This is a genomic window from Kocuria sp. CPCC 205263 (assembly GCF_040981075.1).
Lineage (GTDB): Bacteria > Actinomycetota > Actinomycetes > Actinomycetales > Micrococcaceae > Kocuria > Kocuria rosea.
Map to the genome: position 1 here is coordinate 1 of NZ_JAVKPV010000019.1, position 49,756 is coordinate 49,756.

The 49,756-nt window shown below is 68.1% G+C and carries 41 protein-coding genes and 1 pseudogene; 16 read left to right on the forward strand and 26 right to left on the reverse strand.

What is annotated here, in order from left to right; genetic code table 11:
• From RF647_RS18215 to ald, 3 genes are all read right to left on the reverse strand, one after another.
• Positions 1–517 (reverse strand): aminotransferase class I/II-fold pyridoxal phosphate-dependent enzyme (locus RF647_RS18215; RefSeq protein ID WP_368812953.1); only part of this gene is annotated, 517 nt, incomplete at its 3' end.
• 7 nt (positions 518–524) lie between these two features.
• The gene (locus RF647_RS18220; protein ID WP_368812954.1) at positions 525–1,661 is read right to left on the reverse strand and encodes a M24 family metallopeptidase; all 1,137 of its coding nucleotides are present in this window, start codon (positions 1,659–1,661) and stop codon (positions 525–527) included.
• 321 nt (positions 1,662–1,982) lie between these two features.
• Complete coding sequence (gene ald / locus RF647_RS18225) at positions 1,983–3,101, reverse strand: alanine dehydrogenase (RefSeq protein ID WP_368812955.1); 1,119 nt, start codon at positions 3,099–3,101, stop codon at positions 1,983–1,985.
• Between the two features lie 121 nt (positions 3,102–3,222).
• Between ald and RF647_RS18230 the strand changes: the two genes are divergently transcribed.
• Positions 3,223–3,720, forward strand: a complete 498-nt coding sequence (locus RF647_RS18230; RefSeq protein WP_368812956.1) for an Lrp/AsnC family transcriptional regulator — start codon at positions 3,223–3,225, stop codon at positions 3,718–3,720.
• A gap of 247 nt (positions 3,721–3,967) precedes the next feature.
• Here RF647_RS18230 and RF647_RS18235 read toward each other — a convergent pair whose 3' ends face one another.
• From RF647_RS18235 to RF647_RS18275, 9 genes and pseudogenes are all read right to left on the reverse strand, one after another.
• Positions 3,968–4,420: a hypothetical protein gene (locus RF647_RS18235; RefSeq protein ID WP_368812957.1), complete on the reverse strand. Its 453-nt coding sequence runs from the start codon at positions 4,418–4,420 to the stop codon at positions 3,968–3,970.
• A 449-nt stretch (positions 4,421–4,869) separates the two neighbouring features.
• The gene (locus RF647_RS18240; RefSeq protein WP_368812958.1) at positions 4,870–5,301 is read right to left on the reverse strand and encodes a hypothetical protein; all 432 of its coding nucleotides are present in this window, start codon (positions 5,299–5,301) and stop codon (positions 4,870–4,872) included.
• An 868-nt stretch (positions 5,302–6,169) separates the two neighbouring features.
• Positions 6,170–6,364, reverse strand: coding sequence for a hypothetical protein (locus RF647_RS18245; RefSeq protein ID WP_368812959.1), 195 nt, complete (start codon positions 6,362–6,364; stop codon positions 6,170–6,172).
• Positions 6,365–6,738: 374 nt separating this feature from the next.
• The gene (locus RF647_RS18250) at positions 6,739–7,686 is read right to left on the reverse strand and encodes a diacylglycerol kinase family protein (protein WP_368812960.1); all 948 of its coding nucleotides are present in this window, start codon (positions 7,684–7,686) and stop codon (positions 6,739–6,741) included.
• 269 nt (positions 7,687–7,955) lie between these two features.
• A complete protein-coding gene (locus RF647_RS18255; RefSeq protein ID WP_368812961.1) occupies positions 7,956–9,014 on the reverse strand; it encodes a phosphatase PAP2 family protein in 1,059 nt (352 codons plus the stop codon).
• Between the two features lie 356 nt (positions 9,015–9,370).
• A pseudogene (locus tag RF647_RS18260) lies at positions 9,371–10,593 on the reverse strand (IS110 family transposase).
• 586 nt (positions 10,594–11,179) lie between these two features.
• Positions 11,180–13,345 (reverse strand): MMPL family transporter, encoded by a 2,166-nt coding sequence (locus RF647_RS18265; RefSeq protein WP_368812962.1) that lies wholly within the window; start codon positions 13,343–13,345, stop codon positions 11,180–11,182.
• Positions 13,346–13,832: 487 nt separating this feature from the next.
• A complete protein-coding gene (locus RF647_RS18270; RefSeq protein WP_368812963.1) occupies positions 13,833–14,684 on the reverse strand; it encodes a GTP pyrophosphokinase family protein in 852 nt (283 codons plus the stop codon).
• Positions 14,685–14,839: 155 nt separating this feature from the next.
• Entirely contained in the window at positions 14,840–15,301 is a 462-nt protein-coding gene (locus tag RF647_RS18275) for a RidA family protein (RefSeq protein WP_368812964.1), read from the reverse strand.
• Positions 15,302–15,505: 204 nt separating this feature from the next.
• On the opposite strand from RF647_RS18275, the gene RF647_RS18280 reads away from it, so the two are divergent.
• The 5 genes from RF647_RS18280 to RF647_RS18300 all read left to right on the forward strand — a co-directional run bounded on the left by RF647_RS18280 (position 15,506) and on the right by RF647_RS18300 (position 21,484).
• Positions 15,506–16,726 (forward strand): sensor histidine kinase, encoded by a 1,221-nt coding sequence (locus RF647_RS18280; RefSeq protein ID WP_368812965.1) that lies wholly within the window; start codon positions 15,506–15,508, stop codon positions 16,724–16,726.
• Positions 16,723–17,382: a response regulator gene (locus RF647_RS18285; protein WP_368812966.1), complete on the forward strand. Its 660-nt coding sequence runs from the start codon at positions 16,723–16,725 to the stop codon at positions 17,380–17,382. The genes RF647_RS18280 and RF647_RS18285 overlap by 4 nt, the downstream gene beginning before the upstream one ends.
• A 626-nt stretch (positions 17,383–18,008) precedes the next feature.
• Positions 18,009–19,013 carry an SDR family NAD(P)-dependent oxidoreductase gene (locus RF647_RS18290; RefSeq protein WP_368812967.1) on the forward strand — a complete coding sequence of 335 codons (1,005 nt, stop codon included), beginning with the start codon at positions 18,009–18,011 and terminating at the stop codon, positions 19,011–19,013.
• 88 nt (positions 19,014–19,101) lie between these two features.
• Positions 19,102–20,958, forward strand: coding sequence for a flavin-containing monooxygenase (locus RF647_RS18295; RefSeq protein WP_368812968.1), 1,857 nt, complete (start codon positions 19,102–19,104; stop codon positions 20,956–20,958).
• 13 nt (positions 20,959–20,971) lie between these two features.
• Positions 20,972–21,484 carry a hypothetical protein gene (locus tag RF647_RS18300; protein ID WP_368812969.1) on the forward strand — a complete coding sequence of 171 codons (513 nt, stop codon included), beginning with the start codon at positions 20,972–20,974 and terminating at the stop codon, positions 21,482–21,484.
• Between the two features lie 320 nt (positions 21,485–21,804).
• Here the strand turns inward: RF647_RS18300 and RF647_RS18305 are convergent, their stop codons facing one another.
• On the reverse strand, positions 21,805–23,874 hold the full coding sequence (locus tag RF647_RS18305) for a calcineurin-like phosphoesterase C-terminal domain-containing protein (protein ID WP_368812970.1): 2,070 nt from the start codon (positions 23,872–23,874) through the stop codon (positions 21,805–21,807).
• Between the two features lie 682 nt (positions 23,875–24,556).
• Between RF647_RS18305 and RF647_RS18310 the strand changes: the two genes are divergently transcribed.
• Positions 24,557–26,008, forward strand: a complete 1,452-nt coding sequence (locus RF647_RS18310; RefSeq protein WP_368812971.1) for a sugar porter family MFS transporter — start codon at positions 24,557–24,559, stop codon at positions 26,006–26,008.
• 491 nt (positions 26,009–26,499) lie between these two features.
• On the opposite strand, the gene RF647_RS18315 is transcribed toward RF647_RS18310, so the two are convergent.
• The 6 genes from RF647_RS18315 to RF647_RS18340 form a co-directional block, all read right to left on the reverse strand.
• Entirely contained in the window at positions 26,500–27,120 is a 621-nt protein-coding gene (locus RF647_RS18315; RefSeq protein WP_368812972.1) for a GNAT family N-acetyltransferase, read from the reverse strand.
• Positions 27,121–27,191: 71 nt separating this feature from the next.
• A complete protein-coding gene (locus RF647_RS18320) occupies positions 27,192–27,680 on the reverse strand; it encodes an N-acetyltransferase family protein (protein ID WP_368812973.1) in 489 nt (162 codons plus the stop codon).
• A gap of 82 nt (positions 27,681–27,762) precedes the next feature.
• Positions 27,763–28,461, reverse strand: coding sequence for a GntR family transcriptional regulator (locus RF647_RS18325; RefSeq protein WP_368812974.1), 699 nt, complete (start codon positions 28,459–28,461; stop codon positions 27,763–27,765).
• 310 nt (positions 28,462–28,771) lie between these two features.
• On the reverse strand, positions 28,772–30,010 hold the full coding sequence (locus tag RF647_RS18330) for an FAD-dependent oxidoreductase (protein ID WP_368812975.1): 1,239 nt from the start codon (positions 30,008–30,010) through the stop codon (positions 28,772–28,774).
• Between the two features lie 57 nt (positions 30,011–30,067).
• Complete coding sequence (locus RF647_RS18335; protein WP_368812976.1) at positions 30,068–31,015, reverse strand: ornithine cyclodeaminase family protein; 948 nt, start codon at positions 31,013–31,015, stop codon at positions 30,068–30,070.
• Positions 31,016–31,129: 114 nt separating this feature from the next.
• Complete coding sequence (locus RF647_RS18340) at positions 31,130–32,650, reverse strand: alanine/glycine:cation symporter family protein (RefSeq protein WP_368812977.1); 1,521 nt, start codon at positions 32,648–32,650, stop codon at positions 31,130–31,132.
• 751 nt (positions 32,651–33,401) lie between these two features.
• On the opposite strand from RF647_RS18340, the gene RF647_RS18345 reads away from it, so the two are divergent.
• From RF647_RS18345 to RF647_RS18365, 5 genes are all read left to right on the forward strand, one after another.
• Positions 33,402–36,854 carry a bifunctional proline dehydrogenase/L-glutamate gamma-semialdehyde dehydrogenase gene (locus tag RF647_RS18345; RefSeq protein ID WP_368812993.1) on the forward strand — a complete coding sequence of 1,151 codons (3,453 nt, stop codon included), beginning with the start codon at positions 33,402–33,404 and terminating at the stop codon, positions 36,852–36,854.
• 77 nt (positions 36,855–36,931) lie between these two features.
• Positions 36,932–37,099: a hypothetical protein gene (locus RF647_RS18350; protein ID WP_368812978.1), complete on the forward strand. Its 168-nt coding sequence runs from the start codon at positions 36,932–36,934 to the stop codon at positions 37,097–37,099.
• A 66-nt stretch (positions 37,100–37,165) separates the two neighbouring features.
• On the forward strand, positions 37,166–38,458 hold the full coding sequence (locus RF647_RS18355) for a Glu/Leu/Phe/Val dehydrogenase (protein ID WP_368812979.1): 1,293 nt from the start codon (positions 37,166–37,168) through the stop codon (positions 38,456–38,458).
• 106 nt (positions 38,459–38,564) lie between these two features.
• Complete coding sequence (locus RF647_RS18360; RefSeq protein ID WP_368812980.1) at positions 38,565–38,753, forward strand: DUF2188 domain-containing protein; 189 nt, start codon at positions 38,565–38,567, stop codon at positions 38,751–38,753.
• Positions 38,754–39,625: 872 nt separating this feature from the next.
• Positions 39,626–40,129, forward strand: a complete 504-nt coding sequence (locus RF647_RS18365; RefSeq protein WP_368812981.1) for an acyl-CoA thioesterase — start codon at positions 39,626–39,628, stop codon at positions 40,127–40,129.
• Between the two features lie 257 nt (positions 40,130–40,386).
• Here the strand turns inward: RF647_RS18365 and RF647_RS18370 are convergent, their stop codons facing one another.
• The 7 genes from RF647_RS18370 to RF647_RS18400 all read right to left on the reverse strand — a co-directional run bounded on the left by RF647_RS18370 (position 40,387) and on the right by RF647_RS18400 (position 46,099).
• Positions 40,387–41,502, reverse strand: a complete 1,116-nt coding sequence (locus RF647_RS18370; RefSeq protein ID WP_368812982.1) for an LLM class flavin-dependent oxidoreductase — start codon at positions 41,500–41,502, stop codon at positions 40,387–40,389.
• Between the two features lie 162 nt (positions 41,503–41,664).
• Positions 41,665–41,871 carry a 4-oxalocrotonate tautomerase family protein gene (locus RF647_RS18375; protein ID WP_368812983.1) on the reverse strand — a complete coding sequence of 69 codons (207 nt, stop codon included), beginning with the start codon at positions 41,869–41,871 and terminating at the stop codon, positions 41,665–41,667.
• Between the two features lie 13 nt (positions 41,872–41,884).
• A complete protein-coding gene (locus RF647_RS18380) occupies positions 41,885–43,366 on the reverse strand; it encodes an aldehyde dehydrogenase (protein WP_368812984.1) in 1,482 nt (493 codons plus the stop codon).
• Positions 43,359–44,111: an alpha/beta fold hydrolase gene (locus tag RF647_RS18385; RefSeq protein ID WP_368812985.1), complete on the reverse strand. Its 753-nt coding sequence runs from the start codon at positions 44,109–44,111 to the stop codon at positions 43,359–43,361. The genes RF647_RS18380 and RF647_RS18385 overlap by 8 nt, the downstream gene beginning before the upstream one ends.
• Before the next feature lie 2 nt (positions 44,112–44,113).
• On the reverse strand, positions 44,114–44,665 hold the full coding sequence (locus RF647_RS18390; RefSeq protein ID WP_368812986.1) for an amino acid synthesis family protein: 552 nt from the start codon (positions 44,663–44,665) through the stop codon (positions 44,114–44,116).
• Entirely contained in the window at positions 44,662–45,288 is a 627-nt protein-coding gene (locus tag RF647_RS18395; RefSeq protein WP_368812987.1) for an amino acid synthesis family protein, read from the reverse strand. Before RF647_RS18395 ends, RF647_RS18390 begins: the two co-directional genes overlap by 4 nt.
• Before the next feature lie 124 nt (positions 45,289–45,412).
• Positions 45,413–46,099, reverse strand: coding sequence for a GntR family transcriptional regulator (locus tag RF647_RS18400; RefSeq protein ID WP_368812988.1), 687 nt, complete (start codon positions 46,097–46,099; stop codon positions 45,413–45,415).
• A 149-nt stretch (positions 46,100–46,248) separates the two neighbouring features.
• Here RF647_RS18400 and RF647_RS18405 point away from each other — a divergent pair, with 149 nt between their 5' ends.
• The 4 genes from RF647_RS18405 to RF647_RS18420 all read left to right on the forward strand — a co-directional run bounded on the left by RF647_RS18405 (position 46,249) and on the right by RF647_RS18420 (position 49,600).
• A complete protein-coding gene (locus RF647_RS18405; protein ID WP_368812989.1) occupies positions 46,249–47,193 on the forward strand; it encodes a flavin reductase in 945 nt (314 codons plus the stop codon).
• Between the two features lie 131 nt (positions 47,194–47,324).
• Positions 47,325–48,851, forward strand: coding sequence for a BCCT family transporter (locus tag RF647_RS18410; RefSeq protein WP_368812990.1), 1,527 nt, complete (start codon positions 47,325–47,327; stop codon positions 48,849–48,851).
• 99 nt (positions 48,852–48,950) lie between these two features.
• Positions 48,951–49,379 (forward strand): riboflavin kinase, encoded by a 429-nt coding sequence (locus tag RF647_RS18415; protein WP_368812991.1) that lies wholly within the window; start codon positions 48,951–48,953, stop codon positions 49,377–49,379.
• Entirely contained in the window at positions 49,376–49,600 is a 225-nt protein-coding gene (locus RF647_RS18420) for a hypothetical protein (protein ID WP_368812992.1), read from the forward strand. Before RF647_RS18415 ends, RF647_RS18420 begins: the two co-directional genes overlap by 4 nt.
• Positions 49,601–49,756: the final 156 nt, after the last annotated feature.

Consider the following 49,756-nt stretch of genomic DNA (forward strand, 5'->3'; position numbering starts at 1 on the left):
CGTCGACGGGGACCTCGAGCAGGTCCGCGCCGTAGCTGAGGGCGGTGCCGGAGCCGTTCGTGTAGGTGGGGCTCTCGACCACCACGAGGTCTCCGGGGTCCACGAACAGCTTGAACGCCAGGTCGAGACCCTGCATGCCCCCGGAGGTGATCACGAGGCGCTCGGGGCGGGTCGGCTCCGGGGTGGTGGAGTGGTGCTCCACGACCGTCTCGATCAGCCCGGGCTCTCCCTCGGTGGCCCCGTAGGTGAAGGAACTGTCGTCGAGCACCTCGGCGGCGATGCGGCGGAACTCGGCGGTGGGGATCACCTCGGCGGCGGGGGCGCCCATCGCGAAGCGGACGATGTCGTGGGTCTGGGCGGCCAGCAGGGAGGTGGAGGAGTCGATCACGGAGCCGACGAGTCCGTCGGCCCGCCGGGCCAGGGGCAACAGCCCCTGGCCCGGGTCCCCACTGATCCCGTGAGTGGGCTTGACGGCGAGGTTCTCGACCGTGGTGAGGTGTGTGGTGGTGGTCGTCATGGGTTTCTCACTTCCTGATGAGCGCTCGGGGGAACGAGGTGAAAGTCTCCACCCCGGTGCGCGTGACGCGCACGGACTCGGAGACCTCGTACCCGTACCCGGTCATCCACATCCCGCAGATGACGTGGAAGGTCATGTTCTCGGCCAGCACGGACTCGTCCTCCGTGCGGATGCTGATGGTGCGCTCCCCCCAGTCGGGTGGATAACCGATGCCGATGGAGTACCCGAGCCGGCTGTGCTTCTCCAGTCCGCGTTCTGCCAGCGACCAGTTCCAGGCGCTGGCCAGCTCCCGGACCGGCACCCCTTCGGCCACGGTGTCGAGGACGGCCTGCAGGCCCTCGCCCACGGCCGCCTCCAGGCGCAGCAGCTCGTCCGAAGGCGGGCCCAGCATCACCGTGCGGGCCAGAGGGACGTGGTAGCGCCGGTGCGCGCCGGCCAGCTCCACGACCACGGCGTCGCCCTCCCGGAGGACGCGGTCGGACCATGTCAGGTGGGGGGTGTCGGCGGAGGCGCCCGTCGGCAGCATGGGCACGATCGCGGGGAAGTCGCCCCACGCGTCGTCGACGCCCTCGGCCTGGGCCCGGGCGATCTGGGCGGCCACCCGGTTCTGCGGGACACCGGGCTCGATCGCGTCGATCGCGGCCTGCATCGCTACCGTGGTGACCCGGGCCGCGGTGCGCATGTACTGGATTTCGGCCTCCGACTTCACGGCACGCGCCCAGTTCACGAGCTCGAAGCAGTCAACGAGTGTCCACTCCGGCAGCGCGTTGACCAGGGAGCGGTACCCCTTGGGGGAGAAGAAGTGGGAGTCCATCTCGAGGCCGACGCACCCGCGGGCGGCCGGGGCGATCTGGCCGCGGCGGCGCAGATCGAACGCCACCCAGTCGAAGGGATGCAGATGGGGACGGTGGACGTAGCGCTCGGGATAGCCGACGATCTGATCCGGGGGCAGCCACGAGGTGCGGAAGGCCCCGTTGGCGTCCATCTCCCGCAAATAGAGGAGCATCTCGCCCTGTGCCGGCACGAACAGCATCTGCGGGGTGTAAAACGACCAGGCATCGTAACCGGTGAGGTAGAAGATGTTCGCGGGATCCGTCACGATCAGGGCGCCAAGGTCCTGATAGTCCATGCGCTCACGCACCATCACCAAACGCTGTGCGTACTCCTCAGCGGAAAAGAGAGACGCACGGACATCGGCGTTGCCCTGTCGATCCGGGACACCGAGGCCCAACTCTGTGATGTTGCCGGGGCCAAGCTTCGATGTGGTCATAGCTCATCATCAAATCTGTCGTTCTTATTGTCAACAATAGACGGCTGGTTATGCCTTGGGCGACCGGTGCGGAAGTCATGGTCGTAAAGCTCTGCCGAGTCCTTGCTCAGCCGACCCCGTCAAAGTCCCGCACCCATACTGGTGCTGCCAAGCGCGAGGAGCCTGGCCGATGGGGTTCACTTCAGTTCTATCCCGTCAGACCGCGACCAGATCTTGCCGGTCGGTGTAGTCCAGGCCGTGGGCCTCGCTCACGGAGCGGTGGGTGACCCGCCCGGCGTGGGTGTTGAGCCCCGCGGCCAGGGCGGGATCGGCGGCCAGGGCGGCCTCGGCGCCCTTGTCGGCCAGGGCCACGGCGTAGGGGAGGGTGACGTTGGTCAGCGCGTAGGTGGAGGTGTTCGGCACGGCTCCGGGCATGTTGGCCACGCAGTAGAAGACCGTGTCGTGGACGCGGAAGGTGGGGTCCTCGTGGGTGGTGGGGCGGGAGTCGGCGAAGCAGCCGCCCTGGTCCACGGCGATGTCCACCAGCACGCTGCCGGGATTCATGGCCGCGACCATCGCGTTGCTCACCAGTTTCGGGGCCCTGGCTCCGGGGATCAGTACGGAGCCGATGACGAGGTCGGCCTCGGTCACGGCGCGCTCGACCTCGTAGGCGTTGGAGGCGATGGTGGTCAGGCGCCCGGCGTACTGCGCATCGAGGGCCCGCAACCGGTCGACGTCGATGTCGAGGATGCTCACGTCCGCGCCCAGGCCCACGGCCATGGCGGCGGCGTTGGTGCCGGCCACCCCCGCGCCCAGGACGGTGACCTTCGCCGGGCGCACCCCGGGCACCCCGCCCAGTAGCACGCCCTTGCCCCCGGCCGGGGCGGTGAGGGCCGCGGCCCCGGCCTGGACGGCCAGTCGCCCGGCGACCTCGCTCATCGGGGCCAGCAGGGGCAGGCGCTTCCCGGCGGTCTGGACCGTCTCGTAGGCGATGGCGGTGACCCCGGCCTCCAGAAGGGCGGCCGTCAGCTCGGGCTCGGCGGCCAGGTGCAGGTAGGTGAACAGCACCAGGCCCTCGCGGAAGCGGTGGTACTCGGAGGCCACCGGCTCCTTGACCTTCAGGACCATGTCGGCGCGGGACCACAGCTCGTCCGCGTCGGCGAGGATCTGCGCGCCGGCGGCGGTGTAGGCGGCGTCGTCGATCCCCGAGCCGGTCCCGGCCCCGGCCTCGACGAGGACCTCGTGGCCGTGGGCGACCAGCTCGTGCACGCCCGAGGCGGTGATGGCCACCCGGAACTCGTTGTTCTTCACTTCGCGGGGAACGGAGACAATCATGACGGACCTTCCGAAGAAACATGGACTAGACGAAGAAATTCTGGCGTATTCATGCCATCACTGGAGGTAGGATTGCAGATCCTTCGATAGTTCGCGCCAAATCTACAGAATGGTAGAAAAGGTGACCCGCATCACGCAATCCTCGCCGCAGGATCGACGCCCGCCCTACGAGCTCGACGACCTCGACCGTCGCCTGCTGGAACTGCTGCGAGCCAACGCGCGGATGACCAACCAAGCCCTGAGCGAGAACCTCGGGGTGGCCCCCTCCACGTGCCTGGCGAGGATGAAGACCCTGCAGTGGGCCGGAGTAATCCGTCGCTTCACCATCGAGGTGGACCCCAAAGCATCGGGGCAGACCATCGAGGCGCTGATCAGCGTGCGCCTGCGCCCCGGAGCTCGCCAGCAAATGGCCGCCTTCGGCGAGAACTTGAAGAAGGTGCCGGAAGTTACCCAGTTCTTCTTCGTCGGCGGAGTGGACGACTTCCTGATTCACGTCATCACGCGGGACACCGACCACATCCGCCAATTCGTGCTCGAACACCTGTCCTCGAACCCAATCGTGGCTGCCACCCAGACCAGTCTGATTTTCGAGCATGTGACAGGTCTCGATGCTCTCTGAATAACGCGCCACGACGACGGCAGGGCACGCCGCGCCTGCGCACAGGCAAGACGAAGTAGGTATATCCGAGAGCTTGGAAGCGGGTCAGCCACTATCACCGTGTCTGGCTGTTTATGGCACAGCTATTGCGAGGCCGCCTGGTCCATGCGGACATGAAATTAAGGATTCTCTGGGTGGCGCGTCAGCACTTCAGGGGCTCGACTCTACATATGACCTGTATTAGTCGCGGATTCGATTGAGGAATTGATCAGTCGACACTGATGCTGGTGTTTTGGTCGGTCAGGATGAGGTCCCATCCGGTGCTTCCGCGCACGACGGTGGCGTGCTTGATCGTGTCGTCATTATCCATCCAGTGCAGCTCGTGGCCGCTGACGGCGGCTTGGTAGCCGCACTGCCGGGCCACCCAGGCGCCTTCTGCCAATGCCTTGACGTGGCTTTCGGGCCAGGTCAAGTGAGCCACTGCTGCGCAGACGGCCACGGCGAAACTGCTCAGCATGGCCACCACACCCAGAATTGGGGGAAGCCAGGGGAGCCAGGTGAGGCCCACGGACAGGGGCATGCCGATCAGTGCGATCGCGGCCGGGTTGTTCCACCATGTCGGCTCCGGCGATCGGGGGGTTGGCGCGATGTTGGGAAAGACCCGCACCGTCGTGTCGGTGGTGGGACGGTGCGGGTCGTCGAAGGACTGCTGCAGGCTCACAGGGGGCTCCAGAGGGCAAACGGGAACAAATGCAGATGGCGATGGGTCAAGGAAGCACGAGGATGATGGCGGCCAGCGGCACGGTGGCTGGCACGGACCCTCCCTTTCGGTTTATCACCGACTGCGGCCAAACTCCTCAGCGGGAGACCGTTGGTTTGCTCACACGTACCGGCCGGTCTCACCGACCCCTAGTCTCAGCATCGGCGCTTAAACAAACCGGCGTCGAGGCCGGGAAGGTGGGACGGGACCAGAGCGACCATGCCATCCGGGACCGGGCACCGAATTCCCGCTTGCGGCTCAGCCCACCGCTTTACATATGGCCGGCTACCGGACACTGCCCACGGGAACGACGTTGCAGTTGGGGTTCCTGAGCGAGCTACGGTCCTGGCGTGGTTCCCGATTCCCACCCGGCCGGGTGGGGCGTGTCCCTCATGCCGGATCCCGGTCCCTCATGCGGCCTGCATGGTCGGCCTTGGACGGAGGGCGCTGAGCAGACGACCGCGCACGCCTGCCGGAGCCGCCTCTGATAAGAACTCCGCCGGCGCGACCCCCGAAGGTGCCGGAGCAGATACCGGATGCTCAGCGGCGATGGTGTGCCGGTAGGCCATGGCCTGCAACTCCACGGCGGGGTAGTCCACTGCGTGTGCGGCACTGTCCGCGGGACGGATGGTGCGGAACGCGGCGGCGGCGTCCTGCAGGGAACGTGCGGCGATGACTGGGGCCGCAGCCTCTATGTGGGGACGCACCGCGGTGCGGTAGGCGGTGCGTTCGTGCTCGGTGCACTCGGCCCACGTCCGGTATGCAGGGTGGAGTCCCATGGCCCGTTCGTACTGGGCGCGGGCAGCGGCCTCGACAGCGTCGGTGAGGTCGATGGTGGACATTGCTACTCCTGAGGTGCGGCTCGTGCTGTTTCTGGTGGCGCCGGCCTCGCCATGGTGCGTGCACCGGGATGGTGCCGTCACCGGCGGTCCTCCTGCGGCGCGCATGCCTTGCTCGGGGGCGGCGTCGGTGGCGGCCACGATCTTTCGGTCCTGTCGGTGGGTCATCGTGGGGTCCTTCCCTGTCTCGTTGCTCGTCTCGGGCTTCACCGCTCTGACGAGCTCTACAAGTTCTAGGGTGCCCTCGTCTCGTCGCTGTGCCGTCGTGCGCGAGGACTGATCCGGTGTACTGCATCGGCAGTAGCCGGGCGCCCATCGGCAGCGATGGCATTGTCCCGTTCGTAGGCATCAGGGGTGGCGGGTACGTCCCTATCGGTACGTGCTGTTCGCCGACCCTGAGGGCGGGGCATTCGGACAGCTCGCTGATCTCCCCTGGACCCCAAACACTTTTGTGCAGCGGAGCGAGCCCGGTCCCGGAAGTGGTTGCGCGGGGGTTGGAGCGAGGAGGGGGCCGCTCCTCGGCTTGGATGATCGCCACCGGTTCCTGGCTCTGCAGGGGTCCGTCGTGGGTGATTGGTCAGCGCATCAAGTCCACCACGATGCGATCCACGTCGGTGACTGTGTTGAGGTCGGTGTGGGGCGGGCCTGCGCGGGGGCCGGCACGGACCCGGGTTCGGGGCCTGAGACTGATCGTGGGGCGCAGGTCTGCGGGGGGTCGTGCTGTCGTGTTCGACGGTGTGTGGTGGAACTGCTCTGGCGGTGTGGTGGTTCTTCAGCCTCCGGGGCCAGGACCTCAGCAGCGGGTGCGCCGGTCGAAGCGATAGAGGTGACCGCTGCGGGAGCGGGTGGGGGCGGCGACCTCGGAGGATGCCTATGTACCGCGCATCTCCAAAGCGAGCTCACGGTCCTCGAGCGGGGAGTCCACGGCGATGACGTGCACCTCGGTCGGACGGGGGTCCTCGAGCACCTGCTGGTCCAGGCCGGGGCCGGCAACCACCCAGACCCTCTCCCCGCCCGGCGCGTACGTGGCGAGAGCCAGGGACTCTTCGAGGTTTGTGGCCGTCATAGCACCCTCGTCGACGAGTTCGCGGGCTGAGGTCACCACGATGCGGGTGCGGCCGGGCCAGGCCCGGATGCCGCTGGGAATGGAGTGTCAGGTGTGCCGGTCCATGACCATGGGGTGCGTGCCGGTCATCTGCTTCGAAGAGGCCGCGTTCTCGGAAGCTGGCCGCAGGGCCGCGTTTTCAGCGCCCATGGTGTCCCGGCTGGTTTGGATCCGGATTGCCATCGGAGTGGGAGAGTCGGTGGGGTTCAAGTGTCCTCCTGCGCGCTGAGCGGAGGGTGTCAACGATGCCTTGGGAAGGGAGGAGGCATTTCGCATGGCCGATGTGGTGGATACGGCGGGTCCGGCGACTCTGATGGGCAGGGCCGCTGTCCGGGTCATGCCGCGAGATCGAGGCGTGACTGGGCCTTTGTGGCGGTGGGGCAGCGCACCAGGAGTCCTTCCTGCTGGATGTGCAGGCGGATGCGGTGGCCTTCCCCGACGACGTCTCCGTCGACCTGGACCGGTTGCGGGCTCTGGCTGTGGAACTCGAGGGTGTGTCCGCGGAATCGGGGCATGAGCGGGTGGGGGCGGTGGTTGGAGGTCGCGACCGCCCAGGCGAGCCTAATCCAGTCCCAGCGGCTGTGGGGGAGCAGGGCCACGCCGTCGAGGAGCCCGTCGCCGGGGTCGGCGTCGGGCATCAAGGACAGGTCCATGGTGAGGGTGCCGCAGTTGCCGACGACGACGCCGTGGCTGGCCGGGCTCGACACTTCTTGGCCGTCATGCCAGATGGTAGAGCGGGTCATCGGCCGCCGGAGCGCACGCATCCCGGCGACGATGTAGGCGGCCGCCCCCAGTCGCTGCTTCAGCTGCTCGCCGGCTCCGGTCATCATGGCGGCGTCGAATCCGGCTCCGGCCATGATGAGGAAGGGGAAGGCCTCCCAGTCGGTGCCCTGACCGGTGCGGTCCAGTTCCAGCCGTCCCACGTCCAGGCGACGGTCCACGCCCCGGCAGGCCACGCGCACCGCGGCTGCGACGTCGCCCAGCGGCACGCCCAGGTTGCGGGCCAGCAGATTCCCGGTGCCTGCAGGCAGCAGTCCCAGCGGTACCGCGGAGCCTGCCAGTTCCTGGGCGACGGCGCGGATGGTGCCGTCGCCACCGGCGACCAGCACGAGGTCGACGCCGGCGGCAGCGGTTTCTCGCGCCTGGTCGGTTCCGCCGGTGGAGGCGGTCGTGAACAGCCACAGCGGGGAGGACCAGCCCAGGTCAGCCAACGCGGCGTCCACCTCGGTACGGAAGCGGCTCAGCTCACCGGTCCGGTGGAATTTCGTCGGGTTCACCACCACCGCCGCCCGCCCCCCATGAGATGCCGGCGGCGTGGCTCGCCCAGGCACCGGGGCGGGCAACCGGTGCGATGGGGCAGGCGCGGGGGTCACGGTCGTGGGGTGCGCGGTCGCAGGTGTGGGGGTGAGCAGGTGTGAGGTCATGGGGCAAGCCTCTCGGACTTCGGTGCTGCGGGCGTCGTCTGTGCGGACTGTCGGTTCCTACTGTCGATGCAGTAGGCCCAACCGGGCGCGGTCCGTGGAGCCCTGGGACCGGCCGGTGCGTGCCCGGGTCAGGTCGGCAGCGGTGTGGGTGCGATTCCGGGGGCGGTGGTGACTGGCGCCGTCGATGCTCTGGTGGCTCGTATGGCCAACCACACCGAGGCCGCGCCCACGGCCAGGCCGGCGGGGACGTCGATGAGGTAGTGCCATCCGAAGTAGACGGTGGCCACAGCTGTCAGCAGGAGGTAGGTCCACATGGCGATCCGTACCAGCCGGGGGGCGCCGGTGCGGTGGGTGATCAGTGCGGCGGTGAACACGATGGACACCTGCAGGGAGGCGAAGGCAGCGATGCCCTGCATGGCCTCGGTGGCGTGGGGATCGGGGAGGGCTTCCAGGCGGTTGGCATGGAGGGAGTCCCGCAGGTCCGCCACCGCGGTGCCGGGCAGGTCGGTAAAGACGGAGGGCCGGACGTAGACCGGCCCCAGAGAGGGGACGGCGTAGTAGGTGATGGTCCCGAGGATCCAGTTCCAGCACAGCGCCGTGACGTACCAGGCGCCGCGGGTCAGTTGGTCGGACCAGATCAGGGCCGCGGTCAAGGAGACGGGAACTAAGCCCAGGAAGGCCATGTAGACCACGGAGAGGATCTCGGCGTTGAGCCCGGTGCCCAGCAGGTGGTGGAGGACGTCTGCGGGGTAGAGCCCTGCGGCGAACCACTGGTCGGTGGCCATCAGCGCGGGATCGAGCAGTTGCTCGCGCAGGAAGGGCAGGTAGCTCTTGAGGTTGCGGTAGGCCACGTAGGCGAGATAGAAACTGGCCAGCCCGGCTGCGGCGACCGCCAGGCGGGAGGTGGTCCACCGTGTCTGCCACGCCTTCACGACGCTGGGGAGCAGGTGCCGGGGAGCGGGTCGTTGCCGCAGCACGCGCGGGAAGAGGTCCAGGGCGATCATCGCGACCACAATCAGGGGCAGGCGCAGATAGCTGGGCCCCAGGAATCCGTCGGGGTCGCGCAGCGGCAATCCGGCCACGACTGCAGTGAGCACGGTCAGCAGCGCGAAGGTCGATGTCACGACCAGAGGAAGACCGAACAGGCGACGCCACAGCAGATAATCACGACCGGTGTCGGTGGCCATCGGATGCTCATGGCACGGAGGTTCCGGAACCGTTGCGACAGCTCCCGACCGCCGTCGGGTTCCGGACTGGTCCAGGAGGGCGGGGGAGACGGTGGGTCGCCGTCCTACCTCGGCGGACCCGGGAGGGCTCGGCCACTGCTCGACCGTGCTGCGGGCGCTGTGGGCCGGGATGGTCCGGTGGAGCGGGTGCGCATCGGTGGTCATGGACTTGTCCTTCTGCTGATTGCGGTGGGACCGTTCACGCCCATGGGGGTGAGCCCCTCGGGTGATCGGTTAGGACGGGGCATGGGTGACCCGGTAATCCGGGTAGCGGATGATCGGGCACTCCCTGCTGGGGGGTGCCTCTATGGTTTCTGTCAAGCTGCCAGGACCACCGGTGACGGGGTCTGAGGCTCGGTGGGGTCCTGGTCGAGGGTTCCGTCGCGGAGCATGGCGAAGAGGACGTCGGTCCGGCGTCGTGCCAGGGCGATGATCGCCTGGTTGTGGCGTTTGCCCTGGGCGCGTTTTCGGTCGTAGTAGGCCCTCGAAGGGCCGTGGTGCAGCGAGGCGAAGGCCGAGAGGAACAGCGCCCGCTTCAGCCTCTTGTTCCCGCCCTTGGCGGCGTGCTCGCCGCGGATCGAGGTCCCCGACCTACGGGTGACCGGGGCGATCCGGCGTAGGAGGCCAGGTGCCCGGCATCGGCGAGGTCCTTGCCGACGACCTCGGTGAGGATCCTCGCGGCGGTCCTGACCCCTACCCCGGGCATCGAGGTCAGGACCGGGCAAAGAGGGTGGGCCTCCACGAGGGCCTCGACCTGGGCGGCCACCGTGGCGCGCTGGTGGATCAGGGCGGCCAGCTGCCCGGCCAGGATCGGGATCACCGTGGCGGCGGCCTCGGTGCCGGCCACCACCACCGTCTGCTGCCCCAGGGCGGTGAAGATCTCCTCGGTCAACGGCTCGGCCAGCCGCGGAGCATGCTTGCGCAACCGTGCCCGCACGTGACCCCTGCCGGCGGCGGCCAGCTTGGCGGGGGTCGGGTAGCGGGTGAGCAGGTCGGCCACCGCCGGGTGCGTCACCCGCGGTCCCAGCGCCCGTTCCAGGGCGGGGTGGATCTGGGTGAGCATGCCCGGCAAGCGGTTAGAAGTGGCGGTGATCTGCGCAGCGAGGTCGTCGTCGAAACCGGCCAGCACCGCCAGCTCCGCGATCTGGGCCTCATCCACCCGGATGCTCCGCAGGGTGTGCGGCATGGTCCGGGCCGCCTCGGCGATGATTAACGCGTCCCGAGCATCGGTCTTCGCCGTGCCCGGGTGCAGATCGGCGATCCGGCGCATCGCCAGCCCCGGCAGATAGGCCACGGCGACCCCCTCTGTCGTCTGGGCCACGGCCACCGGCAGCGCCCCGATGGTGGCCGGCTGGTCCACGACCATCAGCACAGGCCCATGCGCATCCCGCAGGTCGGTGAGGATGGCCCGTAGCCGGGCCTCGTCGTTGGGCAGGGCCTTGTCGTAGACCGTCTTCCCGGCACCTGTCACCGCCACGGCATGGTGGTCGGACTTGCCGACGTCCAGGCCGATGAACACGGCCGGTGATTGCTCCTCCATGGCGGTTTCCTCCTCGACCTGGGCCCACAGCGCATGCCAGCCGGCCGGAGGGTGGTCACGCTCGGCATCCACGTTACGAAGGTCCCAGCCACAGGCGGGTCGTGCCTCTATCAGCGATCCGTGACCACCGGACCGGCCCACGGTGACAACACCCCCCGGATCATCGACGACTGGGGGCAAACGATCATGCCGAGGACCGGCCGGTCAGCACCCCTCCATCCTGCTGGACGGAGAAGCTGGGAAGAAGGTAACGGGGCTGGCGTGGTTCTCACCCGGGGGCGGTCGCTGCGACCGTTCGGGGGAACACGGAGCCCGGTGATGGTTGCTCAGCCTGTGGCGGCCTCAGCCCTTGGTGCCGGGGAGTTCGCCTTCCCGGCTTCCTGGGGCAACGCAGTGCCGCTGGAGATGGCCGTCAGCTGCTTGCCCGGCCGGGGCCGAGACGTATCACGAGAGGCGCCGTCCGGATTGCTCCGGACGGCGCCTCTGCCTTCTTCCTCGTCACGGATCGTCTGCAGATCACCTGTGACTGACTATCTGCGCAAGCAGAGCCTCCCTCATCCGACCGAGGTCCACCAACGAAGTGTGATCAGGCATTCACCAGCTCGTCCTTTCTGCTGTTCTCCGTGGTGCCGGTCTTGTTGTCGGTGGTTTCGAGTGCGTGGCCTTCGATGTCGATGTTCGGAATGATGCGGTCCATCCACTTCGGCATCCACCAGGCGCTCTTGCCGAGCAGGGAGAGCATTGCGGGCATCAGGATCAGGCGGACGATGAACACATCAGCGATGACTCCCACGACCAGTCCGAAAGCGATCGAGGCGGCGATGGCCATGGTGCTTGAGGCGAAGCCGGCGAAGACGACGGCCATGATGGTGCCGGCCGCGACGAGGACGGGGGCTGAGCGGGTGAATCCTTCGACGATGGCGTCCTTGGGGCTCATGCCCTTGGAGTGCATTTCCTGGATGCGGGAGACCAGGAAGACCTGGTAGTCCATGGCCAGTCCGAACAGGACGCCGACGAGCAGGATCGGCAGCAGGCTCAGCATCGGGTCGCCCTGGGGCGCGGGGATGATCGCATCGAGCCAGCCCCACTGGAAGACCGCGACGCTGCCGCCGAAGGACGCTGCGACGGAGAAGAGGAATCCGAGGGTGGCGATGACCGGGATGACGAGGGAGCGGAACATGATGGTCAGCAGCACCAGGGACAGCAGCACGATGACCACGAGGTACTGGATCAGCGCCTGGTTCAGCTCGGCGTCCTCATCGATGTAGATCACGGCCTCACCAGTCACCTGGAGAGTGACGCCGGAGAGACTTGTGTCATCGCGGATGGTGCTGACCAGGTCCTTGGTCTGGTCGTCGATGGGGCTGCCCTCCGGTATGACGGTCAGCAAAGTGGCGTCATTGGTGTCGTTGACCTGTCCGGGGACGACCTGCTGGACGCCTTCCATGGCGGTGAGTTCTTCCTGGATGGCCGGCAGCTGCGCGTCGATGTCGGCCCCTTCGGCGAAGACGAGCAGCGGGCTCTGCGTGCCGCCGAACTCGTCCAGCACAAGGTTGTAGGCAGTACGTTCGGTGGACTGCGGATCGGGGCCACCGGGCATGTTGTAGGCGGTCTTCAGATCCAGCACGGGTGCGGCGACGACGCCGAGCACGAGGACTCCGCCGAGAATGGACAGGATCGGTCGCTTGACGACCGTCTTCGCCCAGCTGTGCAGGAAACCCTTACGTGCCACCCCGGGCTGAGCCGTGACCGTGCCCTCCGGAAGGTGGCGTTCCTTGCGGGGCAGAGCGCGGCGGCCCATGATGCGCATGAAGACCGGCAGGAGCGTCAGGGCCATGAGCACGGCGATGAGGACAGCAAAGGCCGCTGCCATACCCATCTCGGTGATGGCCGTGATGTTGACGATGCTCAGCCCGACCAGGGCGATCAGGACGGTCAGGCCTGCGAAGACGACGGCTGTGCCGGCCGTGCCGGTGGCACGGGCGATAGCGTCCTCCGTTGTTCGTCCTTCGCGCAGCTCGGTGCGGAAGCGGGACATGATGAACAGGCTGTAGTCGATGCCGACAGCCAGCCCCAGCATGGCGGCGAGGATGATGACGGTGTCACCGACCGGGAAGATCGTGCCGTAAGCCAGCACCCCGAGCACCCCGACTCCGGTGCCCACGGCTGCGATGAGCAGGTTGGACCCGGCGGCACGCAGGGACCCGAAGGTGAGCAGGAGCACGACAAAGGCGACGAGGACGCCGGCCGCCTCCCCTGGACCGGAGTGGGGTGCGCTGGTGTCCAGGAGGTTCCCGCCCAGTTCGACCCGCAGGTCCTCGGGGGCGTCGTTGCGCAGCTCGAGTGCGGCCTCATACAGCTCTGTTTTCTCCGCAGTGTCACCCAGCTCGGCGTAGCTCAGCGTGGCAACCGCCACGGACTGGCTCGGGGAAACGTTCGGGGCGGCAGGGTCCAAAGGATCCGACACCGCCGTCACACCAGGCAGTTCCGCAGCCCGGGCCAGCATCTCGTCGATCGTGTCTGCGGTGCCCGGATCGGTCACCGAAGAACCGCCGGGAGCTGCGAACACCAGCTGCAGGGTGTCTGCCACCTCCGGATTGTTCTCCAGCGCAGGGAACTCCTCGTTGACCCTGTCCAGGGTGCGGGAAGCCTCTGTTGCGGACACTGACTGCTCAGCGGCCTCGGATTCTTTGGGGTTGATGATTCCGGCGGCCATGACACCGGAGAAAGTGACGAAGATCAGGGTCCACACACCCACCACTATGAGTCGGTGCCGGGCGCTGAAGCGCCCGAGGCGGGAGAGGAAAAGAGACATCGGAGGGCCTTTCGAAGGGTGTTTTTCTGACCAGCGCGGGTGGGCCTGTGATGGCCTGAGGAAGCGGCAGGAACGTGATGGCATGGTGTGCGGCCCGCGAACAGGACGCGTCGTCGACCACGGATATCAACATCCTTTCGCTGGACAGGAGCCGTCGCGTCATCCGGAGGAAGCGAGTGGGGGTACTGCAGATGCAGTACCCCGGGTGATGGCCCTTCGCAGGTGAGCGTGAGCAGGAACTTGTCCTCAGGGGCCGGTGCTCACCTGCTGCGAGCAGGGCTCGTCACCGGCAGTTGTCGACGTCGCCGAAGCTGCGGGCGAGCCTGCGCAGCGTCTCGGTCACCGCGTTGATCGCCGCCGTGGGCCCGTTCGACGCCCCGGCGGTGTCCTCGGCCCTCATGACGTGGGTGGCGAGAAACGGGGATCAGAGCGTCTGCGCGGTGACCGGTGGGCCGCTGTGCTCGGCGTCTGGCCGGGCGTGAGCGCGCTTCCACAACCGGTGCAGCAGCTCCTGGTCCATTCCCTCGTGGATGCCGCCGGCGGGGGAGGTGACCTCGGTGCCGTGCACCTGGGTGTGCAGCTGTTCCATGCGGCGATCCAACTGTTCCGCCGCCTCGGCGGCCTCCAACAGGCTGTCGACCAGATCGGTGGGAACGTCCCGGTCGTACTTGTAGTAGATCTTGTGCTCCAGACTCGCCCAGAAGTCCATGGCGATCGTGCGGATCTGCACTTCGACGGTCACCGGGACCGCCCCGGAGGTGAGGAACACCGGAATCTCCACCAGCGCATGCAGGCTCTTGTAGCCACTGGGCTTCGGCTGGGCGATGTAGTCCTTGACGCGGATCACCCGCACGTCGGCCTGCGACGTCAGGGTGTCGAGGATCCGGTAGGTGTCGGCGATGAAGCTGCACGTGATCCGCACCCCGGCGATGTCATGGATGCCGGCCCGGATTGCCTCCGAGGTCGGTTCCAGACCACAGCGCACCGTTTTCTTCAAGATGCTCTCGATCGACTTGATCCGGGAGCCGACGTGCTCGATGGGGTTGTAGCGATGCAGGTGCCTGAACTCTCGGCGAAGGATCGAGACCTTGGTCAGCATCTCGTCGACGGCGAACTGGTGCTCCATCCGAAGGCGTGTGAGGTCCTCGCCCGTCTGGTGTGCGAAAGCCAACAGCTCCGATTCGGACGCCTCCGGCGCAGGGGTGGCCTCCGGCGGTGTCGGCTGCTCGAGCAGGGCGGTCTCCCCTGCCTCCGGGTGCTGGTGGAAGCTGGTCATGATCTCACTTCTGAGGGCATCGCTGGGAATGGTGTGGTGTTCTCGGACGTCGATGGTGCCGTGGACGGACCGTGCCGGTGGGCGGATACGATGGTGACGGACAGGTACTGACCCATCAGGTGGGGCACCGGTCTAGGAGGGGTCCCGGTGAGCGTTCAGGCGGCCACGAAGCTGGTGGCGGGACGGTAGAAGTCCGCCACGGCATTGACCTGCACCACCGCACCCGCCGGCAGGCCGGCGACCTGCACGATGGTGCGCGCCGGGTACGGGTCGCACAGCCGCTGCCGGAAGACGGCCTCCAAGGCCGGCAAGTGGGTGAAGTCGGTGAGGTACACGGTGGTCTGGACCAGGTGCTCCAGGCCCAGCCCGGCACCACGCAGCACGGCCTCGAGGCGGTCGAGCACGACAGCGCACTGCGCTGCGGGATCCGCTCCGGCCAGCTCCCCGGTCACCGGGTCACGCCCGATCAGCCCGGACACGAAACCCAGGGACCCGGCCCGCATCAGCGCCGAGTACGCGCTACCGGAAGGAGAGAGACTGTGCGCGAAGAGGTCGTGCTGGGCCGGTGGGACGGTCAGGGCCTCAGGCGGGTGCTGGGCCGGACGCAGGCTGGACATGGGCAAGGACTCCATCGGGTACGAGGTCGTTGATCGCTGGACTGTGGAGGTGGGGCCGGCCGGTGCTGGAACGTCCGCTCCGGCCGGATCGGTTGTGCTCCATCCTGGCTCCTCGTCAGCTGCCCGGCGTCGTCCCGGTGGACGGTTCGGATGTACTGCAGACGTAGTACGCGCCCGGTGCGGCACCTGGGAGGATGAGGCATTGTGAACACCTCCCCCTCCACCGACCAGTGGCCGGCTCGACCGCTGTGGCTGCTGCCCGTGGTTCCGCTGGACCGTCTCACCACCGTGATCAGCGTCCTGGCCCTGGTGGCCGAGAGCATCACCGTGCCGGGGCACCCCCCTGAGGCCTACATCGGGATCGCACTCAGCGCCATTGGTGTGGCCCTCGCCCGCCGCCACCGGTTGGCGGGATTGGTGCTGGTGGCAACAGCACCGCTGCTGGCCGCCCTGCTGGGCCTCCAACCGTTGGCCTTGTGGACGGTGGCGATCTACCAGGCCTTCTCCGTGACCTCACGCGGTGCCTCCGGGCTGATGGCCGCCGCTGTCGTGGGCGCGGCCAACTACACCGCGGTGTCCCTATCCGAGGGCACCTTCGCGCTGGGAGCGAACCCGCTGGCATCGGTCGCCGTCTCTGCGGCGGTGGCCGCCGCCGCGGCAGGCAGCGCACTGTGCGCCCAGCACCAGTACTGGTCGTCCCTGCAGCAGCGGGCCCAGGAGGCCCTCGACACCCGGGAGGCGGCCGTGCGGCGCAGCGTGGCCGAGGAACGGGTGCGCATCGCCCGGGACCTGCACGACAGCATCGGTCACCGTGTGGCAGTGGTGAGCATGCGCCTGGGCGCAGCCGAGGTCCACCTCCCCCCGGGGGCCGCCGCCGCCCAGGAAGATCTTGCCCAGGCCCGCACCGGCATCCAGGACGTGCTGGGGGAGATGCAACAGATCCTGCAGGTGCTGCGGGTCGACACCCCCGAGGAGGCCGACCAGAACTGCGCCCCCACCCCCGACCTCAGTCACCTCCCCGAGCTGGTGGACTCCTTCCGCGCCGGCGGGATGGACCTGGAAGCCCACCTCGTCAACGACACCGGCCCGATCGCCGCCCACGTCTCCTCAGCGGCCTACCGCATCACCCAGGAAGCCCTCACCAACGCGCACAAGCACGGGGTGGGCACCGTATGGTTGACCCTCGACCATGATGAGAAGGTGCTCACCATCGAGGTCACCAACCTCAAACACTCCGCCATACCGGCATCCACCGGCCGCCCTCCCACCAGGCCCCTGAACTCCTCCCCGGGCGCCGCCGGGGGCCACGGCGTGATCGGCATGCGCGAACGCGCCCGCTCCACCGGAGGCCACCTGACGATCGACGACGAGGACCTGTTCCGGCTCCGGGCCCAACTGCCCGTCCACGGGAAAGGAACCCCATGATCCGCGTAATGATCGTCGATGACCAGGAACTGATCAGAGCAGGCCTGCGCACCATCATCGACGCCCACCCCGATCTCACCGTCGTGGCCGAGGCCGCCGACGGCTTCGCGGCCCTGAAGCTCCTGGAGACCACCGCAGCCGACGTCGCACTGATGGACATCCGCATGCCGGGCATCGACGGGGTGGAAGTCACCCGGCGCCTGCGCCGAATCTACTCCCCGGAGCAACTGCGGATCCTCGTGCTGACGACCTTCGAACAGGACGAGAACGTGCTGCGCGCGATCAAAGCCGGCGCCGACGGCTTCCTGGGCAAAGGAGCAGGCCCGGCCGAGATCACCACCGGGATCCTGGAAACCGCCCGGGGCGCCCGAGCCCTGTCCTCAAAGGCTCTCGGTGCGGTGGTCGAGCACATCACCCACGACACGAGCGTTCCCACCGACCCCGCCGCCGCCCAACTGTTCACCCGGCTCACCGCCCGGGAACAAGAGGTCGTCCAGGCCATCGTGTCCGGGCTGGACAACGCCGAGATCGCCGCGAAACTGTTCGTCTCCCCCTACACCGCCAAGACCCACGCCAACCGTGCCATGACCAAGATCGGCGCCCGCGACCGCGCCCAACTGGTATCCCTGGCCTTCCGAGCCGGCATGCGCCCCTGACCCGCCGGGAACCCTCAGTTCCGTCGTCCATCGGGTCCCTGCCTAGTGAGATTCTTGTCGGGGGCGGATGCACAGTCCCCGGCAACGGTGCGCGCGGCGCCGAGAAAGCCCCGAATGCCGCCCCCCACCATCGACGGGGGGCAACTTCTCCTGCGCCTGTGGGAGAGCCCGCGCAACCAGGCCGCGCCGACTTCCACCGCGAGTGGCGCCTGACGTCGCACTCTCATGGCGCCATGGTGCGATGGCGCCACCGGCGTTCAGCGGCAACTCCAGAGCGGCGTTCAACGAGAACCTCGGGCCCGTGCGTCCTCACAAGCCACCCGTCAACTGGCTGTCACGACCCCTGAGTCCTCCACTCGCGTAGTACTACAGCCGTGCAGACCAGGCATGGCCGCGGGCGCGACCCCAGCGGCAAGCACCGACTGGGCATCATTCGGTCTCGGTCCTCATCCCGCAGTCGAGCGCTGTGGTGGGCGAGGAGCCGGCACTGCCAGAGACCGAACTGCAGGGGCGATCCCTACTGCCGATGCAGTAGAGGAAACCACTCCGTCCGCCGGATGCCTCCCGGATCGGAGACGGCGAGACTGAAAACATACCGAAAGCACCGATCAAAGGACAGATCCGATATGAGCACGACTCCCTTGACCTCGAAGAACACCGTTCAGGAGTGGTTGGACGACGCCGTCGGTGGGCCGATCCTGCGAGGGATTCTCGCCCGAGGGGGCCAGACGGAGGAGGATCTGCGCCCGGTGCGTCAGCTCTCCCTGCGTGCTCTGGTGGAACTGGGCGGTGGCCGGTTCCCGCGGGAACTGGTCGACACCCTCGTGAAGGAAGCCAACGGCGGAGTCATCCCGGTGGAAGAGACCCAAGAGGCCGCGCCCACCATCGGCAACGCACGCTTCGGCGGCAAGACGGTGATCGTCACCGGCGCCGGTTCTGGCATCGGTCGAGCGACAGCGCGCCGGATCATCGGTGAGGGCGGTCGGGTCGTGGCGGTGGACGTGGTCGCTGAACGCCTCGAGGAGCTGGCCGGTGCCTGCCCGGCGGGCACCGTGGTGCCCGTGGCCGCCGACATCACCTCGTCCGAGGGCATCGACGCCATCGTCGCCGCTGCCGGTGAGCGCATCGACGCTCTGGCCAACGTCGCCGGGATCATGGACGGGATGACGCCCTTGCACGAGACCGAGGACGGGCTGTGGCGTCGGGTGTTCTCGGTCAACGTGGAGGGCACTTTCGCCCTCAGCCGGGCTGTGCTGCCGGCCATGCTGGCGGCCGGGCGTGGGGCGATCGTCAATGTCGCCTCCGAGGCGTCCCTGCGCGGCAACGCCGCCGGCACCGCCTACACCGCCTCCAAGCACGCGGTCGTGGGGATCACCAAGAGCTCGGCGTTCTTCTACGGGCCTTCCGGGATCCGCACCAACGCGGTCGCCCCCGGCCCGACCGCCACCGGCATCGAAGGAACGATGTCCTCCGCGTTCGCCCGTGAGCGCCTCGGTGCGTTCATGGCCCTGATCCCGCCGGTGGTCGAGGCCGAGCGGATGGCCGCCTCGATCACCTGGCTGCTCAGCGAGGACTCGGCCAACGTCAACGGTGTCGTGCTCGCCTCCGACGGCGGATGGTCCGTGCAGTAGCTGCGCCCTTCTCCAGTCCCTTGCTTTTCTGTCCCTGCCCCCTACCCCCAGCCCCCCTTGCCCCCGTTTAGACCAGGAGTCCTGCACCATGACCTTCGAGCCCTCCACCGACCCCACCACCGGTTCCGCACAAGACGTGGACCTGGACGCGTTGCGCGCCAAGTACCGTCACGAGCGCAATCGACGGATCCGCCCCGACGGCGCGGGACAGTACCGTCGGGCTGCTGGGGAGTTCGGCTACTACGCGAAGGACCCGTACACCCCGCGCACCGAGCGGGCGCCCAAGGACGACCGTGTGGAGGTGCTGGTGATCGGCGCCGGTTTCGGCGGATTGCTCACTGCCTCGCGCCTGCGCCAGCAGGGGGTCGCCTCCCTGCGGTTGATGGATGAGGCCGGTGATGTCGGGGGCACTTGGTACTGGAACCGCTACCCCGGGATCCACTGCGACATCGAGTCCTACGTGTACCTGCCGTTGCTCGAAGAGCTCGGTTACGTCCCGAAGTGGCGCTACGCCCCGGGTGAGGAGATCCGCCGCCACGCGGTGGCGATCGCCCACCACTTCGACCTCTACCGCGACACCCTCTTCCAGACCCGGGCGACCGGTCTGAGCTGGGATGAGGAGGAGGAGGAGTGGCTGGTGACCACCGACCGTGGCGACCGTTTCCGCGCCCGCTTCGTGGTCACCTCCTCCGGGACGCTGACCCAGCCCAAGCTCCCGGGCATCCCCGGGATCGAGACGTTCCGCGGCCACACCTTCCACACCAGCCGGTGGGACTACGGCTACACCGGAGGTGACCAGGACGGGGGTCTCACCGGGCTGGCGGACAAGCGTGTGGCGGTGGTCGGAACCGGAGCCACCGGGCTGCAGGTCATCCCGCACCTCGGCCAGGACGCGCAGGAGCTCATCGTGTTCCAACGCACCCCCTCCACGGTGGATGTGCGTGACAACCGACGGACCGACCCGGAATGGACGGCATCGCTGCAGCCGGGGTGGCAACGGGCGCGGATGGAGAACTTCCTCGCCGTGCTGGCCGGTGAACCGGTCGAGGAAAGCCTGGTGCAGGACGGGTGGACGGCCACGACGAGGCTGCAGCGGCAGATCCTCACCGGTTCCCTCGACACCAGCCTCTCCCTGGACGAGCGCGAGCGGCGCGACGAGCTGGCCGACTTCGTGACGATGAACCGCCTGCGGGCCCGCGTGGAGGAGGTCGTCGAGGACCCTGCGACGGCCGAGGCGCTCAAGCCCTGGTACCGCTACATGTGCAAGCGCCCCGGCTTCAGCGACACCTACCTGCCCACGTTCAACCGGCCCAACGTCACCCTCGTCGACACCGCCGACACCGGCGGCATCACCGCGATGACCGAGACGGCCGTCGTCGTCGGTGACACCGAGTACGAGGTGGACTGCGTCATCTTCGCCACCGGCTTCGAGGTCGGTGTCTCCGGGGTGGTCTCGGGCACCCTGCCCGTCGTGGGCCGCGATGGCCGTTCCCTGCTCGAGGCCTGGTCGAAGGGCCCACGCACGCTGCACGGCTTCTACTCCCACGGATTCCCCAACCTGTTCCATCTCAGCGGGATCCAAAACGCCAACTCCGTCAACTTCGCCCACATCCTCCTCGAGCAGGCCGAGCACATCGCAGCCGTCATCGAACGCGGGCACGCCGTGGGCGCCCGCGCCATCGAGCCGACAGCCGAGGCCGAGGCCGCATGGGTGCACACCGTGCACGAGACCGCGATCGACAACCGGGCCTTCCAGGCCCAGTGCACCCCGGGCTACTACAACGGGGAGGGCACCCGCTCCATCGCCGGGGCCACCTACAGCCCCGGCCCCATCGCCTTCCACCACCTCCTGCGCCAATGGCGGGAAGCCGACATGGCCGAGGTCCTGGTACACGGACAGCCCGACCACACCCGCCCGAACCAGAGCGTCGGAGCCACACGATGACGACGGCAACCGCATGCGGGTACCCGCGGGGTTGCCGATCCTTGCGCCAGCCGGTATTCACATCCGCGGAACGATCCTGTCGGCATCGACTGACACCGCGTCCGACGCCGCAGGAATATCGATCCAGACGGCCGAACACCTCATTCCGGTTACGCCAGTGCACGAGGCAACCAGAACGGCCCCGCAAACCATGCTGATAAGGGGGCGGAACGAATGCATGGACAGACGACGTCTGACCTGGCATGCCCGCGGGGTGTGGGAAAAGGTCACGACAGGTGCCCAGGACGAAGGTCAGAAGGCGGCCAGCAAGGGAGCTTTTACATATGGCCGGCTATCGGCCATCAAGCCAGCTCAAATGTCATCCCTCCATGCGGCAGTGCCGTTCAAGCACCAGGACGCGTTGGACGCCGCCTGGTGGGAGGTCGGGCGCATCGGGGGAACCCTGCGCGGGGAGGCTGAACCGCAGCCTTTCCTGGACCCGGAACTGGAGGCTTTGAAGAAGACAATGCGCCCGGGATCCCTGTAGCCATCGACTGCTCGCCGGGCTGGTGTCCAGCGCGGTGGACCGGCTGTGGGGCACTCAGCGGAGGTGGGCCGCCGCCACTACGAGCAGCGCGCCCAGGAGGACGGTCGGGGGCTGTAGCCGCTGGCTCTACTGGGTCATGATGACGAACGGTGCCTGCTCCCCAAGGGGGAGCGGGCACCGTTGTCGCGGGGTCGGTGGAAGGCTTGCGCTGTCCGTCGGGGAATGGTGGGGGCCGGGCCCGGTGCCCTGTGGGAGAGGATTCCGGGCCCGGCCGGTGGTGCTGCGTGTGCTTCGGGGCGGTTATCGCCTGGTGGGGGTGGTCACCACACGACGTCTTCGCCGAAGGTGTCGAGTCGGAAGCTTTGCTGCGGGCGGTCGTCGACGATTTCGAAGGCGAGGGTTTCGGTGTGCTCGGTGCCGTAGCGGTCGGTCCAGGTGACCTCGGCCAGGTGCATGCCGTTCTCCAGGTCGGTGGGCAGCGGGATGCGCCACAGGTGGGGGGAGCCGTCGGCGATGTTGCCCTCCACGGGCCGGGGTGCGGAGGGGCCGTAGACCTGACCGTTGTAGAGGTGCAGCCCTTGGGCTTCCGGGTTGCCGGAGGTGGACTGATAGGCCATCCGGGCGTTGGTGAGCTGACGGATCAGCGCGGAGGGGTCGGACCACTCCGCGCCGCGGCGGACCTCTTCACCCTCGGCCGGTTGGGTGATCTGCGCGGTGACCGGCTCGGCCCCGTCGATGGAAACCGTGACGGTGGAATCGGTGGTGCCGGCCCACACGTTGGCCGTCAGATAGGTCCCCTCGGCGAGGTCGGCACGAGTGATCATGTTCTGGTCCCCGAGGTCACCGAGGGTGAGCGGGGGCACGGCGTCCTTGTGCTTGTTCTCCCACGTGACGGGGTGCTCTTCGCGCCACTGGATCAGGGTCTGGGCCCAGGAGCGGTAGCGCGGGGAGTTGATGCCCAGGCCCATCTGGTCGCCGTCGCGGCCGGTGGCGTGGAAGGCGTGGGTGTAGTCGGCGCCGGAGAAGTCGAAGGTCCAGAAACCGGGCAGGGCGCCGTCGCCCTGGAAGCTCATCGGCTGGCCGTTGACGTCGTAGTCCCCGGCGTACCAGTCCCCGGACACGGCTCCGGCGACGATGTGGTCGAACGGCACCGCCGTGACACCCACCGCCTCCTCCCACGCCCCGAGGGAATCACCCTCAACCATCGACTCGACCCAGTGCGAGTGGCCCGACAGGGACAGCGCCTGACGTCCTTCGAGGAGTTCGTAAAGCTCGGTGACATCGTCGGTCTGGTGCTGGGCGCTGTCGGCAGCGGAGTGGGAGACCAGCGGGACGTGCGTGGCGACCACGACGCGCTTGTCCTTCGGGACGTCGGCCAGGTCTTCGGCGATCCAGTCCAGGGTCTGCTCACCGAGGCGGCCGTTGTACGCAGGGGAGTTCTCCGGGTCCTGACAGGTGGGGTGTTTGCCGTCGGTGTTGTCGTCTTCGGGGGTGCAGGGGTACTGGACGTTGTTCAGCGCCAGCACGTGGATGTTGCCGACGTCGTAGGAGTAGTTCTCCGGTCCCCAGCTCTGGCGGTAGGTGTCCAGTGACCAGGCGGCGTCGGTGGCGTCGAGATCCAGGTCGTGGTTGCCGGGGATCGCGCGGATGGGGGTATCCATCAGGGCCAGCGCGTCCTTCTCCCGGTCGTAGAGACCGAGGTCGTCCCCCGCGACATCACCCAGCAGCAGCGCCCCGCAGTCGGGGGCGTCGTAGGCGGCAGCCTCGCGGATGGCGCCGTTGCGCGCGTGGGAAATCTCGTGGTTGGAGTAGGTCTGCGGGTCGGCCAGCATCAGGCAGCGGATGTCGTCTTCGGCTGAGGACGGGTTGGATGCCAGCGGGAAGTTCACCGCAGCGGGCAGCTGTCCGGTGGGCTGTAGGCCGCCGAAGCGCAGGTCCTGTTCGGTGGTGCCCTTCGGTGCATGGGTGTAGAAGAACTGGGCGACGTTGTCCTCATCCACCGGAGTGTCCCAGCGGGCGGGTTTGGTGAGGAAGACGGTGTCCTTGTTCCGCACCGGCAGCTCATAGCGGCCTTCGGCGTCGGTGCGGACCACGTCACGACCGTTGGAGACCGGCACATCGGCGATGCCGTGCTCTCCCTGGTCGAGGACGGAGTTCTTGTTGGAGTCCTCGAAGACCACACCGTCCAGAACCTCCCCGCCGGTCTCACCCTCGGTGATGACCTGCGGGCCGCCGACATAGGCCGTGGGATCCACCCCATCATCAGCCGGCTTCTTCCCGGCGGCGTCTCCGGCGTGGGCGTGGGCCGGTGGGTTGCCGCCGGCACTGGAGTGCTCCGGCGGGGTGGCAGAAGCGGTCTGTATGCCGAGGAACGCGGTCGGGGCGAGCACGACCAAGGTGGTCGCACCGACGAGGGTGCGATGACGTCGGGAGGCGGGGGAAGACACAGTGGGACCTTTCGCGAGCTGATCGGTGGAGGCGGCTCCAAGCTAGGGATGCGGCCTGATCGGTCGGCGTCCGGGGTCCCACGCCCCGGTGAACGGAGAAGGAATGTTCTCGTCCCTACCCGCCCTTGTCAGAGGCCACAGTGCAGGGAGGGCGGGTGCAGGAGATGCATCTGGTCCATGATGTTCGGCAGGTGCGAAGTGATGGTGCAAAGCGGTGAGGGGCGCCAAATGAGCTGCTGTAGCACAAGGCTGTCTCCGCTCCGCCGATGGCGGAGCGGAGACTGGCTCCTTGTGGTGACCACACGCGCTGGAAGCCGTCCACAGTCGGCGGATACGGAGGTGTCACAGTCGTACTGAGGTGACCTGCAGGCTGTGGACGGGTGGTCGCTGGGGGTCCTCGTGTCCATCGTGGGTGCGGGAAAAGCCGCGGAGCGAGGGGTGTCGGTGTTTTCGGGCGCCACATAGCGACGATTATGGGCACCGGGGTTCCAGGAGTGGGCGTGGCGTTCCAGAATCTAAGCATTCTGATGGTTGAGATCTGCCTCACTACTCGGGCGACCGTCCAAAACGGATCGATTGCCCGCGTGATGGGTGCACCGGCTGCGCACCAACGAAGGAGCCTTCGATGGCTACATCTGCACCACGGGAAGCCGCCGTTGAGCTGCCTCCGCTGACTCCCGGGCCGCATCGCAAGCGCCTGGGTCTGATCTCCGTGATCGCCTGCTTCGGCGGTCTGCTCTTCGGCTACGACACCGGTGTAATCAACGGTGCGCTGCGCCCGATGTCGGAGGAGCTCGGCCTCACCCCGATCACCGAGGGCGTGGTCACCAGCTCGCTGGTCTTCGCCGCCGCCGTCGGAGCCCTGTCCTGCGGGCGCCTCTCCGACGCCTGGGGACGCCGGAAGACCATCCTCCTGCTCGCCGTGCTGTTCCTGCTCGGGACCCTGGTCGTGGTGTTCACTCCCAACTACGAGATCCTCGTGGTCGGACGCATCCTGCTGGGCCTGGCCGTGGGCGGTGCCTCAGCGGTGGTCCCGGTGTTCCTCGCCGAGATGGCCCCCTATGAGATCCGCGGCTCGATCGCCGGACGCAACGAGGTGGCCATCGTGATCGGCCAGCTCTCCGCGTTCATCATCAACGCGATCATCGGCAACGTCTTCAGCGACGTCACCGGGGTCTGGCGGATCATGTTCGCGATCTGCGCGCTGCCGGCCGTGGCGCTGTTCATCGGGATGCTCCGGATGCCGGAGTCCCCGCGCTGGCTCGTGGAGAAGGGCCGCCACGCCGAGGCCCTTCAGGTGCTCAAGACGATCCGCTCCGAGGACCGGGCGATCGCCGAGCTCGGCGAGGTCGAGCACATCACCGAGGAGGAGCGCGCCGAGAACCGGATCGGGCTGGGCGCGATCCTGACCAACAAGAACCTGGTCCGGATCATGCTGGTGGGCATCGGCCTCGGCATCGTCCAGCAGTTCACCGGGATCAACTCGATCATGTACTACGGGCAGATCGTGCTCATCGAATCTGGCTTCGAGGCCGGCGCGGCGCTGATCGCCAACATCGCCCCCGGTGTCATCGCCGTGATCGGCGGACTCATCGCGCTGTACATGATGGACCGGCTCGACCGGCGCAAGACCTTCATGATCGGGTTGAGCCTCACCACCACCTGCCACCTGCTCATCGGGATCGCCGCGCTGACGATGGGGGCGGACAACCCGTTGCGGCCCTGGGTGATCCTGGCGCTGGTGGTGGCCTTCGTGGGCTCCATGCAGACCTTCCTCAACGTCGCTGTGTGGGTCTACCTCTCCGAGGTGTTCCCCCTGCACATGCGCGGCTTCGGGATCGGGGTGTCCATCTTCATGCTCTGGGTGGCCAACGGCGTGCTCTCGCTCTACTTCCCCTCCCTGGTCGACGCGGTCGGGATCACCGGGACGTTCTTCCTCTTCGCCGGGTTCGGCGTGCTGTCGCTGATCTTCGTCTTCACCCAGGTCCCGGAGACTCGGGGACGCACGCTCGAAGCACTCGAGGAGGACGTCTCCACCGGCGCGATCTACACGGTCAAGGCTAAGTCCAACCAGTAAGAAATCGTTCCGAGAGTTCTTCTGGGACCTTCTCCGGACACCGAGGAGGGTCCCAGCCCGCCCCGGGACAACCCGGGGCCCTGGAGGCCGCCACGACCGGGGCTCTACGAAGCCGCCCAAGCCCTCGCCACCCTACGGAGGAGACAGCTCAATAAATGACGAAGGGATCCCTCCCGATGGGGAGGGATCCCTTCGTCATGTTCCTCGCCCGCCCGCCCCGCACGGGAGCTCGAGCCAAGACTGCAGAACAGGGCCCACCGCCCAATCCGGACACAGAGGAGGGCGTGACCAATCAGTGCTGGTACGGGGTAATCGATCCACGACAAACAATCTGTACCAGGTCCGAGGGCGAGCTACCGTTGATGGGCTGGCCAAGGAGCACCGGACAGACCCCTGACCAGCGGAAGGCGCTTCCATCCCTTCCGCTATACATATGGCCGGCTACCGGCCACCCGCGTTGCGATAAGGGTGCCCGTTCCGTGCGCCTCCGGTCACGGCGTGCGCAGGGGGTCGCGTTGGGGACCGTCGGGGGCGAAGTTGGCGGGGTCCAGCCAGCGCTCGAAAGCCTCGCGCACGGGAGGCCAGTCGTGGTCGGTGAGGGCGAACCAGGCGGTGTCGCGGGTGCGGCCCTTGTAGACCCCGGCGTGGCGGAACGTGCCTTCGTAGCTGAAGCCCAGCCGTTCGGCGGCCTTACGGGAGGGCGCGTTGAGGCTGTCGCACTTCCACTCATACCGGCGGTAGCCGAGATCCTCGAAGACGTAGCGCATCAACAGGTACTGCGCTTCGGTGGAGACGGGAGTGCGCTGGAGAGCGCCGGAGAAGACGACATGGCCGACCTCGATGGCCCCGTTGATTTGGTCGTGGCGCATCAGCGAGAGAGTGCCCAGTGCGCGGCCGGTGGCGTTGTCGACGACGGCGTAGTGCCAGGGATCGGCGCTTGTGGCCGCGGCGACCGCCCAGTCGCGGTAGGAGACCGGGGTGGGGAACGGGCCGTACGGCAGGTACGTCCAGTTCCGGTCGTCGGGGGCCGCCGCATAGGCGGCATAGAGGTCCTCGACGTGCCGGTCGGGATCGAGGCGTTCGAGGGTGCAGTATCGTCCCGGAAGCCTCACCGCATCCGGGGGTGCTGCCGATGCCCACTGCGGGAGGGGGTCACCGATGGGCTGTCCGTACTGGTTCGTCGTCATGGATGCCCCATCTCTGCGGCTTGCGCGGTGGCCGGTGCGGCGTCGTAGGTGACCCAGTGCGTGCGGGTCGCGACCTGGTCATAGAGCCTCTGGGCTGGGTGGTTGTCGTCGGCGGTGATCCACCGCACGACCGAGCGCCCGTCTGCTGCTGCGATCTCGGTGAGCCGGTGGATCAGTTCGCGCGCGGCTCCCTGGCCCCGGGCCTCAGGGGCGGTGAAGAGGTCGTCCAGCCAGATGCCGACCGTGCCGGTGGAGGGACGCGAGAAGTAACGGTAGTGGCCGATCGCCACGACGCCGTCCACGGACTCGGCCACCAGGGCCTGGCATTCGTGGTCGGGGTCGGTGAGCCAGCCCCACACTCGCGATACGACCGCCTCGGATTCCTCCAGGCGGTAGAAGTCGCGGTAGCCGCGGAAAAGCTCGCGCCAGCGATGTTGATCCGAAGGATCGAGTAGACGCACGGAAACGGTCGAAGGAAGAGTCATGAGCGGTGTGGATCTTTCTGCACTGTCGTAGTAGCACACGAGGGGAACAACGCGGCCGGGCCGGCATGGCGCTGCCGGACCTTCACGGTACGAGCGTTTCTGGTTCGCTTTGTCCGGCCCAGACGCCGCGGACGTGCCGCAGGTGGGTGGTCATGATCGAAGCCGCCCGTTGCGGGTCCTGGGCTTCCATGGCATCCAGGAGCAGCTCGTGTTCCTTGGTGGACTGCAGGAAATTGGGGGAGCCGGCCATCTTGTCCAGCCCGAACAGACGGCTCTGGTCGCGCAGAGAGCCGACGATCTCCAGCAGTTTGGGGTTGTCGAGGGCGGCAAGGATGGACAGGTGGAACTCCCGGTCGGTGTCCAGAAAGCCGATCCATTCGCCGGCTTCGGCGAAGATTTCGGTCTTGCGGCTCAGCTTGCGCAGGGGGGCGAAGTCGTCGATGAGTCCTCGCTCGGTGATTTCCCGGACCGAGGAGACTTCGAGCATGGTGCGGATCTGGACGATGTCGTCGAGTTCCTTGCTGGAGGGGGTCCGCACGCGGAAACCGCGGTTGCGCTTCATCTCGATCAGGCCCTCCCGGACCAGGTCGTGCAGGGCCTCGCGCACGGGGGTGATCGAGACGTTGAGCTTCTCCGCGATCTCCCCGATGGAGTACAGGGAGCCCGGCTCGAGTCGTCCCGAGACGATCTGCGCCCTTATGATCCGGACGGCCTGCTCCCGGTAGCTCTGGGTCGCCACAGCCTGTGCGGAGCTGTCGTTCCAGGTCAGGGGGGTGCTCACGGTTCCCTCCTCTCTAGTCTCTTTGCTTAAGGTGTCACACCTAGACTAGCGGGAGTATGCGCTGGGGGTTCGGACACAGCGGACCGGGCAGGTCGGCCAGGGAGCGGTGTTTCTCCTGGCTCGTGCTCTCTCAGGCATGCGCCGGGACAGCCGGGGATGCGGCTATGGCAGGACCCTGATGAAGTGGAGTCCCTCCGCCCCGGTGTGGCGATACCGGGGCGGAGGGGGCTAGGTGTCGTCCTGGCGCCTGGGGCGCCGCGACGGTGGGCTGGGGGCGCCGGACCGCTGGAGTGGAGTTCTCCGGTCGGGGTCAGAAGCGGTCGGCGGCCAGGCTGGCCCGGTGACGGGCAGGGGCGTGGCCGGTGGCCATCTCGGCGATGAGCCGCCCGGTGGGTGGGGCGAGGCTGATGCCCAGCATGGCGTGGCCGGTGGCGACCAGGACGTGGGGCTGGCGCGGCAGGGGGCCGATGATGGGCAGCCCGTCGGGGGTCATGGGTCGTAGTCCGGTCCACGGCTGGGGTTTCTCGGAGAGCTCGGGCCACGTCGTGAAGTAGGAGGGGAGGCTGGAGAGGATGCCACCGGCCCGGACGGAGTTGATGCGTTCGTCGATCCGGCCGAAGCCCATGGTGCCGGCGATGCGGACCTTGGTGTCCAGGGGGGTGATGGCGACCTTCGCCTCGGCGAGGTACAAGGGGTGCGTAGGGCCGTCGGGCTGCAGCGGCAGATCGTAGCCGTAGCCCTTGCCCGCCTGGACGGCGACCTTCTCGTGGATGCCGGCCAGGACCTGGTTGCTCCAGACACCGGCGGCCACCACGATTCGGTCGGCCCTGAGCACCTCCTCGCCCATGACCACGGAGACGGAGGAGTCGGGCTCCTGCCGCAGGGAGGCAGGGTGGCCCAGGCGGATCTCGACGCCGTCCCGTCGGCAGGCGGTGGCGAGGCCGTCGGTGAACGAGGCCGGGTCCAGCGACCGGTCCCCGGTGCTCTGCAGCCCGCCGGCGAGCCCGTGCGCGGCGTGGGGGACCTCGCGGGCGAGGTCCTCGCCGTGCAGGGCGCGCCAGGAGAAGCCGGGGATGCGCTCGGTCATGGTCTCGAGCTCGGCCGCGTGCGCCTGGAGCTTCTTAGGCTCTTGGAACAGCATCGTCAGCGGGTCATTGTGGGACTCGAACCGCACCCCGTCGGCGGCCAGCTCGTCGAATAGCTGCAGGGTCTCCGCGCTGAGGTCCAGGAGGACGTCGAGGCCGGCCTCGAAGCGGGCGGTGGTGCAGTTGCGCAGCATGAGCGCCATGAACCTGAGGAACTGCGGGCTGAGGCTGGGGGTGACGTAGAGGGGGCTGTCCCGGCGCAGTATCCAGCGCATGGCTTGGAGTGTCATGCCCGGGGCCGGGACCGGGGCCGACATGCTGGGCACGATCCAGCCGGCATTGTGGCTGGAGGCCTTGGATCCGGGGGGTGCCGGGTCGACGACGGTGACCTCGACCCCGCTCTTGCGCAGGTAGTAGGCCGAGGACAGTCCGATGGCTCCGGCGCCGATGACGATGGCTCTCATGGGTTCCTTCCTAGGGGCTTGTCGTGGCGCGGTGGCGCCCGACCGGCGCGAACGTCCTCAACCCTGATGAGGGACGAGGTTCTCGTAGGCGACGCAGGCGGTGATCAGGTCCTGCCAGCCCATGCCCACGGACTTGAAGAATGCCGGGCCCCCTCGGGGCGGGGCGCCGGTGCGGACGAGGATGGACAGGTCGTGCAGGTCCTCACGGGTGATGGTCCCGTGCCCGATGCCGATGATCACGTCACCGGCCTCACGCAGGGCGGTCTCGACGTCCTCGACGTAGACGGTGCTGCGGGACAACAGCGCGTCGTCGACCTCGCGGGCGTCGGGTTCGTGCGATCCCATGGCGACCACCACGGCGTCCTTACGCACGAGGGACCCGTCGAAGAGTGGTTCCCGGGCGCTGGTGCAGCAGGTGATCAGCTCGGCCTCGGCCACGTCCGCGGCGGTGCCGCGGCGGGCGTCATAGCCTTCGCCTCGCAGCTGCTCGAGGAAGGCTTCGGTCGCGGTGTCCGATCGCCCCACCACCGTCACCGTCCTCAGATCCCGTACGACCGCTACGGCGCGGACGTGGTACAGCGCCTGGGGTCCGGTGCCAAAGACGAGCAGGGTGGCGGCTTCGGCCGGGGCGAGGTGGTGGATGGCCAGCGCGGAGATGGCGGGGGTGCGGATGGCGGTGAGGACCACACCGTCGATGACTGCCAGCGGGCGCAGGGTGTCGGCGTCAAAGAGCAGATAGTTGCCCTGGATTTTCGGCAACCCTCGTGCGGAGTTGCCCGGCGCCACCGTGAGCACCTTCACCCCGGTGTAGGCGCCGTGCTCGGAGGGCATGAGCAGGAAACTGCCCTTCTCCAGCGGGACGCTGCTGCGGGGCAGGGACTTCTCCGGGTCCAGCCCGGAGAGCAGGGCGTGTTCCAGGGCCGTGATGGCCTGGCCCATGGGCAGGTACTCGGACACCTGGTCGGCGGTGATGACGGCGATGTCACCGGGGATGGTCAAAGGCATGGTGGTCTCTCCAGGGTGGCGGGGAAGGGACGGCTGGGGGCGGTGCGCTGGGCGGACCCGGGCCGGTGGCCCGGGTCCGCCCGGCACGTCAGGATGAAGGGCAGGTGGATCGCCTCACGGCGCGGGCGTGCGGGCAGCGGTCCCCGCCTCGGGGGCCTGTGTGCGATTGCCCATCATGGTGCTGCGGTCGGCGTGGGCCACGAGGGGCAGCTGCCCGGTGCGCAGGTCCTCGCGGTGGCCGAAGATCTCTCGCCGGATCACCTTCGAGAGCAGGAAGACGCCCAGGAGGTTCGGGACGGTCATCAGGAAGAACATGGCGTCGGAGAAGCGGATCACGGTGTCCAGGGACACCGCGGCGCCGACCACGATCATGACGACCCACACAAGGTCATAGAGACGTTCGGCGATCCAGCTGTCCCCAAAGAGGTAGCCGGTGGCCTTCTTGCCGTAGTAGGAGTAGCTCAGGATCGTGGAGAAGGCGAAGAGCACCACGCACACGGTCAGCAGATACGGGAAGAAGGAGTTCACGGTGGCGAAGGCGGCGGTGGTGATGCCCACGCCGTCGCCGGAGGTGTTCAGGTACTGCCCGGTGACGATGACGGCCAGGGCGGTCATCGTGCAGATCACCACGGAGTCGATGAACGGCTCCCAGGCCGCCACGAAGCCCTCCTGGGCCGGGCGGCGGTTCTTCGTCACCGAGTGGGCCAGCCCGGCCGTGCCTACCCCGGCGGCGTTGGAGAACACGGCGCGCTGGATGCCGATGATCGCCACCCCGACGATGCCACCGGTGACCCCCTCCCCGGTGAAGGCACTGGAGAAGATGAGGCCGATCGCCGCGGGCAGCTGGGTGATGTTCACGGCGAGGATCACGAGCACGCAGCCGAGATAAAGGGCGGCCATGAGCGGGGTGAGCTTGCTGGTCCAGCGGGCGATGGAGGTGATGCCGCCGAGGATCACGGTCCCGGCGACGACGGCGACCCCCAGGCCGATCAGCCAGGCGGAGCCGGCGAAGAAGCTGTCCTCCCCGCCGGTCGCGAGGATCACCTGGGCGGCGAGCTGGTTGGCCTGGAAGACGTTGCCGGCGCCCAGGGCGCCGATCATCATGAAGATCGCGAACGCGTAGGAAAGCACCTTGCCCAGCCGCGGCATCCCGCGGGCGGCCAGGCCGTCGCGCAGGTAGTACATGGGTCCGCCGGAGACCGTGCCGTCGGCGTGGAGCGTGCGGTACTTCTGCCCCAGGACGGCCTCGGCCATCTTGACGGACATGCCCAGCAGGCCGGCGATGATGATCCACAGCGAGGCGCCGGGTCCGCCGATGGAGATCGCCACAGCCACGCCGGCGATGTTGCCCAAGCCCACGGTGCCGGAGAGCTCGGTGGCCAGGGCCTGGAAGCTGGTGACCTGGCCGGGGTCGTCGTAGCGGTTGTAGTGCCCGCGGATGATCTTCAGGCTGTGCGGCATGTCCCGCCAGGGCTTGAAGCCCACCAGGATGGTGAGGAAGACCGCCCCGGAGAACAGCCACACGACCAGCAGCGGCAGCTGCGCCTCGCCGATCGGAACGGCGAAGAAGACGATCGATTCGAGCACGTCGACCAGGGGGCCGAAGAAGCTCTCCAGCGCCTCGTCCACGCTCACGCGCGGAACCAGGGGCACTGTCGTCGGCATGGTGGGGAAGGCGTTCATACCGGCATCACCGCAGGCGGTCGGGCAGGCAAAGTGGTGGAATTCATGGCGGTGCTCCTGGGTGCAAAGGGTTGATCATCGACAGCAGTCGATGGGAAACGAAGTGGAAGAACTGCTGTTCTCAACGGCGGCAACCGTGCTGTGTGCGCCCGGGAACGGAGGGCAGAAGGGGCATGCCGCCCCTCCTGCCCCGGATCTCGACGCTGTGGTGTGCCCGGTTATGGCTGGCGCTGCTCGGGCCGGTCGTCGCGCCCAGTGCCGCATCTGGCTCGATCTCGCGGGGGATCGGGTGCTGACCTGCGTTGTCAGTGACGCCGCGCAGGCTCACCATGGGCCCGCATCGAGGAGAAGCGTCCATGGTGCCTCCTGCCGTCGTAGTGGTTTGCGGGGTTACTCGGGACTGTGACCTGGATCTCGTGTGGATCAGCGTAGCACTAGAAGGTGTGATACCTCACCCTGTTTTCACAAACTTGTCACCGGCAAATCCAGGCTCTTACAGGGGTGATGCCGCCCCGGTTGCCGACTTCTACCCTTTAGGGCCCTATGCCTCAAGGCTCGGATGGTTAGCATTTTTGATCAGTTAACTGCAGAATTCGCCACTGTTCCTAACGTGATCGAGAGCACATACTGAGGTGTGATACCTCACAATGTCGCGAATGGAGTTCCTGCCATGTCTCACGCTCTCAGCTCGCACTCGAACGAGATGATCCTCGTACCAGAGCCCGCCACCCTGGACGTCCTCGCCGAGGAGTCCGTCGTCCTGGTGCGCAAGTGGCTCACCGAGGCCGCCGGCTTCCCGGTGGACGCCTCCGCCGAGCAGCTGGCCGGGGTGCTGAAGGACCCTCATGGGCTGGCCTTCACCGTCGGTTTCGTCGACGGGGTGATCCGCCCGGAGGACAACAAGGTGGCCGCCCACGCGTTGAACCAGTTGACGCCCTTGATTCCCTCGTTCCTGCCCTGGTACATGCGCGCCGCCGTGCGCACCGGTGCGGCCCTGGCCCCGGTCGCGCCCCACGTCGTCATCCCCATTGCCCGCAAGGCGCTGCGCGAGATGGTGGGGCACCTGATCGTGGACGCCACTCCGGCCAAGCTGGGGAAGTCGATCGCGAAGATCCGCAAGGACGATGTGAGGCTCAACGTCAACCTCCTGGGCGAGGCCGTGCTCGGGGAGCACGAGGCCGACCGCCGACTGCAGGGCACCCACGACCTGCTGGATCGCCCCGATGTGGATTATGTCTCCATCAAGGTCTCCTCCACCGTGGCCCCGCACTCCCCGTGGGCCTTCGAGGAGGCGGTGGCCGAGGTTGTCGAGAAGCTGACCCCGCTCTACCGCAAGGCCGCCTCCTTCCCCCGGGCGAAGTTCATCAACCTGGACATGGAGGAGTACAAGGACCTCGACCTCACCATCGCGGTGTTCACCCGGTTGCTGGATCAGCCGGAGTTCCGCACGTTGCAGGGCGGGATCGTGCTGCAGACCTACCTGCCCGACGCCCTGGGAGCGATGATCCGCCTCCAGCAGTGGGCCGCTACCCGCCGGGCGGCCGGCGGGGCGCCAGTGAAGGTGCGGGTGGTCAAGGGCGCGAATCTGCCCATGGAGCAGGCCGAGGCCTCCGTGCACGACTGGCCCCTGGCCACCTGCAACTCCAAACAGGAGTCGGACACCAACTACAAGCGGGTCATCAACTACGCCCTGACCCCGGAGCGGATCGATGCGGTACGGATTGGGGTGGCCGGGCACAACCTCTTCGACATCGCCTTCGCCTGGCTGCTGGCCCAGCAACGGGGCGTGACCGACGGCATCGACTTCGAGATGCTGCTCGGCATGGCCACCGGCCAGGCCGAGGCCGTCAAGGCCGACGTCGGCTCCCTGCTGCTCTACACCCCCGTGGTGCACCCGGCCGAGTTCGACGTGGCCATCGCCTACCTGATCCGCCGGCTCGAGGAGGGCGCGTCCCAGGAGAACTTCATGTCCGCGGTCTTCGAGCTCTCCGCCAACGAAGAGCTCTTCGAACGCGAGAAGCAGCGCTTCCTGGCCTCCCTGGCCGCCCTCGACAACACCGTCCCGGCCCCGCACCGTGTCCAGGACCGCACCCAGCCCGAGCCCCCCGCTCCGACCGAGGGCTTCCACAACACCCCCGACACCGACCCGGCGGTGGCCGCCAACCGTGACTGGGGCCGGAAGATCCTGGAGCGGGTCCCCGGCTCTGGGGCGGGTATTGACACTGTTGCTGCCGCGGCGGTGCGCACCGTCGATGACCTCCATGACCTCGTGGCCGCCGCCCTGGAGGCCGGCCGCGGCTGGGCCGCCCTCACGGGCGCCCAGCGGGCCGAGGTGCTCCACCGGGCCGGGGAGGCCCTGGCCGCCCGCCGCGCCGAGCTGCTCGAGGTCGCCGCCGCCGAAGCCGGCAAGACCCTCGACCAGTCGGACCCCGAGATCAGCGAGGCCATCGACTTCGCCCACTACTACGCCGAGCGCGCCCGTGAGCTGGACGAGGTCGACGGCGCGTCCTTCGTGGCCTCGCGGCTGACCGTGGTCACCCCGCCGTGGAACTTCCCGGTGGCCATCCCGGCCGGTTCGGTGCTGGCGGCCCTCGCCGCCGGCTCCCCGGTGGTGTTCAAGCCGGCCGGCCCGACCAAGCGCTGCGGTGCGGTGGTCGCCGAGGCCCTCTGGGAGGCCCTGGACGCCTCCGGCATTCCCCGGGAGGTGCTGGCGCTGGTTGATTTCAAGGATCGGGCTTTGGGGCGCCAGCTCATCGCGCACCCGGCCGTGGATCGGCTCATCCTCACCGGGGCCTACGAGACGGCGGAGCTGTTCCGCTCCTTCCGCCCCGACCTGCCGCTGCTGGCCGAGACCTCCGGGAAGAACGCCGTCATCGTCACCCCAAGTGCGGACTTCGACCTCGCGGCCAAGGACGTCGCCTACTCCGCGTTCGGCCACGCCGGGCAGAAGTGCTCGGCCGCTTCCCTGGTGATCCTCGTCGGCTCGGTGGCGACGTCCCGGCGGTTCCGAAACCAGCTCGTCGACGCGGTGACGTCGCTGACCGTGGATCACCCGACCAACCCGGCCGCGCAGATGGGCCCGCTCACCGAGCCCGCCGAGGGCAAGCTCCTGAAGGCCCTGACCACCCTCGAGGAGGGCCAGTCCTGGCTGATCGAGCCCCAGCAGCTCGACGAGACCGGCAAGCTGTGGACCCCCGGCGTGCGCACCGGGGTGCAGCGCGGCTCGGAGTTCCACCTGGTGGAGTACTTCGGGCCCGTGCTCGGCGTGATGACCGCCGAGACCCTGGAGGAGGCCGTGGCGCTGCAGAACGAGGTGGAGTACGGCCTCACCGGCGGGCTGCACTCCCTGGACCCGGAGGAGATCAAGTACTGGCTGGACAACGTGGAGGCCGGCAACGTCTACGTCAACCGCGGGATCACCGGCGCCATCGTCCAGCGCCAGCCCTTCGGCGGCTGGAAGAAGTCGGCGGTCGGTCCCGGCACCAAGGCCGGCGGTCCCAACTATCTGATGGGTCTGAGCGAGTGGGAGCCCGCGCCGCTGCGCGGGCCGGGCCGCCCGGTGACCGACGTGGATGTCGCCGACCTGCTCAACGTCGCCCACGCCGGGCAGGCCGGGATCACGGCCCAGGAGGCCGCGACCCTCGAGCAGGCGCTGCGCAACGACGAGGCCGCCTGGGACGCGGAGTTCGGCACCGCCAAGGACGTCTCCGGATTGTCTGCCGAGCGCAACATCTTCCGCTACCTGCCGGTGCCCGTGACGGTGCGCCTGTCCGAGGGCGAGCCCCTCGCGGACCTGCTGCGCGTCGTCGCCGCCGGGCTGCGGGCGGGATCGGCCCTGACCGTCTCCTCGGCGCGCGAGCTGCCCGCCCCGGTGCGCTCCGTGCTCGCCGGTCGCGGCGTGCGGGCCCAGGTGGAGGACGACGCCGCCTGGCTGGCCGGCGCCCCGGCCCTCGGCGGCGGACGCGTCCGGCTGATCGGCGGGGACCGCGCGGGCCTCATCGCCGCCACCGGATCCCGTCCGGACGTGGCCGTCTACGCCCACCCCGTCACCGGGGCCGGGCGGGTCGAGATGCTGCCGTTCCTGCACGAGCAGGCGATCAGCATCACCGCCCACCGCTTCGGCACCCCGAACCACCTCACCGACCACCTGATCTGACCCCCGCGGTGGGGATGGGCCGAGAGGCCCGAGCCGCTCGCCCCATCCCCACCGTCGACACCGAAGGACCCACCGCCATGACCATCAGCCTTCTTCCCCGCACGGTGCAGCTGTCTCGCCGAACCCTCGGCGAGACAGCTGCAATCCGCGCGGAAGCCTTTTCTACCTCTGAGGCCGGGCCGTGTGCGGTCGCCGCCCCGGAGGACAGCTACTGCCCCTATTGCGCCGGCCCCGAAACCGACTGACCCCTGTCTCCACCCCTTCCCATCCCTGCGCAACGCCTCCTCCAACTCCTGCGGTAAGGACCACCGATGACCACCAACGCTGCGCACCTCCACGAAGCCAGTCCCCACACGCCCCACCACGAGGGCCCACTGGTCGATGCGCAGGCCCAGCTGGCCTCCGCCATCGCGACACTGGGCTACGAACCCGGGCTGCACCAGCTGCTGGCCTCTCCCCGCCGGGAGATGACGGTGTCCGTACCGCTGCGCCGCGACGACGGGTCCGTGGAGGTGCTCACCGGCCACCGGGTCCAGCACAACTTCTCCCGCGGCCCGGCCAAGGGCGGGCTGCGCTACTCCCCTGCCGTGGACCTCGACGAGGTCCGCGCCCTGGCGATGTGGATGACCTGGAAGTGCGCGCTCCTCGACGTCCCCTACGGCGGGGCAAAGGGCGGAGTGCGCATCGACCCCCGCCACTACTCCCGGGGAGAGCTGCAGCGGGTCACCCGCCGCTACACCAGTGAGATCCTGCCGATCATCGGCCCCGACCGAGACATCCCCGCCCCGGACATCGGCACCGACGAGCAGACCATGGCCTGGATGATGGACACCTACTCCGTGGCCTCCGGTTACACCGTCCCCGGGGTGGTCACCGGCAAGCCCGTGTCCCTGGGCGGGTCCCTGGGAAGGGCCCAAGCCACCTCGGCCGGAGTGGTGCACATCGCCCTGGCAGCACTGGAGCACCTCGGTCTGACCCCGACGGCGACCACCGCCGCAGTGCAGGGCTTCGGGAAGGTCGGCTCCGACGCCGCCCTGTTCCTCACCGAGGCCGGGGTGACAGTCGTGGCCGTCTCCGACCAGTACGGGGCCGTCCACCACCCCGAGGGCCTGAACATCCACGCCCTCCAGGCCCATGCGGCCACCACCGGCTCCATCGTGAATTTCCCCGGGGCCCAGACCATCCCGGGCGAGGAGCTGCTGACCCTGGAGGTGGACCTGCTCGTGCCCGCGGCGGTGGAGGGCGTGCTCACCGCCGCCAACGCCCGCAACGTGCACGCGAAGGTCATCGTCGAAGGCGCCAACGGCCCCACCACCGCCGAAGCCGACCGGATCTTCGCCGAGGCCGGCGTGCTGGTGGTCCCCGACATCCTCGCCAACGCCGGCGGGGTGATCGTCTCCTACTTCGAGTGGGTCCAGTCCAACCAGGCCTACTGGTGGTCGCGCACCGAGGTCGACGCCCGCCTCGAGCACCGGATGCTCGCCGCCTGGCACCACCTGCTCGACGTCGCCTCCGCCCGTGGACTCACCCTGCGACAAGCCGCCACCGTCACCGCCGTCGAACGCGTCGCCGACGCCCACCGCACCCGCGGCCTCTACCCCTGAGCACACCCGATCCCCACCCGATCCCCGCTGGAGCCACCTGATGAAACCGCCGAGCACCGACACCCGTCCTACCGAGACCCATTCCGGGCATTTCGCACCACACCCGATGGCCCAGCCCGCCGACCGCCTCGTGGTGCTCGGCCCCAACGGGGCCTGGGAGGTCAGGACCCCCAACGCCCCCCGGGCGGTGCTGAGCGCCGCATCTCGGGCCGCCGCCGTGCAGTGGGCCTGGAACATCACCCGCGACACCGGAGGGCGCGTCCTGACGCCCCGCCCTGACCAGGACCGGCGCTGAGCATGCCCGGGTCCACGAGAACGACACCACCAGAAACCAGCCTGACCTCCCTGCACACCGGAGACGTCGTGGAGGTCCACCATCGAAATGGCCAACTGATCTATCACGGCGAGGTCGAGACCGTGGTCCCTTCACAACGGGTGCTGTGGATCCTGCATGGTGCGTTGAAGGAGCGCAAACTCATCGACGCCTCCGAATACCGGATCCGCCGCTGTCCCCCCGCGGGGCGGGCAGTGTCCCCGTCAACGTAGCCGCCGGTCCGCCACGACCCCGGGAGGCGGCCGTGATGGACGGCCCCACATATGTTCCTCGCCTGGCCGCCCTCTCAAGCCGAAACCGGAGGGAAGAACCTCCCGGGAGGCCTGGGCGACTGTGGATGTCACTACTCCCCGTCAACTACCGGTCCATGGAAGGAGATCATGTCCCTCGCGGGCGTCCCCCGTGGACGAGGTCCCAAAAGACCGGCCGGCTCCGAGAGCCACTGCTCGGAGCCGGCCATGTCGTTCGCAGTCAAAAACGCTTGTCGCCACGAGCGCCGAACTCCATCAGCCCCGACCCATACTCCGAACGGGCAACTGTCCGCACAATGCCGAGGCATCGTTTCTACAGCACCTCCTTGCCCAAGCGCTACGTCAAAGGTTCCCTGCGGGAGTCTCACGCGATCAGGCCGCCCCCAGACCTCCCTTTGGGGTTGACGGAGGAGCCGGACTCTGCGCTATACATATGGCCGGGTACAGCTCGAGGCCGACCCCACACTGTTGCAGGGGCGGAGTGAAGGCTCCCTACCGTGCGGTGAAAAGTATCCGAGAAGTCCTACGCACGCACGGTCCCAGGTGACCTGGCGCGTACCGAGCCGCTGGTAGCCTCACCGCATGCCTCTCGCTGACGAGCAGATCGTGTACGTGCAGTTGCGCTTAGACGACGTCAATCTGGCCGGTCATGTCGGGAACACTGCGATTGCGCGTCTCATCGACGAGGCGCGGATGATCTTCCTGGGGTGTCCGGAGCCGGGGCGGCCGGGAGACCGCCACGGGGTGCTGGGTGTCGGGGTGCTGGGTGTCCTGGATGGGCAGGTCGACAGGCTGGTGGGGCAGCAGACCGTCGAGTTCCACGATGAGTTGTGGTACTCCCGTGAGCCGGTTGCGGTGACCTTGTGGGTCACCCATATCGGAACCTCCAGTTTTTCTCTCGCCAGCACCATCAGCACACACCTCGGGCATGCACCGGTGGTCACATCGGAGGCCACGATGGTGCTGGTGCACCGCGGCACCGGAGCTGCCTGGCGGATCGACGACACGGTTCGCGGACGGCTCACACGGTATCTGGGTGATCCGGTGATGCTGCGCCCGCGGCCGTCCCAACGACCTCGTAGCTGAGAGGCCAAGAGGGTAAGGGTTTCGTCGGCTACCACTCATGGCCAGGTACTTGCGGAGCTCCGGATCCTGATGCTCCGTACCCCGACTCGAGGAGTCCGGATGCTCCGCCGGCTGGGCCATGTCCGGGGCTCGGCACGGTCGAGGCGGGCCTCCCGGGGGAGACCCGCCTGTGCCTGCCGGCCGGCGAACAGCGCCTCAGATCTCCAGCTGCTTGATGCATCCGGGTGCCCAGGACGTTGAGGGCGCCGGAGAGTGCGTCAGGCAGTGACCGTGGAGTCCACGGGATCATCGCTGGGTCGGACGGCCGACTGCGGGGCAACGGCTCGGTCAGTGCCGTTGAAGGCAGGGACGACGTGCTGGACGAACAGCTCCAGCGACTTCTTCTTCTCGTCGTGGGTCATGCCGTTGTCGATCCAGTAGGCGAACTCGTCGACTCCCAGATCCTGGTAGTGCTTGATCCGCTCGATGACCTCATCGGGTGTGCCGATCATCGCTGACTTGTGCAGGCTGTCGAGCTCGAACTCGGGTCGGTCCGCGAACTTCTCCTCGGGGGAGGGCTCGAGGAAGCCATTGGTCGGGGGGGTCTTGTTCCCCGCCCAGGCATCGAAGGTCCGGTAGTAGCGGTTGATCGCTGCAGCCCCGGCGCGCCAGGCGTCCGGCTCCTCGGGGCTGTGCACGTAGGTGTGTCGCAGGCACAGGACCTCGGGCTTGGCCGCGCCCGGGAACTTGTCCATCGCGGCCTGCGTCTTGGCGGTGAGATCGGCGACCTCGCGGTCGTCCTTCATGAGCGGGGTGACCATGATGTTGAAGCCGTTCTCGACGGCGAACTCGTGGGACTCGGGGGAACGTGCCGCGACCCAGATGGGGATCTCGTCCTGGACCGGCTTGGGCACGCTGGTGGAGGTGGGGAACTGCCAGATCTCCCCGTCGTGGGCGTAGTCGCCCTGCCACAGGGCGCGCATGGCCGGGAGGATCTCGCGCAGGTGCTGGCCGCCGGCGGCGGCCGGCAGCCCGCCGGCGAGCCGGTCGAACTCGAACTGGTAGGCGCCCCGTGCGACTCCGAGCTCGAGGCGTCCGCCGCTGATGACGTCCAGCAGGGCGGACTCGCCGGCTGCGCGGACGGGGTTCCAGAACGGGGCGATCAGGGTGCCGGCACCCAGGCGGATGGTCTTCGTCTCGGCGGCGAGGTAGGCCAGCAGCGGCATGGGGCTTGGGGAGACGGTGTACTCCATGGCGTGGTGTTCGCCGATCCACACGGTGGAGAACCCACCGTCCTCGGCGATGTGCACGAGGTCGACGAGGTTCTCGAAGAGCTGTCGGTGGCTGACCTGGTCGTCCCAGCGTTCCATGTGCACGAAGAGGGAGAAGCGCATTGTGGTTGTCCTTCTGTAGGTTGACTGCCTGCGGTCTGTTCCGGGGCGACCGCCCGGGGCTGTTGGATGAGAGCCCGGCGTTACGGCCCCAGGCCCGGCGATGGCCGCGTGTCCGGATGTCATGTTGGGTACTGCGGTGGTGCTTCTCGTGTCCCGAGGCCGTCAGCTCGGTCCGGCGGCGCTGTTTCGTTCCGCGATGGTGCGGTCGGCCTTGGACCAGTGGGTGGTCGGCACCTCCCGGATGATCACCGTGGTGTTCTCCGGGACGGCGCCGACGGCCTCCTCGGCGGCGCGGTGGAGGGCCGAGACGAGGGTGCGCAGCTGTTCGGGGCTGCGGCCTTCGGCGATGGACACGTCGATCAGGGGCATCGGGGTCTCCTTCCTAGCTGCGCATGACGAAGGGGTCCGCGACGGGGCCTTCGTCGGTGTTGATCCACACGCTCTTGAGGCGGGTGTACTCGTGCATGGACTCCAGGCCGTGCTCGATGCCCACGCCGCTGTTCTTGAAGCCCTGGCGCGGGGACATCGGGGACATGGCCCGGTAGGTGTTGACCCAGATGGTGCCGGCCTCCAGGCGGCGTGCCATCCGGTGGGCCCGGGCGAGGTTCTGGGTCCAGATCCCGGCGGCGAGCCCGTACTCGGTGTCGTTGGCCAGGGCCAGGACTTCGTCCTCGGTGTCGAAGGGCATGATCGCGGCCACGGGTCCGAAGATCTCCTCCCTGGTCACGCGCATGTCGTTGTTCACCCCGGTCAGCACGGTGGGGGAGTAGAAGTAACCGGGGAGCTCGACCTCGGGTCGGCCGCCGCCGGTGAGGACGGTGGCGCCCTCGGAGACCCCGAGTTCCACGTAGGAGTTGACCTTCTCCTGCTGGGCGGCGAAGGCCAGCGGGCCCAGCTCGGTGGTCTCGAGCATCGGGTCGCCGATGACGATGCTGCGGGCGCGGTCGGCGACCTTCTCCAGCAGTTCGTCGTAGATGGAGCGGTGGGCGAAGACCCGGCTGCCGGCGATGCAGGTCTGTCCGGCGGCGGCGAAGATCCCGGCGATGACACCCATGGCGGCGTTGGAGACGTCGGCGTCCTCGAAGACGATGTTGGGGCTCTTCCCGCCCAGTTCCAGGGTGCACCCGATGAACCGGGACGCGGCCGAGGCCGCGATGCTCGAGCCGGTGGCAGTGGAGCCGGTGAAGGAGATCTTCGCGATCCCGGTGTGGTCCACCAACGGGGCGCCGGCTTCGACGCCGTAGCCGGTGACGACATTGATGACCCCGTCGGGGAACCCGGCTTCCGTCGCCAGTTCGGCCAGGCGCAGCACGGTGCGGGAGGTGTACTCCGAGGGCTTGATGACCAGGGTGTTGCCCGCGGCCAGGGCCGGGGAGAGCTTGGAGGTGGTCAGGGTCAGCGGGGAGTTCCAAGGGGTGATGGCCCCGACGACACCCAGTGCTTCACGCTGGGTGTAGTTGAGCATCTGCACGGAGTTGGTGGGGATCTGGCTCCCCTGGACTTTGTCGGCCAGACCGGCGTAGTAGTAGAGGTACTCCGGCAGCCCGGCCAGCTGCCCGCGCATCTCGCGCAGCAGCTTGCCGTTGTCCTGGGACTCCATCCGGGCCAGTTCCTCGGCATGCTGACCGACCAGGTCGCCCAGGCGCCGCAGCAGGTGACCGCGCTTGGTGGGGGACAAGTCCCGCCACCTCGGGTCATGGAAAGCCTGGTCTGCGGCCTGGACCGCGGCGTCGACGTCGGCGGCGGTGCCGCGGGCCGCGGAGTACAGGGTCTCCAGGGTGGCCGGGTTGGTGCTCTCGAAGTACGCGCCCTCGACCGGGGCCACATACTGTCCGTTGATGAAGTGGTCGTAGCGCTCAGGCATGGTCTTCTCGACTCGATTCCTCGATGAAGTGGTGAATGATGCGGGCCAGCTCGCCCGGTTCCTCCACGGGGAGCATGTGACGGGCCCCGGGGACCACGACGGCCTGGGCGCCCGGGGTCGCGGAGGCCAGACGTTCGGTCATCTCCGGGGTGGAACCGGGATCCAGTTCCCCGGTCACGGCCAGGGACGGGACTCCGATGCTGCCCAGTTCGGCGCCGATCTCTGCGTCGGCGGTGGCGAACACCTTGTAGGCGTGCAGGTAGGACTCCACGGAGTTGGCCAGCAAGGTGTTCCGGGTGTCAGCCACGGTGCCGGCGTCCACTCCGCTGTCTGCGGGGTACCAGCGGCCGATCGAGGCCTCCACGCTGCCGGGGAAGTCCGCCCGGGCTCCCTCGAGCCGCTGCTGCACCGAGGCGGCCTCCTCCGGGGTGCGCCGGCACACCGAACTGACGCTGGTCAGGGTGGCGACCAGTTCCGGCTGGTACCGGGCCAGGTGCTGGGCAATGAGGGCGCCCAGGGAGAATCCCACCAGGTGGGCTCGTCCGGGCAGGCGGGCGGCGATGTCCTCGGCCAGCTCGGTCAAGGTGGCCGGTCCGGTCAGGGGCGGCTGAGCGCCGTGGCCGGACAGATCCAGGGCCACGACGGGACGGTCGGTGAACCGGGCGATCTCGGCGCGGAGGGGAGCCCACATGGTGTGGTCCAGCCCCACGCCGTGGAGCAGGACGATCGGCAGGGGCTGGACCATGATCACTGCTCGGTGCTCAGCGGGGCCAGGCGCTGCTGCGGCCGTCCCTGGGCAGCTGCGGCCAGGGCGATGACGATCTCCCCGGGGTGCGGGGCGTCGGCCAGGCGCACCTCGATGCTCTGGTGGTGGGAGCGGATGGTGGCGTCTGTGATGTGCTTGAGCGGGATGTCGAAGACGACGCCGGCGGGCCCGCGCTTTTCCACCGCCGGCAGCAGCGTGGTTGCGGAGGCGGCCTTGCGGAAGTGGTCGCCGAACTTCAGGGTGTGGATCAGGGCCGAGCCGTGCTCGATCTCCCCGTCCAGGCCCACGATGGCGGCCTTGCCGAAGGCCTCCACCGGAGCACCCAGGGCTTCGACCACCCGGGCGGCCAGCAGCGCGCCGACCTCGGAGGCGGTGGCGTCGATGCCCGGGTTGAGGTCCTCGACGAAGCCCTGGCCGGCCCAGGGGTTGGCGATGATGGCGGCCACGACGGCCACGCGCGCGGCCGGTTCGACGGGACGGCCGCCTTCGGTGACGGTCTCTTCGACGAGGGTGATGATCTTGCGGGTGCTCATGCGGAGGCTCCTTCGAGGATGGCAGACGTGACGGCGGGGTCGGTGACCCGGTCCCCGATCCGGGGGTGCGGGCGGGGTCCGGTGGAGGCGGCGACGACGACGACGATCTCGTCGGCGCGGGGCCCGTCACTGACCCGGGTGGTGATGGTCTGGTAGTGACTGCGGGTGGCCGCGGCGGTCTTGTGCCACATGGGCACGACCAACGCCTGGCCCGCCTCGGCGCGGTCGTCGGCGAAGCAGATGATCGAGGAGCCCTCGAGGAACTCCCGCACGAGATTGCCGAAGTACGGGGTGTGGATCAGTGCCCCGGCGTGCTCGATCTCCCCGGCGGTGCCCACGATGGCGGCCTTGCCGAAGGCTTCGACCTGCTCGGCCCCACCCAGGCTCTCCAGCAGCCGGTCGGTCAGCACACGCGCCAGCGGCGGGGCCAGCTGCTCGGTGGCCGGGGAGAGGTCCGTCTCCGGGCCGGTTCCGACCCAGGGGTTAGACACCACCGCGGCGACGGTGGCGCGCACGACCGGCACGGCCGGGGCCTGACCGTTCTCCAGGAGGACCTCCTCCTGGTAGTGGACGATCTTGCGGATGCCGGCCTTCTCGAGGAGGCCGGGCGACACGGTCGTCATCGCGCACCCATCAGGTGCGGGGCGTGGGGGAAGTGCGTTATGACCTTCCCGGGGAACAGCTCCAGGCAACGCATGGCGTGGTCCTTTCGCGCCGGCGCGCAGCCGGCGGTGGTTGAAGCGATGGTCAGGAATTCAGGGGGCGGCCGGCCGTGCGGGAGTCGGTGAGGACTTCCCGGGCGGAGGCGTAGACGTGGTTGCGCATGGCGGCCTCAGCGCCGAAGTGGTCCTTGTCCCGGATCATCTCCAGCACGACCTGGTGCTCACTGGTGGAGGCCTTGATGCGCCCGGGGTGCTCGGCCGTGCGCAACACCAGGCGGTGATAGGCCAGTTGATTCATCAATCGGTCGTAGTGCTCGACCAGCTTGGAGTTGTCCGACCCGACGATGATCGTGCGGTGGAACTCGTGCACCAGCTCCGCGTACCGGACGGCGTCCTGATCGACGGTCGCCTGGTCGGACTCGGCGATGTTGCGCTCGAGCACCTCGAGTTCCGGGACGTTGCCACGACGGGCCAGCAGCCCGGCGGCCAGGCCTTCCAGGCCCTCCTTGAGCTGGAAGAGCTCGACGATCTCCCGACGGGTGGGCTCCCGGACGAAGGTGCCGACCTTGGGGCGGATCTCCACCAGCCCCTCGTGCTGGAGCTGCTTGAGGGTCTCCCGGATCGGAGTGCGACTGACCTCGAACTCCTGGGCCAGGAAAACCTCCGACAACGGCGCCCCCGGCGGGAACTGCCCGCTGAGCACCAACCGGCGGACCCGCTCCAAAAGCGGAGCTTCCGCGCCGTCATCGACCCCAACGACCCAATCAGTCATTTGTTGCATGCAACAGACGCTAGGCGGATGTGACCTACCCGTCAAGACTCAGTGGCAACTGCAACCGAAAATCGCGGATATACCGAGATTTCTGAGACTTTTAGTCAACCCATTGACCCGACCATGTGATGGGGGTTACGTTCTGTGCCATGCAACAGGAACTTGAAGCAACGCTCACGACCGTTTGGCAGGCCGCCTGGGACCGCGGGGAGGTCGAGGCACTGGAATCCGTTGTCACCCCTGACTACGTGCGGGTGAGCCGGTCCAGCGGGCACACCATGACGTTGGCCCAGCTGCAGGAGGAGATCCGCGCGATCCGGGCCGGCTTCCCGGACCTGGTGACCACCATTGACGCGGTGGTCGCTCAGGGGGACACCGCGGCGATCTTCTGGACCACCACCGGCACCCACACCGAGGCCTTCCTCGGGGTCCCGCCCACCGGTCGCCGGGTCCAGACCCGCGGCTCCAACCACGTGAGCCTGGTGGACGGGCGGATCACTCGGGAGGAGGTGACCTGGGACGGCTCGGAGCTGCTCCACAGCCTGGGTGTCCGTCACCTCAGCGACACCCCGCTGCAGCCGGAAGAGGTCGTGCTCGACGACCTCTCCGGGGAGCCGGACCCGCAGGTGATGAAGACCTTCAACCGGCAGTTCATCACCGGCGTCACCGTGGTCACGACCCAGGACAACGGCACCCCGAAGGGGCTGGCCGTGAACTCCTACGCCTCGGTGTCCCTGGAACCGCCCCTGGTGATGGTCTGCATCCAGAAGACCTCCTCCACCTACCCCGCGCTGTTCGCCGCCACTCACCTGGGGATCAACATCCTGGGCACCGAGCAGCGAGAGACCATCGCGACCTTCGCCTCCAAAGCCCCCGACAAGTTCGCCGAGGTCGACTGGCACCCCGGGCCCAGCGGCAGCCCGCTGATCGACCACTCCCCGGCGTCCCTGGAGGCCGAGATCCGTGAGCGCTTCCAGGCCAAGACCCACACCGTGTTCATCTGCCGCGTCCGCCACGCGGAAGTGAGCGAGGCCAGCCCCATCATCTACAAGGCCGGCCGCTTCTACGACAGCGACGACCTCACCCAGCTGTGACACCCGCCCGGAGAGCCGGCCGGTCCTCCTCGCGCCAGACATCGGAGAAACCCGTGGTCCAACAACTCGACCCACCCGTCTCGACCCGCCGCGCGGGAAACCGCCCGGCATCTTCCACGAAACCGGGGGCGGTGTTCGTGGTATCGATCGCCCTGATCGCCGCCTTCGTCCTGTGGGCCTCGGTGTCTCCGGAGTCGCTGAACTCCGTCATGACGGCGAGCATCGGCTGGGCGGCCGGCTCCGTGGGATGGAGCTACCTGGTCGTGACGCTGCTGTGCATCGGGCTGCTGGTGTACCTGGCCTTCAGCAGGTTCGGGGACATCCGCCTCGGTTCCAACTCCGCCCGTCCCGAGTTCAGCACCTGGGCGTGGCTGGCCATGATTCTCTCGGCGGTGATGGGCATCGGACTGATCAGCTACGGGGTCGCCGAACCCATCTCGCACTTCATGGCGCCCCCGCACGGGCTGGCCGAGCCTGAAACCATGGACGCCGCGGTACGCGCCATGCAGTACAGCTTCTTCGACTGGGGCCTCCACGCCTGGGCTGTCTTCGGGGTGTTCGGACTGGCCATCGGCTACTCCACCCACCGCAAGAACCGCCCCGGCCTGGTCTCACCCATGCTGCGCCCGGTCCTGGGCAAGCTTGTCGACGGATGGTTCGGCAAGGCCATCGATGTCTTCGCCATCATCGCCACCCTCTTCGGGACCACCACCTCCCTGGGCCTGGGAGCCTCCCAGATCGCCGAAGGCCTCAACCGGATCCTCGGGGTGCCCACGGGCCTGCCGATTCAGATCGTCATCATCGCCGTGATCACCGTGCTGTTCACCCTCTCCGCTCTGTCCGGGGTGAACAAGGGCATCAAGTACATCAGCGAGATCACCATGACGCTGTCAGTGATCCTGGCGCTCTACGTCTTCGTGGCCGGGCCCACCAACTTCATCTCCAACCTGTTCTTCCGCTCCATCGGGCAGTACACCAGCGAGTTCTTCACCACCAGCCTGATCACCCCCTCCACCCCCGAGGACCTGCAGTGGATGCAGTGGTGGACCTACTTCATGATGGCCTGGTGGCTCAGCTGGGGCGCCTTCGTCGGCGTCTTCCTCGCCAAGATCTCCAAGGGCCGCACCGTCCGCCAGTTCGTCGCCGGCGTCCTCGGGGTGCCCACCCTGGTGTTCTTCGGCTGGTTCACCATCTTCGGCGGTTCCGCGATCAAGATGGACATGGACGGGGCCGGCATCGGTGAGGCCACTACCGCCAACATCAACTCCGCGTTCTTCACCATGCTTGAACAGCTTCCCCTGGTCCAGGTCACCGCTGTGCTCACCGTGGTGCTGGTCGCCCTGTTCTTCATCTCCGGGGCCGACGCCAACACCTACGTGCTGAGCATGCTCTCCTCCAAGGGCACCCTGACCCCCACTAAGCCGGTGCTGACGCTGTGGGGCGTGCTCACCGGGGCGTGTGCCGTGCTGCTGCTGACCGTGGGCGGGCTCGCCGCGTTGCAACAAGCAGCGATGCTCTCCGCTCTGCCCTTCACGATCATCGTGGCCCTGCTGGGGGTTTCGCTGATCATCGAGACACGACGGGACCCGGAGTTCCAGACGCTGCGCCACGCGCGCGTCGGTGAGCTCCCCGGCGCGGACGGCGACCACTCCCGCTAGCACCGCGTCCGGAGGTGCGGTGCGGGACCGTCCCCGGGGCCGTCCCGCACCGCACCTCCGTCCATCCCAGCCACAGTTCATCAGAAGGAGAAGCAGGTCATGACAGTGGTCGAAGGCATCGTCGAGCACGGGGACGCCCGGGGACGGACCATCGGGTTCCCCACCGCCAACCTCGCCCTCCCCGGCTCCGGAATCGAGGACGGCGTGTGGACCGCCCAGGTCCGGATCGGCTCGGAGGAGTGGGCCGTCGCGGCCGTTTCCATCGGCCGACGCAGAACCTTCTACGGCACCGAAGGCCCGAGGTTGCTCGAAGCCCACCTCCTGGACTTCAACGGCGACCTCTACGGGCGCACCATGCGCGTCGAGCTGACCGCCAAGCTGCGCGGCCAACAAAGCTTCTCCTCCGTCCGAGCACTCATGGAGCAACTGCACCGCGACGTCGAAGCCACCCGGGCGTGGGCCGCCACCCAGTGCCCATGGCTCTTGAACACTCAAGGCTCCACTACCCGGGAAAGGGCGCGGGCATGACCCAGCAGGGGCTTCCGAAGTGGGCCGTCCAACGAGTAGCCGCGGTACTGAAAACCGAACGCGGAGCCGGGCGGCGCACAATGAACCCCGCGGACCTCGCGCGTCGCACCGGGCTCAGCAAGAGCTTGGCGCGGCGATGCCAGGCACACCTGACGACGACATCCCTTGCCACGATCGGGCAAGAAAAGCAGGAACTGCAGGCATCGACCGCACAGGTCTGACCGGACTTGCCGGATCGGTCCCAGTCATGCAGGCCCCAACGATCCGCCACTCCGGATGATCCACCACACCCAGCGGGCGGGCCCGGTGCTGTCGCCCGCCCGTCCGACGAACCCCCTGACGCAGCGCAGCGCCACCGGTGCCCGGTGGCCCGGCGC

Excerpts from the sequence above, each read along its gene's own strand:
- RF647_RS18220 (WP_368812954.1), bottom strand. The coding sequence starts at position 1,661 with ATGGTGCGTGAGCGCATGGACTATCAGGACCTTGGCGCCCTGATCGTG.
- ald (WP_368812955.1), bottom strand. The coding sequence starts at position 3,101 with ATGATTGTCTCCGTTCCCCGCGAAGTGAAGAACAACGAGTTCCGGGTG.
- RF647_RS18240 (WP_368812958.1), bottom strand. The coding sequence starts at position 5,301 with ATGTCCACCATCGACCTCACCGACGCTGTCGAGGCCGCTGCCCGCGCC.
- RF647_RS18245 (WP_368812959.1), bottom strand. The coding sequence starts at position 6,364 with ATGACGGCCACAAACCTCGAAGAGTCCCTGGCTCTCGCCACGTACGCG.
- RF647_RS18255 (WP_368812961.1), bottom strand. The coding sequence starts at position 9,014 with ATGGCCACCGACACCGGTCGTGATTATCTGCTGTGGCGTCGCCTGTTC.
- RF647_RS18270 (WP_368812963.1), bottom strand. The coding sequence starts at position 14,684 with ATGACCAGCTTCCACCAGCACCCGGAGGCAGGGGAGACCGCCCTGCTC.
- RF647_RS18275 (WP_368812964.1), bottom strand. The coding sequence starts at position 15,301 with ATGTCCAGCCTGCGTCCGGCCCAGCACCCGCCTGAGGCCCTGACCGTC.
- RF647_RS18285 (WP_368812966.1), top strand. The coding sequence starts at position 16,723 with ATGATCCGCGTAATGATCGTCGATGACCAGGAACTGATCAGAGCAGGC.
- RF647_RS18290 (WP_368812967.1), top strand. The coding sequence starts at position 18,009 with ATGAGCACGACTCCCTTGACCTCGAAGAACACCGTTCAGGAGTGGTTG.
- RF647_RS18295 (WP_368812968.1), top strand. The coding sequence starts at position 19,102 with ATGACCTTCGAGCCCTCCACCGACCCCACCACCGGTTCCGCACAAGAC.
- RF647_RS18300 (WP_368812969.1), top strand. The coding sequence starts at position 20,972 with ATGCGGGTACCCGCGGGGTTGCCGATCCTTGCGCCAGCCGGTATTCAC.
- RF647_RS18310 (WP_368812971.1), top strand. The coding sequence starts at position 24,557 with ATGGCTACATCTGCACCACGGGAAGCCGCCGTTGAGCTGCCTCCGCTG.
- RF647_RS18320 (WP_368812973.1), bottom strand. The coding sequence starts at position 27,680 with ATGACTCTTCCTTCGACCGTTTCCGTGCGTCTACTCGATCCTTCGGAT.
- RF647_RS18330 (WP_368812975.1), bottom strand. The coding sequence starts at position 30,010 with ATGAGAGCCATCGTCATCGGCGCCGGAGCCATCGGACTGTCCTCGGCC.
- RF647_RS18335 (WP_368812976.1), bottom strand. The coding sequence starts at position 31,015 with ATGCCTTTGACCATCCCCGGTGACATCGCCGTCATCACCGCCGACCAG.
- RF647_RS18345 (WP_368812993.1), top strand. The coding sequence starts at position 33,402 with ATGATCCTCGTACCAGAGCCCGCCACCCTGGACGTCCTCGCCGAGGAG.
- RF647_RS18350 (WP_368812978.1), top strand. The coding sequence starts at position 36,932 with ATGACCATCAGCCTTCTTCCCCGCACGGTGCAGCTGTCTCGCCGAACC.
- RF647_RS18355 (WP_368812979.1), top strand. The coding sequence starts at position 37,166 with ATGACCACCAACGCTGCGCACCTCCACGAAGCCAGTCCCCACACGCCC.
- RF647_RS18360 (WP_368812980.1), top strand. The coding sequence starts at position 38,565 with ATGGCCCAGCCCGCCGACCGCCTCGTGGTGCTCGGCCCCAACGGGGCC.
- RF647_RS18365 (WP_368812981.1), top strand. The coding sequence starts at position 39,626 with ATGCCTCTCGCTGACGAGCAGATCGTGTACGTGCAGTTGCGCTTAGAC.
- RF647_RS18370 (WP_368812982.1), bottom strand. The coding sequence starts at position 41,502 with ATGCGCTTCTCCCTCTTCGTGCACATGGAACGCTGGGACGACCAGGTC.
- RF647_RS18375 (WP_368812983.1), bottom strand. The coding sequence starts at position 41,871 with ATGCCCCTGATCGACGTGTCCATCGCCGAAGGCCGCAGCCCCGAACAG.
- RF647_RS18380 (WP_368812984.1), bottom strand. The coding sequence starts at position 43,366 with ATGCCTGAGCGCTACGACCACTTCATCAACGGACAGTATGTGGCCCCG.
- RF647_RS18385 (WP_368812985.1), bottom strand. The coding sequence starts at position 44,111 with ATGGTCCAGCCCCTGCCGATCGTCCTGCTCCACGGCGTGGGGCTGGAC.
- RF647_RS18390 (WP_368812986.1), bottom strand. The coding sequence starts at position 44,665 with ATGAGCACCCGCAAGATCATCACCCTCGTCGAAGAGACCGTCACCGAA.
- RF647_RS18395 (WP_368812987.1), bottom strand. The coding sequence starts at position 45,288 with ATGACGACCGTGTCGCCCGGCCTCCTCGAGAAGGCCGGCATCCGCAAG.
- RF647_RS18400 (WP_368812988.1), bottom strand. The coding sequence starts at position 46,099 with ATGACTGATTGGGTCGTTGGGGTCGATGACGGCGCGGAAGCTCCGCTT.
- RF647_RS18405 (WP_368812989.1), top strand. The coding sequence starts at position 46,249 with ATGCAACAGGAACTTGAAGCAACGCTCACGACCGTTTGGCAGGCCGCC.
- RF647_RS18415 (WP_368812991.1), top strand. The coding sequence starts at position 48,951 with ATGACAGTGGTCGAAGGCATCGTCGAGCACGGGGACGCCCGGGGACGG.
- RF647_RS18420 (WP_368812992.1), top strand. The coding sequence starts at position 49,376 with ATGACCCAGCAGGGGCTTCCGAAGTGGGCCGTCCAACGAGTAGCCGCG.